Genomic DNA, 56,231 nt, shown 5'->3' on the forward strand with positions numbered 1-56,231 from the left:
CGGGAACCGTCATTGATGTAGACGAACTCGAACCGCAGGTCCGGGCGGGCCGTGGTGGCCGCGACCAACTCCTTGTGGAACGTCTCGATCCCGTCGGCTTCGTTGTAGACCGGCAGGACGTACGCGACATGCTTCCCAGTACTCATGGTCCGTCGATCGTATCGGCCCGTACCTGCGCGGGACTTGTTTGTCGGCTGTGCGGAGTCAGTGTCGGTACGTGCCGACGATCACGGCCCTGGCCAGCGTGTGGAACGCGAGATGGAAGCTGGCGACCGTGGGTGTGGAGGTCGGCTCCACCGGCAGGTGCTCGATGTCCACGGCATGGATGACGAAGAAGTAGCGGTGCACCTGGTCACCCTGCGGCGGCGCGGCCCCTGCGTAGGTGGGCGTCCCGAAGTCCCCATTGAGGTGGTACGCCCCGGCGGGAAGGCTCTCGTTGCTCGCGCCGGCTCCGCCCACGACGCTCGTGACCGAGGCTGGGACATCGACGACAGCCCAGTGCCAGAAGCCGCCCGGCACCGGCGCATCAGGGTCGAAGCAGGTGACGACGAAGCTCTTGGTCTCGGCGGGGAATCCGCTCCAGGACAGCTGCGGCGAAGTGTTGCCGTGCGCGTACACCTGCGTATCGGCGAGCGGCTCACCGGCGCGTACATCGGTGCTTGTCACTGTGAATGACGGGACCTTCGGCAGCAGGTCGTACGGATTGGGCTTGACCGGTCGCTCCAGGCTCATGGCTCGACGCTAGTCCGCCGCGGCGGCAGGAATCCAGCGAAGGGGCCGGAGTTCGCCAGAATGTCCTTGTGTCCGACTTCCTGGTGAGCGACTTCCCGACCTACCCCGCCGGTCTGCGGCTGAACGGACGCAAGGTCGTCGTCGTCGGCGGTGGGGCGGTCGCACAGCGGCGTGTACCTGGCTTGATCGCCGCTGGGGCGCTCGTGACGGTGGTGTCGCCGGATGTGACGCCCTCGATCGAGGGACTGGCCGCCGAGATCACCTGGATCGCACGCGACTTCGAGCCGTCGGATCTCGACGGCTCCTGGTACGTCATCGCGGCGACCGACGACGCTGCGGTCAATGCAGCCGTCGGCGCAGCGGCCGAGGTACGACACACCTTCTGCGTACGCGCCGACAGCGCTGCCGAGGCGACCGCGTGGACTCCGTCCGTCGGTCACCATGACGGCATCACCGTTGCGGTGATGAGTGATGGTGGAGCACACCGCAACCCGAGGCGTACCGCCGCATTGCGGGACGACATCGTCGCCGGCATGCAGGACGGCCGCATCGACGCGCGTTCGGCCGACCATTCGCCGGGCGTGGTCCTCGTCGGCGGCGGGCCCGGAGACCCGGACCTGATCACCGTCGCCGGACGCCGTGCGCTCCTGGATGCCGATGTCGTGGTCGCGGATCGGCTGGCGCCTCGCGAACTCCTCGGCATGCTCCGCGACGACGTCGAACTGATCGACGTGGCCAAGCTGCCGCGCGGGCGCTCGGCCTCGCAGGAGTTCATCAACTCCGTGATCGTCGAGAAAGCGCTCGAGGGCAAGCGGGTGGCCCGTTACAAGGGCGGCGACAACTTCGTGTTCGGACGCGGCTTCGAGGAGATCATTGCGTGCCGTGAGGCGGGCGTACCCGTACGCGTCATCCCCGGCCTCACGTCGCCCGTGTCGGTGCCCGGACTGGCCGGTATCCCGGTCACCCACCGAGGGGTCACGCACGAGTTCACGGTCATCTCCGGGCACATCCCACCGGGTCACCCTGATTCGCTGGTCAACTGGGCTGCCGTCGGTCAGATGACGGGCACGGTCGTGTTGATGATGGCGGTCGAGAACGCGCCGGCGATCGCCTCCTCTCTGCTGGCCGGCGGTCGGCCCGCATCGACGCCCGTGGCGGTCATCTGCGACGGGTCCATGCCGACAGAACGCACTGTCTTCTCGACGCTGGGGACCCTGGCTTACGACCTCGTGGTGCATTCGGTGCTGCCGCCGGCGATCATCGTGATCGGCGAGGTCGTACGCCTGGCGCAGCATGGCTGAGATCATCGAGATCTCCTCTCCGGAGGATCCGCGGCTGTCGGACTTCCGGGATCTGCGCGACGTCGCGCTGCGCAAGTCGATCGACGCCTCTGAAGGCCTCTTCCTGGCCGAAGGTGCGAAGGTCGTACGTCGCGCGGCGAGCAAGGGGTATCAGGCTCGTTCGTTCCTGATGGCACCGCGCTGGGTCGAGGAACTCTCGGACGTACTGGCGGCGCACGAGGCGCCCGTCTATGTGATGTCCGAGGCGATGGTCGAGAAGATCACCGGCTATCACGTCCACCGGGGTGCGCTCGCGTCCTTCGCGCGGCCCGAGTTGGCTCCGGCCCCTGAGATTGTGGCGGGCGTACGCGGGGAGCATCGGCGCATCGTCGTCCTGGAGGACCTGGTCGACGACGGCAACATCGGCCTCGTCTTCCGTAACGCCGCCGCGCTCGGGATCAACGCGATCCTGCTCACGGACCGAGCCGCAGACCCGCTCTATCGCCGGTCGATCAAGACCAGCATGGGCAACGTGTTCAACGTCCCGTGGACGCGCGTGCGCGGCCTTGAGGACGCCTTGGCGGTTCTTCGCGGCGACGGCTATGTGCCGGTCGCGCTCACGCTGACTGACGACTCCATCACCCTCGATGAGCTCGTGGCGAAGGATCTGCCTCGGCTCGCTTTCGTGTTCGGCACCGAGGGTGCGGGCGTACATCCGAAGACCGAGCAGCAGGTCGACCACTGCGTACGCATCCCTATGGAGGCCGGGGTCGATTCACTCAACGTGGCTGCTGCTGCCGCCGTCACCTTCTACGCAACCCGGCCGCGCTGACCGCCGAGACCCGACATCCGTCAGGTCGAAACCCGGCATCCGTCAGGTCGAAACCCGGCGAATGTCAATCACCAGCGGCGTGACGAGTACGTGGACGCGAGCGCTGTGCGGAGCCGCGTGGTCCACTCGTCCAGTCGCTGCGGCTGGAAGTCGCCTTCCTTCACCACGATGAACGTCCAGCCGAGCGCCTCGAGGTCGCGCCGCCGGCGTTCGTCGCGTACGCGCTGCTCCACTGTCGAGTGGAATTCGGTGCTGTCGTACTCAACAGCGACGCGAGCCAGCCGGTAGGCGAGATCGAGCCGATAGGTGGGTTCGTCACCGATCGGGATCCACACCTGTGGTTCTGGCGCGGGCAGCCCTGCATCGATGATCGCCAACCGCAGCCAACTCTCACGAGGTGATTCGGAGCGCGGATCCATGTAGTCGATGAGTTCCCGCAGCTGCACCACGCCGCGACGTCCACGAAAGCGCGGCAGGTTCGCTCGCATGTCCGACGCGGTGACACCGTGCAACCTTGCGAAGGAATCCAGGGCGGCGAGCGCCTCGCGTCGGCGCAGCACGCACCCGAGGTCGAGCGCCGTACGCACGGGTGTGGTCAGTGTGACGCCGTGCAACTCCATCAGATCGGACGGATGCAGGGTGCGGTTGCGGCCGCGTACGTCAGACCGTTCGATCCGAGGCCCGCCGGGCGGTGCGCAGAACTCCAGGGGCGGATCATCGTGCGCCTCGCTCCAACCGTAGGTGTCGATGCCGTGGAGCCAGCCGGCTGTGCGGTCGACAGCGACGTTGCCGCGCCGGCTGTTGGCGACGATCGCTCTGGCGCGCGCCATCAACGTCTCCGGGTCCGTCGCCGGCACGTAGACGCCGTGGCTGATACGGCGCAGTCTCGAGTTGCGGTCAGGACGGCGGAAGGGGATGACGACAGCGCTGGATGGGTTGCTCATGGTCAGCATCTTGAACCGGCCGGGATCAGATTGTCTGCCAGCAATTGTCAGCCTGTGGATAACTGTTCGCGGCCGCCATTCGCCGGGTCTCGGGGTGGCAGACGCCGGGTTTCGGCGTGACGGATGTCGGGTTTCGGCGGGGGTCAGGGGACCGGCCAGGTCAGCGGATAGTCCGGGGCAGCCTTCTGCATCTGCTTGTCGAGCTTCTTACGGGCTTTCAGGGAGATGCGGTCGCCGAAGACGATCCCGTTCAGGTGATCCGTCTCGTGCTGGAGGCACCGTGCCAGCAGTCCGCTTCCTTCAAAGCGCACCGGCTCGCCCGAGAGTCCCTGGCCGGTGACGGCGGCAAAGTCCGGCCGGGCACACGGCACGTACGCGCCGGGCCAGGACAGGCAGCCCTCGTCGTCGTTGTCGAGCCGGCGCTCCGCGCCCACGGGCAGTTCGAGGACGGGGTTGCAGACGACGCCGACGGTGTGGCGCCCGGTCTCATCGGGGCAGTCGAAGACGAAGACTGCGGAGTCGGCACCGATCTGGTTCGCGGCGAGTCCCACGCCCTCGGCGGCGTACATCGTGGCGACCATGTCGGCGACCAACGACATGAGCCCGTCGCCGAACTCGGTGACGCGTACGAGGGTGCGTCCCATGACAGGCTCACCCCAGCGAGTGATCGGCCGTACCGTGCCGCCGGCGGGCAGAGATCCGTACGGGGCGATCGGGCTCTCGGTCACGGGACAGGAACTTAGTCGGACACGCCGGATGGCACACACTGGCGCGTTCTGTAACTCCGAGTTACAGTTTGGCCCATGTCCCAGAACCCCGTTACGCGGGCCGGCGGTAAGCACGGCCTGGCTCGCAAGGAGAAGCGCGACCCCATCGGGATCGCGGTCCTTGCCCTGAACAAGCTCGCTCAGAGCCCGTTCCTCGACAAGCTGAACATGCGCAAGCCTGCGGAAGAGGTCATCTATCAGGCCACCCGCAGCGGCTTCAAGATCGCCTCATCGGCCGGTCGGGCATTCGCCAAGAAGGGCACCAAGGGCGCCCCGGGCGTCAGTACGCCGAAGGCGACGGGCAGCGGACTGTTCGACCTGACGCCGACCGAGGATGAGCAGATGCTCGTCGACGTCGTCACCGAGTTCGCGGCCGAGGCCGTACGCCCCGTGGCCGCCGAGGCCAACGAGGCCGCCCAGACCCCGATCGAGGTCCTCGGCGCAACTCTCGAGATCGGACTCCCGATCCTCGGCGTGGCCGACGAGCTCGGGGGCATTGCCGAGACCCGCTCAGCGGTGGCAGGCACGCTGGTCCACGAGGCGCTCGCCAAGGGCGACATGGGCATCGCGGTTGCTGCGCTCGCACCGGGCGCCGTCGCGACCGCGCTCAGCCTCTGGGGCACCGACGAGCAGCAGAAGACGTACCTCCCGGCCTTCACCGAGGCGCAGAACGTGCCGGCCGCCGCGCTGGCGCTGACCGAGTCTGCCGTCTTGTTCGACGTCTTCAAGCCGAAGACCACCGCTGAGCGCAAGGGCGACAAACTCGTCCTGAACGGCGAGAAGACACTGGTCCCGCGGGGCAAGGATGCCGAGCTCTTCATCATCGGCGCCCAGCTCGAGGGCAAGAACGTCCTCGTCATCGTGGAGAGCGGCGTGGAGGGCCTCAGCGTCGAGGCGGACCCGGCGATGGGCCTCAAGGCCGCCAGCCTCACCAAGATCCACCTCGAGAACGTCACGGTCGACGCCGACCAGATCCTCGGCGCCACCGACGGCTCGACCTACACCGAAGCCGTACGCAACTCCCGCCTTGCCTGGTGCGCGCTGTCCCTGGGCACCGGCCAGGCCGTGCTCGAGTACGTCACCGAGTACGTGAAGACCCGTGAGGCGTTCGGCGAGCCGATCGCGTACCGCCAGGCGGTCGCGTTCATGGTCGCCAACATCGCGATCGAACTCCAGGCCATGCGTCTGGTGACGTACAAGGCGGCCTCGCGCGTCGCTCGGGGCGTCGACGCCTCCCGCGAACTCGGTCTCGCCCGGAAGTTGTGTGCCGACAAGGGCATGCAGATCGGCCTCGACGGCGTCCAGTTGCTCGGTGGTCACGGCTTCACCAAGGAACACCCGGTCGAGCGGTGGTACCGCGACCTGCGAGCCATCGGCATCCTGGAAGGAGGCGTCCTCGTCTGAGCCCCGGCTCAGTCGAAGGAGAACAGCCATGATCTATCTCGAAATCCCCAAGAAGCACCGCACGCTCATCGACCAGGCTCACCAGGTCGCGATGAACATGCTTCGCCCGATCTCGCGCAAGTACGACCTCGCCGAGCACGAGTACCCCAAGGAACTCGACATGCTCGCCGCGATGATCGACGGCCTCGATGCCTCCGGCGCCTCCGAGGGCGCTGGTGCGACCGGCGTACGCCGTGACGCCGATGCCGACAAGTCCAACAAGAACGGCGCCAACATGGCCTCGGCGCTCTCAGTGGCCGAGATGTGTTGGGGCGACACCGGTCTGACCCTGTCGATGCCCCGTCAGGGTCTCGGCAACTCGGCCATCGCCTCGGTGGCGACCGATGAGCAGCTGAAGAAGTTCAAGGGCACGTGGGCGTCGATGGCGATCACGGAGCCGTCGTTCGGGTCGGACTCCTCGGCGATCACCACGACCGCCAAGGTCGACGGGGACGCGTACGTGCTGAACGGGGAGAAGATCTTCGTCACCTCGGGTGAGCGGTCGGACTCGATCGTCGTCTGGGCGACGCTCGACAAGTCACTCGGCAAGGCGGCGATCAAATCCTTCGTCGTCACCAAGGACATGCCCGGTGTGAAGGTGGAGCGACTCGAGCACAAGCTCGGCATCCGTGCCTCCGACACCGCCGTGATCACGTTCACGGACGTACGCGTGCCTGCGGAGAACTTGCTGGGTTCGCCGGAGATCAACGTCCAGGAGGGCTTCGCCGGTGCGATGGCGACGTTCGACAACACGCGTCCGCTCGTGGCGGCGATGGCCGTCGGCTGCGCTCGTGCCTCGCTCGACCTCACCCGCGACCTGCTGAAGCAGGCCGGGGTCGAGATCGACTACGACAAGCCGGCGTACCTGCAGTCCGCAGCGGCGGCCAAGTTCATCCAGCTCGAGGCCGACTGGGAGGGTGCCCTGCTCTTGACGATGCAGGCTGCCTGGATGGCGGACAACAAGAAGGCGAATTCGCTCGAGGCATCGATGTCGAAGGCGAAGGCCGGCCGCGTCGGCTCGGATGTCACCCTGTCCTGCATCGAGTTGGCGACCGGCGTCGGCTACTCGGAGTCGGAGTTGCTGGAGAAGTGGGGCCGTGACTCCAAGATCCTCGACATCTTCGAGGGCACCCAGCAGATCCAGCAGCTGATCGTGGCTCGCAGGATCCTCGGCTTGTCCAGCTCCGAGCTCAAGTAGCAGTCGTTAGGGGAGTACGTGCGCGGCCGTCAGGAGCCCGCGCGCAAGGCGGCCGAATCGGGCCGCCGAGCACGGAGCGACGCCGCGGACGCGCCGTACACCCCTAACGGGAGGAGCGGGCCGTTCGGCCTTTCACCACCCCGACGAACGCCTGGATGCGGTCGCCGTCGTCGGCCTTGTCCCACACCAGCGCGACCGTGCTGGGTTCCAGATCGCTGACGACGCGGTACGTCGCGTCCTTGCGGTGGAAGAGGCGTGCCAACGACATCGGGATGATCGCGACGCCCGTACCAGCGGCAACGGTCTCGATCGCGTCCTTGACCGACATCTCGGGCCACGAAAGCTGTTCGACTGCCGGCGTCCACCCCGAGGGGTGGGGGAGTACGAGCTGCTCCTCATCCAGGTCCGCTGTGGAGAGCTCCTCCTCGAGAGTCAGCAAGTGCTCGATGCCCATGACCGCGACCGGCAGTTCTTCGTACAGCCGCACCACGTGCCTGTCGGTGGTGTCGACCGGCAGCCGCACGATGCATGCGTCGTACTCCCGCAGCGCAGCGTCCTGATCGGCTTCTTCGACGGGGACCAACTCGAGCGGCTCTGCCTGCTGGTCGCGCCATGCGCGCGCCCACTTGTCAGGGGTCGAGCCGAGGACGAAACCGATCCGAAGGGTCACGGCCTCAGCGTAGGGCGCTGAGGCCGGACGACGTCAGCGAGGCAGGTACGCCGCCATTCCTGACCACAGGATCGAACCGACGCCGGTGAGGGTGTCGTATCCGATGCCAGCCGTCACTCGGGGGTCGTTGCCCGCGTCCGCTGCTGCGCCATTCGAGCCACTGCGTACGTCGCGCACGAACTTCTTCGCGGCGGCGGCCTTGTAGATCCCGCCGTGGAGGTCCGGCACGCCCCGGGTACGCCCGAGCGAGGCGAGCAGGTCGACGAACAGTGCTGCCGACACTGGGGTCGCCAGGCTCGTGCCGCCTACGAGCAACTGCCCGTTGGAGTTCGCAGCGGGGTCCGACGTGGTGATCAGGAGGCCGGTCGCGGGATCGGCGTCGGCTGCGATGTCCGGGACGAGCCGTCGACCGCGGCCCGCGAACGGCGCAGCGGTGACATAGATGCGCTGGTAGGCGGGCGTACCGAACACGGTGGACTGGCCGCCCCCGGTGCCGCCCTGACCGGTGCAGGTCGATTGGGAGGTGCAGGACCACGCAGTCTCGGTCCAGTTGGAGCCGCTGTTTGCCACACGGGATGTGGTGGCGCTGGCCAGCCGCGTGCCGCCGACGCCGATGACGTACGGCGAGGACGCCGGGAAGTCGACCGCGGCGCTCGGGCCGGGGCCGCCGAGGAGCCCTCCACCGAGAAGTCCGCCGCCGGAGCCGCCGTTGTCGCAGTCGTAGATGCCGATGTCGCCGGCCGGGGCGAAGATGTTGACCCCCGCAGCGACGAGCGACTGAAGGATCGGCTGGACCGCCTGGATGTTGCTGATCCCGGTGGCTGACTCGCACCCGCCCCAGGAAGTCGACAGCGCTGCGATCCGTGGGTTCCGTACGCGAGCGTGACTGTTGCCGAGGACGTCGTCCAGGACAGCCGAGAAGGCGTCATTGAAGCCGGCGTTGCTGTTCGGCGCCGAGTAGAGCTGCTGGGCGGAGTACGGACTGACCCCGAGGATCGCTTCCTGGTCCAGGCCCACCTCGACCTGGCCGTTGGAGTCCGTCGCGCCGCCATCGACGCGTACGGTCCGCAGCTGACGGGTCGCGACCGGATCCGGACGCCCCATCCGGGCGGCGTACCTGGAGAGATCGTTCTGGTTCCAGTCGGAGAACTGGATGGTCGCGACAGTCAGCGGCCCGTTGCGGCTGTTCCCTGCGCCCGGCGGGACGCGAGGAGCGGTGTACGCGTTGCGCAGGTCGTATGGCGAGGCCGCGCGGACCACGGACGAGTGCCACGCAGGCACCGACGTTGTCGTCGGGTTGGCGAGTCGGACCAGTCCAGCCAGCGCTGTCGGGACGCGCGGGTACGGTGCGAGCGCCTGCGTAAGGGTGGTTGGGTTGATCGGCAGGAGGCCGAACAGTGCCGTCACCAGGTTCTGCGGCGCGGAGACCGTCATCGTCCAGGACGACTCCTCAAGGACCCGGAATCCCTGCGACGTCAACATGTGGGCGACGGAGATGTGGGTGGCTGCCGACGGCAGCAGAGTTGCGAGCTTCGCACGACGTTCGCTCACCGAGCCGGTCGTGTCCGCTGCGAGCGCGGCAAGCGCGGTCGGATTCGGTGCAGCGAGCGTCAGCGTGATCTCGACCGGATTCGTTCCCGCGTACGCGCTCGGCGACCCCTGGACGGTGATCAGTGATGCTGCTGCGAGGCTGAAGGCAGCGGCGTAGCGGGCAGTGCGCTGGCGCATGTGTCGCTCCGAGATGTAGGCGATCGATCGCGACACCTTAACCCGCCTGCCGGTGGCCCGGGACCCTCTTGCAACAACCCGCATGGCGCGCGCCGATTGGGACAGAAGTGGTCGTTCCGGTAACGTTCGACCCGCATTCGCGCGGGTGGCGGAATAGGCAGACGCGCTAGCTTGAGGTGCTAGTCCACGTATAGTGGGTGGGGGTTCAAGTCCCCCCTCGCGCACGCGATTGCGAAAGGCCCCGGTCCATTCGACCGGGGCCTTTCTCGCTGCATGGCGTACGTCCGCAGACCTACGATGCCTCATGACCGAAGCCCGGATCACGCACGTCGGCGGCCCCACGGCCCTCATCGAGGTCGCCGGGTGGCGGATCCTGACGGACCCGACATTCGATCCGCCCGGCAGGCGCTACTTCTTCGGCTGGGGCACGACCTCGCGCAAGTTGGCGGGACCGTCGATCGCCCCCGACGAGCTCGGGTCGATCGACGCCGTCCTGGTCACACATCATCACCACGGGGACAACCTGGATCCGGCGGCAGTCGCACTCCTCCCGCAGTGGGGCACCACGATCACGACGGTGAAGGCGGCCGCGGCCCTCGGCCACGGCGCGGTCGGCCTCAGGACGTGGGACACCACCACCCTCAGCGCGCCCGGCAAACCGACGATCAGGATCACCGCGACGCCGTGCCGGCACGGACCCGTCGGCAGTGACCCGATCACGGGTCCGGTCGTCGGGTTCTCGTTGGCTTGGGAAGGTCAGAGCAACGGCGAGCTCTGGATCACCGGCGACACCGTCCTCTTCCCGGCGCTGCGCGAGGTGCCGGCGCGGATCAATGTCGGCACGCTGCTCATCCACCTCGGGTCTGTCAGGTTCCGGTACATGTCCGGCTGGTTGCGCTACACGATGGACGCGCGCGAGGGCGCGGCGCTGATCGACCTCGTCGGCCCCGCGCATGTGATCCCGGTGCATTACGAGGGCTGGTCGCACTTCCAGCAGGATCGCGACCGCGCCGAACCCGTCCTGGCTACCTCGAAGTACGCCGACCGGATCACCTGGCTCGATCCGGGTGCCTCGGCTGTCGTGGACGTCTGACGTCGCCGGTAGCGTGGTCGCCATGCCCCTTGCTGAGTCCGAGGTCGTCGAGCTCGCCCACGATCTGATCCGTATGGACACCAGCAACTACGGCGACGGGTCCGGACCCGGCGAGCGGACCGCAGCCGAGTACGTCGCCGCGAAACTCGACGACGTGGGTATCGAAGCGCGGATCATCGAGACCGGTCCCGGCCGGGCGAACGTGATCGCCCATTGGGGACCGCGTACGGATGGGTCGCTGCTCGTTCACGGGCACCTTGACGTCGTCCCGGCGGTCGCAGGGGACTGGCAGACGGACCCGTTCGCGGGCGAGATCGCGGACGGCTACCTGTGGGGCCGTGGCGCGGTCGACATGAAGGACTTCGACGCGATCGCTCTGGCCGTCGTCCGTCAGCGCGCACGCGAAGGCCGGATGCCTGCGCGCGGAGTGACCCTGGCGTTCACAGCAGACGAGGAAGCCGGCGGTCACCACGGGGCCGAGTTGCTCGTACGCGATCACGCGGACCTGTTTGCGCACTGCTCGGAGGCGGTCGGCGAAGTGGGCGGCTTCTCGACCACCGTACGCGGGCGTCGGATGTATCTGATCGAGGCAGCCGAGAAGGGCATGGCCTGGCTGCGACTGACCGCGCGCGGCACCGCCGGGCACGGCTCGATGGTGCATCCTGACAACGCGGTCAGTCGACTCGCGACGGCGGTGGCGCGTGTCGGCGCCCACGACTGGGGCGTTCAGTTGACGCCCGCGATGCGCACACTTCTGGCAAGCGTGGGGGAGTTGGCGGGGGTGGAGGCCACACCGCAGAGCGCTCCGGCACTGATCGAGGAATTCGGCCCAGCGTCGCGGATGCTCGGCGCTGCGATCCGTCAGATCTCGAACCCGACGGCGCTGCAGGCCGGCTACAAGGTCAACGTGGTGCCGTCCGAGGCGTCTGCGCTCCTCGATGGGCGATTCCTGCCCGGGACGGAATCCGACTTCTTCGCCACCCTCGCCGAATTGGTCGGCCCGGGTGTGGAGATCGAGGAGATCTCTCGTCAGGCCGCCTGGGAGGAGCCGTTCGAGACACCGCTGGTTGATGCGATCACCAAGGCCATCCTGTCCGAGGACGCCGATGCGCTCGTCGCTCCGTATCTGATGTCGGCAGGGACGGACGCGAAGCACTTCCGCAAGCTGGGGATTGCCACGTACGGCTTCGCGCCGCTGCGACTGCCGGACGACCTGGACTTCACCGCGCTCTTCCACGGAGTCGATGAGCGGGTGCCGATCGATGCGCTCGAATTCGGCACCCGGGTGTTCGACCGGTTCCTTGACCTGGCCTGAGCCGGCGTACGCGGCTCCTATGCGGTCCGTTGCGCCCGGATGATCTTGCGGCGCAGCAACACCTGACGCCTGCCGTCCCGACCGATCCGGAGGCGATCGAGTGTCCACCCGCCGTACTCGGCACGCTCCACGAGGAGTTGGCGCACCGCCGACCTGCTCAGATCACTGGAGAAGGACACCTCATCGAATTCCCATTCCACTCCATCGCGGGGCGGGCGGCGCTCGATGAGTCCCATGTGATCTCCCAGGTGAACCGTTCTATTCAGCAGATACGTCGTCCAGGGCCGCCACCAACTCCGGCGGCAGCGCCTTGTCCGCGACTGACAGGGCAGCCTTGAGTTGTGCTGCGGTACGCGCGCCCAGCAGGGGTGCGGTCATGCCGGGGCGATCCCGTACCCATGCCAACGCAACCTCCGTCGGCGTCCATCCCAGTCCGTCCGCTGCCCGGCAGACCGCCTCGACGACGCCGCGCCCGTGGTCGTCGAGATAGGCCTCGATCCGAGGTCCGTACTCGTCGGTCGCGCCGCGCGAGTCGCTCGGAGTCCCGGACCGGTACTTCCCGGTGAGAGCACCGCTGGCGAGTGGAGACCAGGCAAGGACGCCGAGGCCGGTGGCCGCGGCAGCAGGCAGGATTGACTCCTCGACGCGGCGGTCGAGGAGTGAGTACTGGACCTGCGTACTGGCCAGGGGCGTACGCCCCAATACCGACTGGAGCGTCGCGGCCTGAGCCGTCTGCCAGGCGTTGTAGTTCGAGATGCCCGCGTACATGACCCGACCACTGCGGACGGCGTCGTCCATCGCGGCGAGCGTCTCCTCGATCGGAGCGTTGTCGGACCACACATGCATCTGCCACAGGTCGACGTGATCGAGCTGGAGCCGCTTGAGCGAGGCGTCGAGCGTCTCCAGGATCGCCTTGCGGGAGGTGTCGAGCTCACGCTTGGAGCGGTCGCCGTCGCGGAACGTCACGCCTGCCTTGGTGGCGATGACGAGATCCTCCCGCCGCCCGACTTCCCGGAGGAGGTGGCCGAGCAACTCCTCAGATGCACCGTTGCCGTAGACAGCGGCGGTGTCGATCAGGTTGCCACCTGCGTCGAGGTAGGAACGCAGCTGATCGCGGGCCTCGTGCTCATCGGTCTCACGCGCCCACGTCCATGTCCCGAGGCCGAGGTCGGTGACCTTGAGGCCTGTGTTGCCGAGACTGCGTTGCTGCATGGTCAGAACATATCCGCGGGGGACCCCGGTTCCGCGGAGCGGCTCGCTAGGCTGCGGACATGCGACCTTGGACTGGCCCTGCCGTTCCGGCCCTGCCCGTACGCGCCCCGGAGCTGTCCTTGTATGACACGGCGACCGGTGCCGTGCGCCCGACGACGGGCAGTTCGCTCTACGTGTGCGGGATCACGCCCTATGACGCCACCCACCTCGGCCACGCGAACACCTACATCGCCTTCGACCTGCTCGTCCGGGCTTGGATCAACGCCGGCCACGAGGTCACGTACGCCCAGAACGTGACGGACGTGGACGACCCGCTCCTGGAGCGCGCCCTGAAGGTCGGTGCGGACTGGACCGAACTGGCGCAACGGGAGACCGCCCTCTACCGCCTCGACATGGAGGCGTTGCGCGTGATCGCACCGACATCCTTCATCGGTGCCGTCGAATCGATCCCGATCGTGCTCGACATGATCGCTCGCCTGGAGGCGAACGGAGCGACCTACCGCGTCGACGACGACATCTACTTCTCCACGGCAGCGGATGAGGCGTTCGGCTCCGAGTCGGGTCTGGATCGCGACACGATGCTGAAGCTGTTCGGCGAGCGTGGCGGCGACCCCGACCGGGCAGGCAAGCGCGACCCGCTCGACCCGTTGCTGTGGCGTGCGCACGTCCCCGGTGAGCCCGGCTGGGACTCGCCGTACGGTCTCGGCCGACCCGGTTGGCACATCGAGTGCGCGGCGATCGCCGAGAAGTACCTGGGGGAGTCGTTCTCGGTCCAGGGTGGCGGCGCCGATCTGGTGTTCCCGCACCATGAGATGTCGGCTTCGCACGCCCACGTCCTGGGCGACGGCTTCGCGTCGCACTACGCGCACGCGGGTCTGGTCGGGTACGACGGCGAGAAGATGTCGAAGTCGCGCGGCAACCTCGTCTTCATCAATTCGCTGCGGCACTCGGAGATCGACCCGTCGGCGATCAGGTTGGCTCTGTTGCGGCACCACTACCGCGAGACGTGGGAATGGTTCGACAACGACCTGTGGGATGCGGTGGACACCGTTCAGCAGTGGCGGCACGCGACCTCGCACGACGCAACCGCCCCGAGCGACGCTGTGGTGACGGCGGTTCTGGCTGCCATGGCCGATGACCTCAATGCACCGGCAGCCGTCGTGGCGATCCAGGAATGGGTCGAGGCGACTCTCCGGGGCGACACGTCCCAGCCGGGTGGCGGCGAGGCGATCAAGCTGGTTGCGGACGCGGCTCTGGGTCTCGTCCTCTGACCCCTCGCCGAGACCCGGCATCCGTCACGTCGAGACCCGGCATCCGTCACGTCGAGATGCGGCATCCGTCACGTCGAGATGCGGAGTTCGTCACGTCGACATGCGGCGTTTGTCAGGCGGACGGCTGAATCAGGTCGGCTGCGCCGATGACCAAGATTCTGCTGATCGGTCTGGACGGGCTCAATCTCGATCCGACATTCGACTCCTCGGCACCGGCGGCTCCTTTCCTCGCTGATCTCCGCGCGCGCTCGACGTACGCATCGATCACGATCGACGGACCCACGATCTCCGGACCGAGCTGGGCGACGCTGCTCACGGGAGCGACGTACGCAGAGCACGGCGTCGCCGACAACACGCTCGTCGGACACCGCCTGGAGGCGTACCCCGATCTGTTGACGCAGGCTGCGACTCACGGCGCGACGACGTTCGCAGCTGCGGGTTGGGGTGCATTGGTCGACCCGGCCGGCCCCGGCCCGATCATCCGTACACGTCCTGACGACCAGCGCGCCGGTGGCCATCGGATCATCTGTCGCGACGGAGAGACCTACGGCTACCGGACGGTCGACGCCGAGATTGCGGCATTCAGCGCGTACGCACTCCGCGAAGCCGGCCCCGACGTCTCGTTCGTCTACTTCTGCGACGTCGATGACGCCGGTCACGTGTACGGGGCGGAGAGTGCGGAGTACCGGGACGCGATCGGCCGGGTCGACGCGCTGACTGAGCGTCTCTGTGCGACGGTCGAGCGGAGATCCGCACTGACCGGGGAGGCCTGGTTGGTGACCATCACCACCGACCACGGCCATCGACCCGAGGGTGGGCACGGTGGGGATTCAGCCGCGGAGCGATCGTCGTTCGTGATCGGTCACGGGATCGGCCGAGGCAATCCGAACTGGCCGTCGTCGATCCGACCTGAGTCGCTGACGCCGTTGCTCCTGGCCGAAACCGGGCATCCGTCGCGCGAAACCTGACATTCATCGGGTCTCGGCCCGCCAAACGTCGGGTCTCGAGGTGGCAGATGTCGGGTTTCGGCGACTACCGGGAGTCGCCGCGGCGCTTGAGGTAGCGCTCGAACTCGCGGGCGATCGCTTCGCCGGAGGCTTCGGGGAGCTCGGAGGTGTCGACCTCCTCCTCGAGTCCGCGTACGTACTCCGCCACGTCCTCGTCCTCGGCCGTGAGTTCCTCCACGCCACGCTCCCAGGCTCGCGAGTCCTCCGGCAGATCGCCGAGAGGGATCGGGCACTCCAGCAGCTCCTCGAGCCGGTTGATCAGCGCGAGCGTTGCCTTCGGGCACGGCGGCTGGGACACATAGTGCGGGACGGCGGCCCAGTAGGACACTGCGGGAAGGTCGTGCTGCTCGCAGGCGTCCACCATCACACCGATGATCCCTGTCGGGCCCTCGTACGCGGACGGTTCGAAGCCCATCCGGTCCACGATCTCCGGTTCGGAGGAGTAGCCCTGCACCTGGATCGGCCGGGTGTGCGGTACGCCGGCCAACAGGGCACCGAACGTGACGACCATCGCCGCGCCCAGCTCGTCCACTGCCGCCAGCAGTTCGGCCACGAACTGACGCCACCGCATCGACGGCTCACTGCCCCGGATCAGGATGACGTCGTGGTCGAGCCCGGCGGGGGAGGCGATGAGCACCTGGGTCCCCGGCCACGTGATCGTGCGATGGCCGTTCTCGTCGAAACCGACAGTCGGTCTGTTGACCTGGAAGTCGTAGAAGTCCTCAGGGTCGATCCCGCCGACCGGCTCTGCGCCCCAGACCTCGATGAGGTGATCGACAGCGCCGCTGGCCGCATCCGCGGCGTCGTTCCACCCGTCGAAGGCCACGATCACCACAGGATCGACCAAGTCCCGCACGTCTGCGATCTCGATCATGGCCTCCACCATATAGACTGATCCCCGGCCGAGAGGCGTTGCAACGGGCCTGTCGTGAAGACAATCCCGCCACGCTCGGCCCGCCCCCGACATGGCGTCGGGGAGCCCAAGGACGCCTTCCGACATCGGAAGGACACCCGTGAGTCTGACGCCCACTTCGCTTGAACCGGCGCTGCGCCCCGACGCCACCGCAGCGCTGACTGCGGCACTGAGCGACCGCATCCTCGTGATCGACGGTGCCATGGGAACGATGATCCAGCGTCATCAGCCCGGCGAAGCCGAGTATCGCGGCGAGCGCTTCAAGGACTGGCACTCCGACATCAAGGGCAATTCCGACGTCCTGGTCCTCACGCAGCCCGACATGATCCGCGACATCCACAAGGAGTACCTCGCCGCCGGCGCGGACCTGGTGGAGACCAACACCTTCGGCGCCACGACCATTGCCCAGGCTGACTTCCACATGGAGTCGCTGGCGTATGAGATGAACTTCGCCGGCGCCCGGCTGGCCCGCGAGGCCGCTGACGAGTTCAGTACGCCGGAGCGGCCGCGATACGTCGCCGGTGCGCTTGGCCCGACCAACCGGACCGCATCGATCAGTCCCGACGTCAATGACCCGGGCGCCCGCAACGTCTCCTACGACGAGCTCGTCACTGCCTATCTTGAGCAGGCCAACGGTCTCGTCGACGGCGGCGCGGACATCCTGCTGATCGAGACCATCTTCGACACCCTCAACGCCAAGGCGGCGATCTTCGCGGTCGAGACGATGTTCGAGGAGCGCGGCCGTCGGTGGCCAGTGATCCTCTCCGGCACCATCACCGACGCGTCGGGACGTACGCTCAGCGGCCAGACGACCGAGGCGTTCTGGAACTCCGTACGCCACGTCAAGCCGCTCGCGATCGGCCTCAACTGCGCGCTCGGTGCTGCCGAGATGCGCCAGTACGTCGCCGAGCTCAGCCGGCTCGCCGACTGCTTCGTCTCCTGCTACCCCAACGCCGGGCTCCCGAACGCATTCGGTGAGTACGACGAGACCGCCGACCAGATGGCGGCGGTCGTCAAGGAGTTCGCCGAGTCGAAGCTCATCAACATTCTCGGCGGCTGCTGCGGCACCACCCCGGACCACATCGGCGCGATGGCGCGTGCCGTCGAAGGGCTGCCGGCGCGCCAGCCGTCCGCGCAGGCTCCGGCGATGCGGTTGTCAGGCCTCGAGCCGTTGGTGATCAACGACGACTCGCTCTTCGTCAACGTCGGCGAGCGTACGAACATCACCGGCTCCGCCAGGTTCCGCAACCTGATCAAGGACGGCGACTACGACACCGCCCTCCAGGTCGCGGCGCAGCAGGTCGAGGCCGGCGCGCAGGTCATCGACGTCAACATGGACGAGGGCATGATCGACGGCGTTGCCGCGATGGACCGCTTCCTCAAGCTGGTCGCCTCCGAGCCCGACATCAGTCGGGTGCCGATCATGGTCGACTCCTCGAAGTGGGAGGTCATCGAGGCCGGGCTCAAGTGCGTCCAGGGCAAGCCGATCGTCAACTCGATCTCGATGAAGGCCGGCGAGGACGAGTTCCGTACGCAGGCGCGGCTGTGCCGCAAGTACGGTGCCGCTGTGGTCGTGATGGCCTTCGATGAGGACGGCCAGGCGGACAATCTCGAACGACGCAAGGAGATCTGCGCGCGGGCGTACAAGATCCTTGTCGAGGAGGAGGGCTTCCCGGCGGAGGACGTCATCTTCGACCCGAACGTCTTCGCTGTGGCGACGGGCATCGAGGAGCACGCCACGTACGGCATGGACTTCATCGAGGGCACGCGCTGGATCAAGGAGAACCTGCCGGGCGCGAAGATCTCCGGCGGCATCTCCAACGTGAGCTTCTCGTTCCGCGGCAACAACCCGGTCCGCGAGGCGATCCACGCCGTCTTCCTGTTCCATGCCATCCAGGCGGGCCTGTCGATGGGCATCGTCAACGCCGGCGCGTTGGTCGTGTACGACCAGGTCGACCCGGAGTTGCGTGACGCGATCGAGGACGTGGTCCTCAACCGCACTGCCGACACCCAGGCAGCCACCGAACGGCTGCTCGAGTTGGCCGAGGCGCACCGGGGCACCGGCGAAGTCGTCGAGGCCGCGACCGAGGAATGGCGCAGCCTTCCGGTCCGTGAGCGGATCACACACGCGCTGGTGAAGGGCCTCGACGCGTTCGTCGAAGCCGACACCGAGGAACTCCGAGCCGAGATCAAGGTGGCCGGTGGGCGACCGATCGAGGTCATCGAGGGCCCGCTGATGGACGGCATGAACGTCGTCGGCGACCTCTTCGGTGCCGGCAAGATGTTCCTGCCGCAGGTCGTGAAGAGCGCCCGAGTGATGAAGAAGGCCGTGGCGTACCTGATCCCCTTCATCGAGGAGGAGAAGGCTGCGCTCGGAACCACCGGCGAGAAGGACACGAACGGCACCGTCATCATGGCGACCGTCAAGGGCGACGTCCACGACATCGGCAAGAACATCGTCGGGGTCGTGCTGCAGTGCAACAACTACGAGGTGATCGACCTCGGCGTGATGGTGCCGGTGCAGAAGATCCTCGACGCCGCCCGTGAGCACAACGCCGACATCATCGGCCTCTCCGGACTGATCACTCCGTCGCTGGACGAGATGGTGACGGTGGCGACCGAGATGCAGCGTCAGGGCTTCGAGATCCCGCTGCTCGTCGGCGGCGCCACGACATCCCGCGCGCACACTGCCGTGAAGATCGACGGCAAGTACGACGGTCCGGTGGTGTGGGTCAAGGACGCGTCCCGCTCGGTCCCGGTGGCCGCCGCTCTGCTGAGCGACGAACAGCGCCCGAAGCTGATGGCCGACGTCAAGGACGACTACGACGCCCTGCGTACGCGCCACGCGGCCAAGCACGACCGTCCGATGGTGACGCTGGAAGCCGCTCGTGCGAACGCGCCTCAGATCGACTGGTCGTCCTACCACCCGCCGCGGCCGCACATGCTCCTCCAGCAGGCTCATGATGTGACTTCGGCGATCACGCCGACCGGCGAGCGCCAGTTCGTGAAGGTGTTCAAGGACTACTCGCTCACCGAACTGCGCAAGTACATCGACTGGCAGCCGTTCTTCAACGCCTGGGAGATGAAGGGCGCCTTCCCCGAGATCCTCAACAGCCCGACCACCGGCCCGGCGGCGCGCAAGTTGTACGACGACGCGCAGGCGATGCTCGACCAGCTGATCGAGGAGAAGTGGCTGACCGCCAACGGCGTCATCGGCCTGTTCCCGGCCAACGCGGTGGGTGACGACCTTGAGGTCTACACCGACGAGACCCGCACTGAGGTGCGTACGCTCCTGCACCACCTGCGCCAGCAGGGCGAGCACCGCGAAGGCGTGGCCAACAAGGCCCTGTCCGACTACATCGCGCCGAAGTCCACCGGTCTGAAGGACTACATCGGTGGCTTTGCCGTCACGGCTGGTCTGGGCTCGGTCGACAAGGTCATGGAGTTCAAGAAGAACCTCGACGACTACAACGCGATCCTCCTGGAATCCATCGCGGACCGGCTTGCGGAGGCGTTCGCGGAGCGGATGCACGAGCGCGTACGCAAGGAGTTCTGGGGCTTCGCGCCCGACGAGCACCTCTCGAACGTGGAACTCATCAAGGAGCAGTACGCAGGGATCCGTCCGGCTCCCGGTTACCCGGCGTGCCCCGAACACACCGAGAAGCAGACGCTCTGGGAGCTGCTCGACGTCGAAGCCAACGCCGGCATCGAGCTGACCGAGTCGATGGCCATGTGGCCGGGTGCCTCGGTCTCCGGGTTCTACTTCAGCCACCCCGAGTCGCAGTACTTCGTCGTCGGCCGCCTCGGTCGCGACCAGGTCGCGGAGTACGCGGAGCGCAAGGGCTGGACGCTCACGGAGGCGGAGCGCTGGTTGAGCGCGAACCTCGGGTACGACCCGGAGGACTGAGACACCCGTCAGAACCGCGTGGCGCCGGAACTGTCGGTGACGGTCGTGGTGCTCAGCGCATTCCCGCTGACGTCCGACAGGCCGGATGCGGGTGTGTAGCTGGGCTCCGTGGCGACCGCTCCGGAACCGGCACTGCCCGAACTGACGCTGCCCAGCTTGATTTGCAGTTGGCCGGACGTGTCCAACGACACGCTTGAGGCGTTGCTCCCGTTGCCACTGAACGCGACCGGTCCGGAAGTCACGTACGCAGTCGTGTGGAGGTCAATCTGTCCGATGTTGACGGTGCACCCTGAGGCGGTCACGGTGAGGATGTTTGTGCCGCCGGAAGCGGTGATGGTGACGGTCACCACGCCGTTGCCAGACAGCGTTTGGGTCCCGCTGTTGGTCCACGTCGAGCAGAACTTGGTCGCGTCCATCTGGCCGGCGAACTGAATGGTCACCGTGTCGCCCTTGCCAGCGGTGCCATTGTTGCCACCTAGCACGATGCTGTTGACCTTCGCGCCGCTGACGGTGACGGACTGCTGGACCTGGGTGGCGGTGTTCCAGTTGGCATTGCCGGCCTGGTTGGCGTCGACCTTGCAGATCCCGCTGGTGTTGAACGTGACGACCCCACCGCTGAGCGAGCAGACCGAACTGGTGGTGGCGTCGATGGTGATCGCGACGGTCAGGCCCGAGGTTGCCGTGGCCGTCGGGGTGTAGGTCGTACCGACAGTGACGTTGTTCGGTGCGGTCGAGGTGAAGCTCACCGTCTGGCTGCCCTTGGTGCTGACGGTGATGGATTGCTGGACCTGGGTGGCGCCGTTCCAGTTGGCGTCGCCGGCCTGGTTGGCGTCGACCTTGCAGGTGCCGAGGGTGTTGTAGGTGACAACGCCGCCGCTGATCGAGCAGACCGAGCTGGTGGTGGCGTCGATGGTGATCGCGACGGTCAGGCCCGAGGTTGCCGTGGCCGTCGGGGTGTAGGTCGTACCGACAGTGACGTTGTTCGGTGCGGTCGAGGTGAAGGACACGGTTTGGTTGCCCTTGGCGACGGTGAACGATTGCGGAGTCGCCGACCCTGACAGGTAGTCGCTGTTGCCGGCCTGGCTGGCCTGCACGGTGCAGGTGCCCGCCCCGACGAACGTGATGGTCGCGCCGTTGGTGCCACCACTGGTGCAGATCGTTGGTGTGCTGGTGGCGAAGGTGACCGCGTTGCCGGAGCCACCTCCGGTCCCGGTTGCCGTGTACGTCGCACCGCCGACCGTGGCCCCGCCGGGGGCCGTCGAGGTGATGGTCACCGTCTGGGCGCCCTTGGCCACAGCGAAGCTCTGTTGGGTCTGCGCTGCCGCCAGGTAGTCGGTGTTGCCGGCCTGGTTGGCGTCGAGGACACAGGTGCCTGCGTGGACGAAGGTGACGACGGCGCCGGCGATGGTGCACGCGCCGGCCGAGGCTGCGTCGATGGTGAAGGTCACGGCGTTGCCGGACCCGCCGCCGGTCGCTGTGGCGGTGTACGTCGCGCCACCGACAGCTGCGCTACCCGGCGCCGTCGAGGTGAAGGTGACGGCCTGAGATCCCTTGCCGACCGCGATGGACTGCTGGACCTGGTTCGCCGCGTTGTAGTTCGCATTGCCGGCCTGGTTGGCGTCGACGACGCACGTGCCGACATGGGCAAAGGTCACGACTGCGCCGGAGATGGTGCACGAACCCGCGGACGTGCCGTCGATGCTGAAGGTGACGGCGTTGCCCGAGGCGCCACCCGTCGCAGTGACGGTGTACGTCGCGCCACCAACAGTTGCGCTACCCGGCGCCGTCGAAGTGAACGTGATCGTCTGCGACGCCTTGGCCACGCTGAACGACTGCTGCGCCTGTGCAGCCGCCGCGTAGTTGGTGTTGCCGGTCTGGTTCGCGTTGATGGTGCACGTGCCGACGCCGACGAAGGACACGGTGGCGCCGGACAGCGTGCAGACCGGTGTGGTCGCGGAGGTGAAGGTGACCGCATTGCCCGAGGCGCCACCCGTGGCGGTGACCGTGTACGTCGCCCCGTTGTAGGTGGCGGCGCCGGGAGCCGTTGAGGTGAACGTGATCGTCTGGGAAGCCTGCGCCACGCTGAACGACTGCTGCTTCTGCGGGGCGGCCGTGTAGTACGTCGATCCCGCCTGGTTGGCGTTGATCGTGCAGCTGCCGACGCCGACGAACGACACCGTCGACCCGCTCACCGTGCAGACACTGCTCGTCGCAGAAGTGAACGTGACCGCGTTGCCCGAACCGCCACCGGTCGCAGTGACGGTGTACGTGCCGTTGTACGCCGGGCTGGCCGGATTCGACGTGAACGTGATCGCCTGGCTGGACTGGACCACGGCCACCGAGCCGCTGGGAGCCGACGAAGCAGTCCACGAGTGATACACCGCGACGACGGCGTACGTGTAGGTCCCCAGCGGCACCGAGGTGTCCTGGCAGGTGGTGGTGCCAACGGTCGATGTCGGAGTGGTGCCGCACGCGGCTGAGGTGACATTGCCGGAGTTCGTACGCGTGACGTAGTAGCCGGTCGGCGCAGGAGAGCCGGACGAGCCGGTCCATGTCACGGTGACGGTGCCGGTCCCGGCGGTCTGACTGCCCGCCACCGCTGTCGGAGCGGCCAGCGTGCCGGTCGATGCCGTACGCGATCCGCTCCCGGTGCTGGTCCAGTAGGCGAGTGCTCCGCCCGTGATCGCGAGGATCAGGGCCATGGCCGCTGCCACCACCACGAAGGGGCGGTTCCAGCGGCGCGCCCAGCCGCGAGCCGCGCTCACAGCCCACTCCCGGTGCCGGCGTACGCGAGCAGGACCGTCGTGGACTTGCACGCGTCCTGATTGACCGGAAGGTCGAGCATCGAGATCGTCGGCCATGCTGATGTCGGGATGCCCAGCTGCTGGAGCGTGAGGGTGGAGTTCGCCGGGATCTGCAGCGGGATCAGGCCGTGGTACTGCGCGAGCGTGAAGTTGCTGGTCGCGCAACCGGCCTGGTTCGTCCCCGTCATCGACACGGTCAAGCTGTCGACCGACAGCGTCGAGTTGGCGGTGTTGGTGATCGCGAGGTTGATCGGCGACGTGCTTCCGGGGGAGAGCGCGTCGACGGGCTGGCCGCTGATGGTGAACGGCGGTCCGACCTGTCCCGGCCTGGTCGGCGGCTTCGCCCTCAGCACCAGATAGGCGAAGGAGCTTTCGAGCTCAGTGCCGGCTCGGCCCTGGGCCATGATCCTGTACGTCCCGGGTTTCACTCCGGCGGGGAACGTCGCGTGCACGGTCACGAAGGTGCGGCTGTTCACGGTGGGTGCGGTGAGGGTGACTCGTGAGTGCAGCGGGAATCCGTGCACGATCAGGCTGACGTTGGGGCCGGGCGCCGGACGGAGCCCCTCCAACCGGATCGAGTAGTTGACCGCTCCTCCGACGAGAGCCGTACGCAGTGGTGGCGCCAACCGGAGGGTGAACGTCCCGGGCTCGCTGACCACGACGGTGACCGGGAAGCGGACAACGGTGCGACCGGCGTAGGCGGCGACTGTCACGTGATAGGTGCCGAGCGGGGTGGCCAGCGCTGCAATGAAGTCGACGGCGTCAAAGGATCCGTATGGCTCAGCGGTTGCATAGATCCTGCTGGTGATGCCGCGCGGCGGGTCGACGACCCGGAGCGAGGGCCGCTGGGCGCCGGTGTAGTTGACGCGTACACCGATGGCGACGTGCCCACCAGCTCGTACGTGGACGGTGGTGACGTCCGGACGGACCGACAGCGCGGCGTTGCTGCCTGTCGAGGAGCCGAGCACCAGGGCACACGTCATCGCAACCAACAGCAGAGCTGTGGTTGCGGCCCGCGGCAGCAGGCGGCGTGCGGGTGACGGCATTGTCGAATTCCCCGGTGTCAGCGTGAGCGGGAGACGGGTGCCCTCGGCGGGGCGGACCACCTGGCCCGCCCCGCCGAGGTCATTGCCTCAGGCAGGTCGTCAGTTGCTGCTGAGGACCAGGGGGACGCTGACGCCCTTGCAGTTGTCCTGATTCGTCACGAGGTCCTTCAACGCGATGGTTGCGGTGCCCCACGTGCCGCCGGTCGACACGGTTGCGTTCGTGGGTGACGGCTGGGTGATGGTGAAGTCCGCCGGCGTGCACGGGTTGGTCGTTCCGACCGAGAAGCTCGGGTCGACCGCGACGGTCACCTGACCGACGTAGATCGCAGCACCGTTGGGAGTCGTGAACGTGCCGCTGATGTTTGCGCTCGGTCCCCCCGGGTAGAGCCCGGTGATGGCTGCGCTGGTCACGTTGATGGTGACGGTCTGGGTGCTGGCGGTCGAGGCGCTGCTCGTGCCGGAACCAGTGGACGTCCAGTATGCGTAGGCGGCACCTGAACCGGCGGCGAGGACGATCGCGGCGGACCCGACGGCGATGTACTTCTGCTTCTTGCTCAACTTCTTCATGGCAACTTCCTTGAACTCGACGGAGCGACTGCTTGCCGAGCCAGGCGATCGCGAGAGGCTCGTTCAGTCTTGTCCAGGAAGCGAGGCCGCGTAGGTCTAGTTATCTCCCCTGAAAGGGGGAACTAACGCCTGGACGAGGCCGTGATCACAATGCCGGGATGTGCCCGAACCGGCCCTTGTTGTAGTCGTCCATCGCGGTGACGAGTTCGGAGCGGGTGTTCATCACGAACGGCCCGGCCCACGCGATCGGCTCGGCGATCGGACGTCCACCCAGCACGATCACCTCCAGCGCCGGCATGTGTGCGTCCTGGCGCACGTCCGCTGAGAGCGAGACGTACTCACCGGACCCGAGGACGGCCGCCTGACCGTGGTGGATCGGCTGACCGACGCCACCGACGCTTCCACGTCCGGCCATGACGTAGACGAGTGCGTTGAAGTCCTTCGGCCACGGCAGGTCGATCCGGGCGCCGGCCGGCACCGTGATGTGAGTCATCGCCATCGGCGTCGTCGTCGAGCCGGGTCCACCGACGGCTCCAGCCGTGGTCGGCAGCTCGCCGGCGATGATTCGCGCCAGCGAAGCGCCATCGGCCGAGGACACGAGCCCGACTTCGGTGGCGCGCAGGTCCTGATACTTCGGCTGGGTCATCTTCTGGTCAGCAGGCAGGTTCACCCACAGTTGCAGGCCGTGGAACAGCCCACCCGCGGCGACCAGCCACTCCGGCGGCGCCTCGATGTGCAGCAGGCCGCTTCCGGCAGTCATCCACTGCGTGTCGCCATTGGTGATCGTGCCGCCGCCGCCATGGCTGTCACGGTGATCGAACTGGCCGTCCATGATGTAGGTGACCGTCTCGAACCCCCGGTGGGGGTGCCACGGGGTGCCCTTGGGCTCGCCCGGCGCGTACTCCACGGCACCCATCTCGTCGAGCATGATGAACGGGTCGATCAGACTGAGATCCAGGCCGGCGAACGCGCGCTTGACGGGGAAGCCCTCTCCCTCGTAGTCCCGCGGCGCGGTCGTGATCTGCAGGGGAGTGCGGCTGCGATCGGCGATGCCCGGCTTGATCAGGCGTGGCAGGACGGTGGTGTCGGCAACGGTGATGGCGGGCATGGTGACCTCTTTCGTCTGTAGTTGAAGACTAAACCACAGTCATCCACGGTGCATTCCCTCCCACATATCAACCGTAGGCTCTCCTCCTGTGGACCATCGTCTCCCTGCCGCCGTCCTGTGGGACATGGACGGCACCCTCGTCGACACCGAGCCATTCTGGTTCCAGGGTGAGTACGCGCTGGCGGAGGAGCACGGCGGGGAATGGACCCACGAGGACGCACTCAATCTCGTCGGCAACGACATGTTGGTCACCGGCGCCTACCTGCGTGACCGCTGGGGCCTGGAATTCACGCCCACCGAGATGGTCGACAAGCTTCACGACAAGGTCGTCGCGAGCATTGCAGCTTCCGACGATGTCCCGTGGCGGCCCGGTGCCCTCGACCTGCTGGAGTCGCTCAACGAGGCCGGCATTCCGTGCGCCCTGGTCACGATGTCGTGGGACGTGATGGCGCTGCCGATCGTCGCCCGCCTGCCGCGGGGTCGCTTCGATGCAGTCATCACCGGCGACAAGGTCGTACGCGGGAAACCGCACCCGGATCCATATCTCGAGGGTGCGGCCGCGCTGGGCGCTCGTCCTGCCGATTGCATCGCGATCGAGGACTCCAACACCGGTGCCACCTCGGCGGAAACTGCGGGTTGCACTGTCATCACCGTCGAGAACCATGTCGCCCTCGCTCCCGGGCGACGACGGATCGCCCAGCCGACCCTGGTCGGGCTCACGCCCACCCGTCTGGGCGAGCTACTCCTCGACTGAGGGCAACGCCGGGGGCGTGCCGCCGAACTCGGGGCAGAACTCCTGATAGCTGCACCACGAGCACAGCCGCGACGGGCTGTGGCGCCAGTCGCCGCTCGCCTGGGCAGCCTGAATGGCCTTCCAGATGGCCTCGATCTTGCGTTCTGTGGCCCGGAGATCGGCCTCGTCGGGCTGATAGCGAAGGACGTCACCGGAGCCCAGGTAGATCAGCTGGAGCATCGCCGGGATCACGCCACGCGTCTTCCACCACACCAACGCGTAGAACTTGAGCTGGAACAGTGCCTTCGCCTCGAACATCTCGCCAGGCGCGCGGCCGCTCTTGTAGTCCACCACTCTCACCGAGCCATCGGGCGCGACATCGATCCGGTCGACGAAACCTCGCAGGAGCAACTTCGACTCGAGCACGGACTCCACATAGAGCTCGCGCTCGGCTGGCTCGAGACGCGTGGGGTCCTCGAGATCGAAGTACTTCGACAGCACCGTCCTGCACGACTCGAGCCAGGTCGCGGCGGCGGCCTCGGACTCGAAGAGACCGTCAACATCCTTCTCGCCGGCGCGTACCTCGTCCCATGAGGGCGACACGAGCGCGTCAGCGCGCTCCGGCGTCCGCTCGGGCGCCGGCAGGTCGAACAGCTGCTCAAGCACCCGGTGCACGACCGTGCCGCGGACCGCATCGACCGACGGCTCCTCGGGCAACTTGTCGATCGAGCGCAGCCGATACATCAGCGGGCAGGTCATGAAGTCCGAGGCGCGGCTGGGGGAGAGGGCACCGAGCACATTCACGCCGTCGACCGGTGTCGAGACAAGGTCGGCGGGTGATGTCGTACTCATGAAGCCGACCCTAGGCGAGCCCACGGACATTTCGTCCCGAGGCGCTCAGGGCGTGCCCTTCTCATCGATGTAGATCACGCGCCACGAGCCGTTCTCTTTCACCAATTGCACCTCAAGGTACGCATGCGGGGAGGCGTCGAATGCGTAGACGATGTCGGTGTAGGTGCCGATGTTGGTCGACGTGGAGACGTTGCTCGAGACCCGGTGATGCGGACTCGAGAAGACAGCTCGGCCCGAGGTGACGCGAGCCTGAAATGCCGACTCCGGGACCGCTGCCTGGAACTTGGGGCTCGTCAGCGCGTACGCCGCCGGTACGTCGCCGCGCTGGAGGTCGCCCACGAACTCGTCGGCGACGTGTTGGGCCCCAGAGATGCTGCTGACAGCCCAGATGATCAACGCGGCAAGGCCGGCGCAGATCAACGAGGAGACGACGACCGCGACGATGCCCAACACCTTGGCCGCCGTGCGGCCCTTGGCCAGGGCGAGCGTGATGATGCCGAGTACGAGCCCGACTGGTGCCAGGAGCACGGCCAGGATGACGGCCACGATGCCGAGCACGGGGGTCTTGGCAGGCGCCGGCGCGTAGGTCGACAGTGGAGGCATTGGTGCCAGCGGACCCACCGGCGGCGTCGGAGGAGTGGGAGGCGGCGTCGGATCGTTCACGCCAGACACCCTAGAACTGTCGACCCGCCAAGGCGTCGACCTACCCGATACCCTTCCCGACATGGCTGGCAAGCAGGACCTCCACCCCGTCGGTGGGTTGCGTCTGGGACATGTCACGGGCAGCCCGGTGTACGTGACGCCGTCGTGGTTCCTGTTCGCGATCATCTTCTCGCTCGCCGTCGGGCCACGGGTCGACTCCATCGAGCCAGGCCTGGGCGCGTGGAAGTACCTCGCCGGCTTCGCCTTCGCCGTGGTGCTGCTGGCCTCGATCCTCATCCATGAGGCTGCTCACACGATCGCGGCCCAACGGCTCGGGTACGAGACCGGCCCGATCGTGCTGCACTTCCTGGGCGGCCACTCGACGATGCTTGCTGAATCCCGCCGTCCCCGGGACCAGTTCATCGTGGGAGTGGTGGGGCCGCTCGCCTCGCTGGCGATCGCCGGCGTGGGTTTCCTCGGGTTCCTCGGGCATCCGACCGGGCTCATCCGCGCAGCCGTCTGGGAGCTCGCCGGGGCGAACCTCATCGTCGGCGCGTTCAACCTGCTCCCCGGCCTGCCGCTCGACGGCGGGCTGGTGCTGCGCTCAGGTCTGTGGGCGCTCACCAAGAACGCGGCGACAGCCACGCGGATCGCGGCATGGTGCGGCCGGCTCCTTGCGATCCTGGTGCTGCTGGTGCCGTTCGCCCTGTCCGTCGCGAACATCTACGAGGTGTCGACGGTCAACTCCGTCCTCTTCGCCCTCGTCGCGCTGACGATGTGGACGTCAGCATCCTCGGCCCTGGGGCGTACGCACCGCGATGCCATCCTGAACCGGATGGCCGACATCCATGTCCGCGATCTGACGCGGCGTACGCTCACCGTCCCCGACGACCTGCCGTTGGCCGAGGCCGTACGCCGCGCCCACGAGGCGGAGGCCGGCTCGATCGTCACCGTGACAGCTGACGGGCGGCCGTTGGGAATCGTCCACGAAGGAGCCCTGGCGGCCACACCCCAGGACCGTCGTCCGTGGCTCGCGACCTCGACGGTGACCCGCGCGTTGACTCCCGGGCTGACCGTCCCGGCCGACATCGGCGTCGTTGACCTCCTCAAGTTGATGCAGGCCGAGCCGTCCACGGAATACCTCGCCCTGGAGGCTGACGGCTCCATCTGCGGGGTCGTCTCCGCCGCTGACGTGGATGCCGCATTCCGCCAGTCCGCGCAGTAGCGTCCGGGCCATGAACGAGGCGCACGAGACCGACGACGTACCCGCCGAAGCATTCAGCGGCGTGCACCGTGGGCCGCTCCGTGAAGGTGAGTGGGTGCGTCTGACCGACGCCAAGGGCCGTCGTCACAACTTCGAACTGGTCGCTGGGAAGCGCTTCTTCTCCAACAAGGGTCACGTCGAGCATGACGACCTCATCGGGCGTGACGAGGGCTTCACCGTGATGGCCTCGACCGGCAGTGAGTACCTGGTCTTCCGCCCGCTGCTGAGCGAGTTCGTGGTGTCGATGCCGCGTGGCGCAGCTGTGGTGTATCCGAAGGACGCGGCCCAGATCGTCGCGTTGGCCGACATCTTCCCGGGGGCGCGTGTGGTCGAGGCCGGTGTCGGCTCCGGCGCGTTGACCTGTTCACTCCTCCGCGCAGTCGGTCCGTACGGTCAGCTGACGTCGTTCGAGCGCCGCGAGGAGTTCGCCGACGTGGCCCGGAAGAACGTCGGTCAGCTCTTCGGTCAGCACCCGCCGACGTGGTCGCTCGAGCTCGGTGACCTCCAGGAGCAACTCCCGGCGCGTGGCCTGCGCGCGGACCGGATCATCCTCGACATGCTGGCGCCGTGGGAGTGCGTGGATGCCGTCGCCGACGCCCTGTACCCGGGTGGCGTCGTCTGCGGCTACATCGCGACGACCACGCAGATGTCGCGGTTCGTCGAGACGCTGCGCGCGCACGGCGGCTTCACCGAGCCGCAGGCGTGGGAGTCACTGGTCCGCGACTGGCACGTCGAAGGGCTCGCGGTGCGCCCCGGTCACAAGATGATCGGCCACACCGCCTTCCTCGTCACCGCCCGTCGACTTGCTCCGGGTGAGCGCCCGCCGCGCAAGACCCGCCGTCCGGCGCCCGGTGCGTACGGGCTGGATTACACCGGGCCTCGTCCGGTCGACATCCCGTCGTACGAGGACCTGCTCGCAGCCGAGCAAACCAACGACTGACGGCGCGTCGTACGAAATCAGTTCATCTGTCTGGCCCTCGCGAGTAGGGTCGAAAACAGGAGGTGGACCGATGACGACATCCGACGCCGACGGCCTGCGAACGGGCGGCAGCGCCGCGGATTCCGATCCGCGCGCGCACATCGCCTCGCTCACCGCGACCAACGAACGCCTGGCCTCCACGCTGCGCGACGCACGCGATCAGATCGTACGACTGAAGGAAGAAGTCGACCGTCTGGCCCAGCCGCCGTCGGGCTTCGGCGTCTACCTGGGTACGAACGACGACGGCTCGGTCGACATCTTCACCAACGGACGGAAGTTGCGGGTCTCACTGTCGCCCGCGGTTGAAGCCACTGACCTGCGCCGTGGTCAGGAGGTCATCCTCAACGAGGCGATGAACGTCGTCTCCGCGCTCGCCTTCGAGAAGATCGGCGAGGTGGTGATGTTCAAGGAGCTCCTCGCGGACGGTGAGCGAGCACTGGTGATCAACCACGCCGACGAGGAACGCGTCGTACGCCTCGCAGACCCGCTGATGGACTCCTACATCCGTGCCGGCGACTCCCTGTTGGTCGAGTCGCGCAGCGGCTACGCGTACGAGAAGGTCCCGAAGTCGGAGGTCGAGGAACTCATTCTCGAAGAGGTTCCGGACATCTCGTACGAGTCGATCGGCGGGCTGGGCGACCAGATTGAGCTGATCCAGGACGCAGTGGAGTTGCCGTACCTCTACCCGGAGTTGTTCAGCGAGTACGAGTTGCGCCCACCGAAGGGCATCCTGCTGTACGGCCCTCCCGGCTGTGGCAAGACGCTGATCGCGAAGGCGGTGGCGAACAGCCTCGCCAAGAAGGTGGCTGCCAAGACAGGCGCCGAGGGCAAGTCGTACTTCCTGAATATCAAGGGCCCCGAACTCCTCAACAAATACGTCGGCGAGACCGAGCGGCACATCCGGCTGGTGTTCCAGCGAGCGCGGGAGAAGGCGAGTGCCGGGACTCCGGTGATCGTCTTCTTCGATGAGATGGACTCCCTGTTCCGGACGCGCGGCACGGGCGTGTCCTCCGACGTGGAGAACACCATCGTTCCGCAGTTGCTCAGCGAGATCGACGGCGTCGAGGCGTTGGAGAACGTCCTGATCATCGGCGCCTCCAACCGGGAGGACATGATCGATCCCGCGATCCTGCGACCCGGCCGGCTCGACGTGAAGATCAAGATCGAACGCCCGGACGCCCAGGCGGCCCGGGACATCTTCAGCAAATACCTGGTCAACAGCCTCCCGCTCCACGCCGAGGATCTGGCCGAGTTCGGTGGGGACAAGCACAGCGCTCTGGCGGCGATGATCGATCGCACCGTCGAGCGGATGTACACCGAGACCGAGGAGAACCGCTTCCTCGAAGTCACGTACGCCAACGGCGACAAGGAAGTCCTCTACTTCAAGGACTTCAACTCCGGCGCGATGATCCAGAACATCGTCGACCGTGCCAAGAAGATGGCGATCAAGGACGTCATCGAGCACGACAGCAAGGGGCTGCGGGTGAGTCACCTGCTGCAGGCATGTGTCGATGAGTTCAAGGAGAACGAGGACCTTCCGAACACCACCAACCCGGACGACTGGGCGCGGATCTCGGGCAAGAAGGGCGAGCGGATCGTCTTCATCCGTACGCTCATCACCGGCAAGCAGGGCACGGAGCCAGGTCGGTCGATCGAGACCGTGGCGAACACCGGTCAGTACCTCTGAGCCTGCGTCTGTTAGAAACGTCGGCGTGGTTGTCGAGAGCATCGTCGCATCGGTCCTGGTGGTCGCGGTCGTGGCCTACGCCGTCTATCGGCGTACGCATCCGCGCGACTGAATCAGCAGGACTGTCGGTGACCGCGTCTAGCGTCAGGTCCCATGCACAACTTCCTGCTTGCGATGTGGCACTGGATGTCGACGGCGGGGTTCGCCGGGCTCTTTGCCGCGGTTGCCGCAGGCCTTGCGCTCACGGGCGTCATGAAGACGGCGAAGGCAACCCAGAAGGCTGCCGACACCAATGCCGCGGCGACGCGTGACGCCGCACGAACAGCTGCAGAGAACCAGTGGCGCATCACGGCACGAGACCGCTGGTGGGAGAACTCCCGGTGGGCTATCGAGCTTCTTGCCGGCGACGCGGCCAGCTTCAATGTCGGGTACGCAGCTGTCCTGGCTCTCGTACAGGATTCGGATGCGCAAGAGCATGAGATCGACATGCTCACCGCCGTCGGTGCGTCGTATTCGCTCGACCAATCAGGCACACTGGGTCTGGACGACGAGCAGGAGGTGACCACCAATGGCCAAGACGACTAAGCCCATCACGCTGGCGGGCCGGGCGACTCTTGAGCGCCGAGCGCTGATGGCGAAGGTGGTCCTCGAAGGGGACAAGCGTCTCGGCAGGCAGAGCGACCCCCGAATTGTTGCCCTGGCCAAGTCAGCACCTCCCAGCGGGCGAGCCTCGGCCTGATCGAGCCGTGAGTCCAGATGACCGCGTACGGTTGAAGCATGACGGTCCGACGGGTCATGGGCACGGAGATCGAGTACGGCATCTCGGTCACCGGGAACCCGCACGCCAACCCGATGACCGCGTCGAGCCAGGTGGTCAATGCGTACGCCGCGACGTCGCTGCGCCATCGGCGCGCACGGTGGGACTTCGAGGAGGAGTCGCCGCTGCGCGACGCCCGTGGGTACGACATGAACCGTGCGGTCGCTGACCCCAGTCAGCTCACCGATGAGGAACTCGGCCTCGCCAACGTCATCCTCACCAACGGCGGACGCCTGTACGTCGATCACGCGCACCCGGAGTTCTCCACACCCGAGGTGACGTCACCTCTCGACATCGTGCGGTGGGACAAGGCGGGCGAGCGGATCATGCGAGCCGGTGCCGAGGCAGCGCGACGGATCCCGGGCAATCCCGAACTGGTGCTCTACAAGAACAACACGGACAACAAGGGCGCCTCGTACGGTGCGCACGAGAACTATCTGATGCGCCGCGAGACGCCGTTCCCCACGATCGTGCGCGACCTGATCCCGTTCTTCGTGTCACGGCAGGTGATCACTGGCGCCGGGCGCGTCGGGATCGGTCAGGACGGCCGGATCCACGGGTTCCAGATCAGTCAGCGCGCCGACTTCTTCGAGGTGGAGGTGGGGCTCGAGACCACCTTGAAGCGCCCGATCATCAACACCAGGGATGAACCGCATGCGGAGCCGGAGAAGTACCGTCGTCTGCACGTCATCCTCGGCGACGCCAACCTCGCCGAGATCTCCACGTACCTGAAGGTGGGGATGACGTCTCTGGTCCTGGCGATGATCGAGGATGGCTTCATCCAGCGCGACCTCCGGATCGAACGTCCGGTCGCGGAGTTGCGTGCGGTCTCGCACGACCCGACGCTGACGCACACGATCGAGATGCTCGACGGGCGTACGGTCACGGCCATCCAGTTGCAGGCGGAATACCTCGAGCTGGCACAGAAGTACGTCCAGGAGCGGTGGGGGACCGACGTCGACGACCAGACGGCCGACGTCCTCGCGCGCTGGGAGTCCACCCTGGATCGTCTGGAGCGCGACCCGATGGCGTGTGCCGACGAGTTGGACTGGGTCGCCAAGCTCAAGCTGTTGCAGTCGTATCGTGACCGCGACGGCCTGGATTGGGACGACGCGAAGCTCCACCTGATCGATCTGCAGTACGCCGACGTACGCCCGGAGAAGGGCCTCTATCACCGGCTGGTCGCCGCCGGGCGAATGAAGACCTTGATCGACGACGACCTCGTGGCGTCGGCGGTGGCGCACCCGCCGGAGGACACCCGGGCGTACTTCCGCGGTGAGTGTCTCCATCGGTTCGCCGAGTCGGTGGCAGCGGCCAGTTGGGACTCGGTGATCTTCGACCTGCCCGACCACGACTCGCTCCAACGGGTGGCGATGAGTGAACCGCTGCGCGGCACCAAGGCGACTGTGGGGCCGCTGATGGAGAGCGTACGAAGCGCGTCAGAACTGTTTGAGCGTCTGACTCACTGATCGCGTGGCAGCATGCAGAGCATGACCGACTTCGCGTACACCCAGCACCCGCACGTGGAAGCGCGGAAGGCCGCCGGACCACCCACCAGGGCGAAAGCGACCGAGACGATCCATGGCGACAGCAAAGTCGGTCGGGTCAACGCCAAGATCGGTCTGAGGATCACGATGATCGTCGGCACGATGTGGGCGGCGTACGCATTCTTTGCGCTGTCGGTGGTGTCCCTGCCGAGCGCGCTCCAGTCGCACAGTGCGATTGTGATCGTCGCCTGGATCGCGCAGACCTTCCTCCAGTTGGTGCTGCTGCCGATCATCCTCGTCGGTCAGAACCTGCAGGCGGCGTCGTCCGATGCGCGCGCCCAGGCCACGTACGACGACGCCTCGGCCGTGCTCGAAGAGGCCAAACAGATCCAGGCGCACCTGCTGGTTCAGGACGAGGCAATCAAGAGCATCCTGACGCACCTCAACGGCATCGGCGGCTCGAAGTCCTGAGTAGCCTCGCATCATGATCCGCCGACGGGTGGTGTGGATAGCGTTGACTGCGGTCCTCGCGCTCCTGGCCGCCGCCTTCGTCGGGTGGATCCTGATCGGGAGGCCGACGACGTCGTACTACGTGCCCTCGGATTCGATGTCGCCGACGATCCGGGTAGGCGAACGGATCTTGGCCAGAGGTGTTGGCGGTGGGTACACGCCGAGGCGGTTCGACGTGATCGTCTTCTCGGACCCTGGCGGCTGGCTGGGCGATCACCAGGGCGGCCATGTGCTGAAGCGAGTGATCGGCCTTCCGGGAGAAACTGTCGCCTGCTGCACGTCGTCGGGCCAACTGACCGTCGACGGATCCGCCTTGAACGAGTCCGGGTTCCTGCCGCGCGGCCTGCCCTGCGATGGTCCCGCGAGACAGGACAACGGGCACTCGGTGCTTGGCGGGTGCAAGGGCTGGTCTGCGGTGGTGCCGCTCGGCGCGCTGTTCCTGATGGGTGACAACCGCACCGAATCGTCCGATTCGTCGTGGCATTTGTGCAGCCCGGGCGAAGGGCTGATCATGCGCGGAACCGGAGTGCCGTGCTCGCTGGCCTTCGTTCCGATCAGCGACGTGGTGGCGATCGTCGTGTCCTAGATGCGGCCTCACTACGTGAGGAATCCGGCGTGGACGTGGTCATGGTGCGTCTGGTCACTGAAGAACTGGGGCGCAGCACCCAGGAGGACTGGCCCGCCGACGTTGTACGACCCCAAGGCCGCGAGGGCTTCCATGTACGCGGGAACGGCGGGGTTCGGCGCTCCGGCAGCGACGACCGGGACCTGGTCGATCGCCCACGTGTCGAACGCTCGCCCCCGCGGATGATCGCTGAGACGGGTAGTTCCGAAGACGTACTGAGGGTGGCCCGACCGCACGACGCTGACCGCGATCGGCCACCGCTTCGACACCGCCAGCATCGTCTCCAACACGCTGTCGTGGACCTGACCGGCCTCCACATCGCCCCGCGCTGCCGGCGGGAGTGAGATCCGGGACGTTGCAAGTACGCGCCGCGCTGCCGTGCTGAGTCCAGCTTGCGGTCTCCCGGGGCTGGACGGGCGGACCAAGGTCACCTGCCACGCAGTGCCGGAACGGATGAGGCGTACGTCGAAGGTGTGGCCGTCGGAGACGATCCGCCCGTGGTCGAGGGCCCAGCTCTCACACACGACCAGCACGCTCGCGGAGTCGCTGAGCAGCCCGCCGTACTGCGCGTCGATGACGTGAAGCCGCCGTCCGGAGACGTTCCCGGCGCGCTCGATCCGGCGTACTGCTGCCAACTTCGCCTCGACCTGAATCTCGCCCGGGTGAGGCTGCCACGACATGAAGGCGGGCAGGGTGGTGGCTGGCTTTCCGTCTGTCCGCGCGGCTGGCAGAGCCGTCGGCGGAGCCGGCCGCGCCCGGCACGCGGACATCGCCGAGGCGGCCGCCAGAGCAAGTGCGGCACGTCGGCCGATCGCCGGATCGGGCGCCATGAAGCGAGCGTACGTGCCGCGCCGAATCGGGCGTGTCGGATGCCCCCACAGTGCTTGCTCACTGGACTAGGTTGAGTGGCATGGCACAGGAACAGAAGCAACCGCACGCTTCGGAGTCCGACGTCGAGGAGACGGACGTCGATCAGGTCGAGACTCCCAAGCACGACGCGCTCGACGCTGACATCGACGACATCCTCGACCAGATCGATGACGTCCTCGAGGTGAACGCTGAGGACTTCGTCAAGTCGTTCATCCAGAAGGGCGGCGAGTGAACGAGGCACGGCTGCCAGGTGCGTACTCCGCTCCGGGCAGCGCCTCGTTCACTGACTTCCTGACCTCGCAGGCCCCTGATCTGCTGCCGCTGAACCGCAACCTGGGCAAGGACGCCTCGGACCTGGCCCCTCACGGCACCACGATCGTGGCAGTGACGTTTGCTGGAGGAGTTCTCCTGGCCGGCGATCGGCGCGCGACCATGGGCAACATGATCGCCTCGCGCGACATTCAGAAGGTCTTCCCTGCCGATGAGTTCTCCGCCGTGGGCATCGCCGGCACGGCCGGGCTCGCAGTCGAGATGGTGCGGCTCTTCCAGACCGAGCTCGAGCACTACGAGAAGATCGAGGGCACCACGCTCTCCTTCGACGGCAAGGCCAACCGCCTGTCCGGTCTGATCCGCAACAACCTCGCGATGGCGATGCAGGGTCTGGCAGTGGTTCCGCTCTTCGCCGGGTACGACCAGGCCACAGGCGTCGGCCGGATCTTCTCCTACGACGTCACCGGCGGAAGGTATGAGGAGACCGGGTTCCACTCGGTTGGCTCGGGATCCGTCTTCGCACGAGGATCATTGAAGAAGTTGTACCGTGATGGCCTGTCCGCCGAGGACGCGGTCACGGTGGCCATTCAGGCTCTGTACGACGCGGCCGACGACGACTCCGCGACCGGTGGTCCGGATCTCACCCGCCGGATCTTCCCGGTCATCCATCTGATCTCGTCCAGCGGTGGCGTGCGTGTGCCCGACACCCAGGTCGCGGCGGTCGCCGATGCTGTCGTGGCGGGCCGAATGACATCCCCCAACGGCCCGATCGCCGAGTTGGACGGAGGCGCGCGATGAGCATGTCGATGGGCTATGTCAGCCCCGAGCAACTGATGAAGGACCGTGCGGACTTCGCCCGCAAGGGGATCTCGCGCGGTCGGTCGGTTGTCGGTCTGCAGTACGCCGACGGGTTGCTGTTCGTTTCCGAGAATCCGTCCGCCGCGCTGCACAAGGTCAGCGAGATCTACGACCGGATCGCATTTGCTGCCGTCGGCCGCTACAACGAGTTCGAGAACCTGCGGATCGCCGGCGTACGCCTCGCCGACATGCGCGGCTACGCGTACGACCGTCGCGACGTCACCGGGCGCGGGCTAGCCAATGCGTACGCCCAGACGCTCGGCTCGATCTTCTCCAGCGGCGGCGAGAAGCCGTACGAGGTCGAGCTCTTCGTCGGAGAGGTCGGCGACACGGTGGAGGGTGATCAACTCTATCGCCTGACCTACGACGGTCAGGTAGCGGACGAGCACGGGTACGCCGTGATGGGCGGCGCTGCCGAGACGGTCGACGAATACCTGAAGGCCAACTACGTGGAGAGCCAGGACCTGCCGGCCGCGGTACGCATCGCGGTCAGCGCGCTGGGTCACAACAGTGCCACGCCACGCACGATCCCCGTTGATGACCTGGAGGTGGCCGTGCTGGATCGCACGCGGCCCCAGGCCCGGAAGTTCCGTCGGCTGCGCGAGCCGGAGCTCAACGACATCCTCGGCTGACTGCTTGGGATGCCCGGCAGGCGCCTTGCCAACACTTGCCTATCGAACACGTGTTCGATACAATCGAACCATGACCACGCTCGCCGCAACCGACCGGGACACTCCGGCCGACGTGTTGTGCGCCGTGGTCGCGTCCCGAGAAGCCGCACGACTCGCAGAGGTCGGATCGATGATCGCGGCGATCGAGTGGGCGGACATGCACCCGGCGGAGTCGCTGACGCACGCCGCGACCGTCCCCGGTACGGATCGAGCCATCGCGATTGCCGGTGACGGAGCCCCGTTGGTCGCCGAGTTCGCACTGGTCGAGCTGGCGACGGCGCTGGGGCGCTCAGCGGAGTCGGCGCGGATCTGGCTCGGCGCGACAATGGAGATCCGTTTCCGCCTGCCACGCATCTGGCACGCCTTGACCCATGGCTCCCTTGAGCCGTGGCGTGCGCGTCAGATCGCTGCTGAGACGATCGCTCTGCCGTCCGGCGGAGCGGACTGGGTCGACGCCCAGGTGGCGCATGTTGCTCACACTGTCGGGCCTGCCCAACTCCGCCGGACGGTGGCGGAGGCGGTTCGCCGCTTCGACCCGGACCTGGCGTACGAAGCTGCCGTCGCTGCAGCAGAGGACCGTCATGTGACGATCCACGACCGCGAGATCATCGGAGGGTGTGTCGCGATGACCGCGGTCCTGGACGTCGCCGATGCCCGCGACCTCGAAGCGGCGGTGGCGAAGGGCGCGCACGAGATGCTGTTGCATGGCTCGATCGGCTCGCTCGATGTCCGCCGCGCCCAAGCCCTCGGCGAGATCGCTCGCCACGAACTGGCTCTGGATCTCGGTGCGGAGGGCACAGGTCGCGACGCCACCGTGTACATCCACGTCGACCGAGGCGCTCTTGATGCTGAGTACGGTGACCCAGCCGTCGCACGGGTCGAAGGTGGCGACTTCCTGATCGACATCGACCGGATGCGTGAGTGGCTCAGCGTCCGCGGTACGCGCGTGTCGATCAGGCCGGTGATCGATCTGGAGGACGATCGCATCAGCGGCGGGTACGGGCCGAGTGAGGTCCTCCGCGAGCAGGTCGTGTTGCGCGACGGCCGCTGCGTCTTCCCGCATTGCAACCGCGCGGCGCGCCGCGCTGATCTCGATCACATCGAGCCGTACGCATCCGGTGGCGACACGGCCAGCAGCAACCTCGCTCCGTTGTGCCGACTCCATCATCGGGCGAAGACCCACGGCGGCTGGTCGTACACGACCGGTGCGCCCGGCGAGTACGCCTGGTTCGGACCGCACGGACAGTCCTTCTTCACCACGCGGGCGACTACGTCGCCCCTTGCCCCACCCCGACAACGAACCCGCCCCTGACCCCGCTGAGAGCCTTCAAGCGGGGTTACAGGCATGCAAGTGTCCTGCGCTGGAGCCATCCCGGCGCCGCCGGGCCCCTGACACGCCGGGTCCATCCATGGCCACCGGTCCGGGACTAGGGTCGTGACATGGACCGCCGAATCTTCGGGATCGAGAACGAGTACGGCGTCACGTGCACGTTCAAGGGCCAGCGGAGGCTGAGTCCCGACGAGGTCGCGCGCTACCTCTTCCGCAAGGTCGTCAGTTGGGGTCGGTCCAGCAACGTCTTCCTCCGCAACGGTGCCCGGCTCTATCTCGACGTGGGCAGCCACCCTGAGTACGCGACGCCCGAGTGCGACAACATCCTCGACGCGGTCACACACGACAAGGCCGGTGAGCGCATCCTCGAGGGCCTGATGATCGAGGCGGAGGAGCGCCTGCACGAGGAGGGCATCGCGGGGGAGATCTACCTCTTCAAGAACAACACCGACTCCGCCGGCAACTCATACGGCTGCCACGAGAACTATCTGGTCAGCCGTGAGGGCGAGTTCTCGAAGTTCGCCGACGTGCTGATCCCGTTCCTGGTCACGCGGCAGATCCTGGTCGGCGCCGGGAAGATCACGCAGACACCGCGGGGCGCGCTGTACGCGGTCAGCCAACGAGCCGAGCACATCTGGGAAGGCGTCTCGAGCGCCACCACCCGCAGCCGTCCGATCATCAACACTCGCGACGAGCCACATGCGGACGCCGAGCGCTATCGCCGACTGCACGTGATCGTCGGCGACTCCAACATGTCCGAGACCACGACCATGCTCAAACTTGCCAGTTGCGACCTCGTGCTGCGGATGATCGAGGAGGGCGTGGTGATGCGCGATCTCACCCTGGAGAACCCGATTCGGGCGATTCGGGAGATCGCCCAGGACCCGACCGGCCAGCGCAAGGTACGCCTCGCCAACGGCCGCGAGGCGACCGCGCTCGAACTGCAGGGGGAGTACCTCAGCAAGGCGCGCGACTTCGCCGATCGGCGCGAGCTCAGGAGTCCGGCGATCGTACGCTCCCTGGATCTGTGGGAGCGGGGGCTGAAGGCCGTCGAGTCGGACGACCTCGGGCTGGTCGACCGCGAACTCGACTGGGTGATCAAGTGGAAGATCATCGAGCGCTATCGCGCCAAGCACGGCCTGTCGCTGTCGCACCCACGCATCGCGCAGCTCGATCTGGCATATCACGACATCCGTCGCGACCGCGGCTTGTTCTACCTCCTCCAGAACAAGGGCGCCGTGGCACGTACGACCACCGACCTGAAGATCTTCGAGGGCAAGTCGATCCCCCCGCAGACGACGCGCGCCCGTTTGCGTGGTGACTTCATCAAACGCGCGCAGGAGCGTCGTCGGGACTTCACTGTGGACTGGGTGCACCTCAAACTGAACGATCAGGCGCAACGCACGGTGCTCTGCAAGGACCCGTTCCGGTCAGTCGACGAACGCGTGCAGCGACTCATCGAATCGATGTGAAGCCGCGTTGCGGCGGCCGGGTAGGGTGATCCACCGTGCGTACCCTGAGCCGCCTCTGCGTCCCCGTCCTGATCGCCTCGGCGACCCTGCTGAGCGCCTGCAGCACGAATGCCGGGTACGGCAACCCGGCTGGCTCGGGTCTCTCGACGGTCACGGTCACCGGTGACTTCGGCAAGCTCCCGACCGTCTCCTGGAAGGCCGTTCCGGACTACCCGTCGAAGACGACCGTCCAGACCTTGATTCCGGGCACCGGCGACGCGATCCCCGCCGACCGCGGCGTGGAGGCGAAGATCTACGTCTCCGACGCTCAAGCGGTGCTGCAGAAGCAGTCGTTGTGCGCGGCCACGGGTGGCGCCTCGGCGGCTTCCTGCTCGACCAACTTCCCGCTGATCGCTCCGGCAACTGACCTGATCAAGACCCTCCAGGGCGTTCCGTATCAGGTGCTGGCGAAGACGGCCACAACGATCTCGATCCCGCCCAGCACCACCGGCATCTTCAGCCTGTTCCGCGCCGGAGCGCACGTCGGTTCGCGCGTGATCGGGCTGATGCCGTCGTCGGTGCTCGGTGGTCTGGTGCAGTCCGACAGCATCCCCGCGATCGGGATCGGCAACCACGACGCGGTTCTCGTGGTGATCGACTTCATCAAGCTGGACGCGCCGTCCCCGAAGGCCACCGACGTCCCGGCCTCGCAGATGCCAGCCCTGGTGTTGAAGAACGGCAAGCCGGCTGGCATGACGTTCACCGGTGTCACGAAACCGAATGCCACCGAAGGGCTGAAGCGAGTGGTCCTGACCCAGGGGACGGGCGCTGAGATCACCTCGAGCTCGACCATCACCTTCGACTACCTCGGCTCGATCTACGGAGCCGCCAAGCCGTTCCAGGAGAACTACAGCGGTCAGGCGATCAGCTACCCGCTGGCGCAGCTGGTCCCGGGTTGGCAGATCGGCCTGACCGGGCTGAAGGCCGGCAGCCGGGTCCTGCTGGAGATCCCGCCGTCGCTCGGCTACGGCGCGAAGGCGCAGACCGGAATTCCGGCCAACTCCACGCTCTTCTTCGTCCTCGACATCGTCTCCGTCAGCTAGTCCTGGCCTCTACCTGGGAGGGTCCGTGTCGGCAGCGAAGACCGAACGGCTGATGAATCTGTTCATCGCCTTGCTCGTGGCACGCCACCCGGTGCCGAAGGAACGACTCCGGGAGTGGTTCTACGCCGACTCCAGCAGCGATGCGGCGTTCGAGAAGACCTTCGAACGCGACAAGGAAGAGTTGCGCTCCCTCGGCGTGCCGATCGAGGTCGCCAGCCTGGACGGATACTTCGAGGACGAGGTCGGCTACCGGATCCGTTCGGAAGCCGCCCAGCTGGCCGACGTCGATCTCACACCGGATGAAGCGGCGGTCGTCGGTCTCGCTACCCGCGTGTGGGAGCAGGCGACCATGGCCGACGCCGCGACCGAAGCCGTCCGCAAACTGCAGGCCGCCGGCGTCCAGGTGGACACCAGCGCCGTCGACATCGCGCCGCCGCGCGTACGCGCCGACGAACCCGAGTTCGAGGTCTTCCTGAACGCCGCGCACGAGCGGCGGGAGATCAGCTTTTCCTACCGCGGCCCGCGGGATCCGGAGGCGAAGCCACGGCGGCTGCAGGCGTACGGCGTGGTGCGGTACTCGGGTCGTTGGTATGTGGCCGGGTACGACCTCGACCGCGCGGCGAGCCGCATCTTCCGGCTGAGCCGCGTGGTCGGCGAGGCCAAGGCCGTCGGCCCGGCCGGTGCGTACGAGGCCTTCGACGTGGACCTGAAGGCGATCGCGCGGGAGTTGGCACCACGCCCGTCGAACGTCGAAGCCGCCGTCCTGGCGCGCGCTGGGTCCGGGCACGCGTTGCGACGGTGGGCGACATCGGTCGAGGCAGGAGTCACCGGCCCGGACGCGGACACGACCTGGGACCGCCTGACGATCACGGCGGTGTCCGGCGATCTCGTCGGCGAGATCCTGGCCTGTGGTGCGGACGTCCTCGTCGAAGGCCCCGAGGGCCTGCGTACCGTCGTCGTCGAACGCCTTCAGGCGGTGGGCGCGTGAGTGCCAGCAAGGCCGCGCCGCACGGCGCACGCGAGCAGTTGGCACGGCTGTTGCGGATCGTCCCGCACCTTGACCGAGGATTCCGTCTTGATGAGGCCGCGGCCGAGTTCGGCGTGTCCGAGGCCCAACTGCGCAAGGACCTCGACGTGTTGCAGTGGTGCACGTTGCCGGGTGCTGGGTACGGCGACTACATCGAGGTCGACATGGAGGCGCTCACCGAGAAGAACGGCGACCGCGTCATCAGGGTCTCGAACGCGGACTACCTGACCCATCCGCTCAAGCTGACCCCGACCGAAGCGACCGCCCTCATCGTGGCGCTCCGCGCGATGAGGGGCAGCGCCAAGCCGGAGACCCAGGAGATCGTCGACCGTGCACTGGCGAAGCTCGAGAGTGCTGCCGCCGTGGCGCTGCCCTCCATCGAGGCAGGGGAGAGCGCGCCTGATCGAGTGTCTGCCGACGTACGCTCCGCGGTGAACGATGGTCTTGCGCATCACCGCCAGGTACGGATCCAGTACTTCGTGCCTGCGCGCGACGAGGAGTCCTTGCGAACGGTCGACCCCCTGCGGGTCGTGACTCGTCAGGGGACTGAGTACCTCGACGCGTGGTGCCACACCGCTGAGGCGCCGCGGAGCTTCCGGCTGGACCGCATTCGATCGGCGACTGTGCTCGAGGCGCCTGTGGTCACCACGGTCCCCGAGGACGAGCCCGGAGAGCTGTTCGCGAGCGGACAGGCACAGATCGCGACCGTACGGCTCGCGCCCCAGGCACGATGGGTGACGGAGTACTACCGGCATCGAGACGTCCGCGAACTTCCCGATGGGGGCGCCGAGGTCGATCTGGAGGTCGGTGACCGACGCTGGCTGTTGCGGCTACTCCTACGGGTCGCGCCGTACGCCCAGGTGGTCGCGCCGGCGGAATGGAACGACGACTTCCGTGTCGAAGCACGCCGTGCTGCCGACGCGTACCGCCCGGCGGACTAGACTTGATCCACAAGCATCACCATCGCAGTGAAGGACCGCTGACATGACGTACCCCCTGATCGGAATGCCCGAAGGCTGGGAGTGGCTCGTCCTCCTCGTGATCGTCGTGCTCGTGTTCGGCGCAGCGAAGTTGCCTGACCTCGCCCGTGGCAGCGGCCAGGCCCTGCGCATCTTCAAGGCCGAGGCACGTGGTGCCAAGGAGGACGAGGTCAAGGCGAAGGCTCTTCTCTCGCCTGAGGCTCGCCAGGCCGAGGAAGCGGAGAAGCTCGCGACGCTCGACGCCAAGCAGGCTGAACTCGACGCGGAGCGCGCCAAGATCACCAACCCTGACGGCTGATCCATGGCAGGCGGCATCGTCGCCATCCTCCGCGGCCGCCCCGTCCACCCGGTCGGCCCTGACGGGCGGATGGCCGTCTCGGACCATCTGCGCGAGTTGCGGAGCCGACTGATCTTCTCGGCGCTCGTCTTTGGCGCGCTCTTCGTGGTGGCGTTGTTCCACTACCACGAACTGTTCGACGTCATCGCTCGTCCGTACAACGACGCACGCGAGCAGTTGCACGCCCAGCAGACGATGCCGACGACGAACGGCGTGACCGGCGGCTTCCTGCTCTACATGAAGATCTGTGGCTGGGCAGCCGTGTTCGCAAGCTCGCCGTTCTGGCTCTACCAGATCTGGGCCTTCGTCAGCCCGGGTCTGCACCGACACGAGCGACGACGTACGCAGGCCCTGGTCGCGATCACCGTCCCGTTGTTCCTGGGCGGCGTGGCACTTGGCTACTGGACCCTGCGGCTGGCACTACGTGGACTCATCGGGTTCAACGTGGCCGGGTTGACGAACCTGGTGGATTTCAACGGTTACCTCACGTTCTTCATCCGTACTCTGCTGGTGTTCGGGCTGGCGCTCGAACTTCCGGTCTTCGCGGTCCTCCTCAACTTCAGTGGCGTCCTCAGCGCCCAGGCGTTCCGGTCGGCCTGGCGCTGGATCGTCGTGGGCACCTTCACTGGCGCAGCGATCGTGGCACCGTCGCCGGACCCGTTCACGATGATCATCCTGGCCGGCGTCATGTGCGTCCTCTTCGTCATCGCCGGCGCGATCGCTCACGTCAACGACAAGCGCCGGGCACGGGCTGCGCCGAACTTCGGTCTGGACCCGGACGAGGCGTCTGAGCTGGACCTCAGCAGCGAGGTACCCGGAGCATGACCAGGCGGATCGCGTACGTCGCGAACGCCCAGGCCGGCGCACGCCGCAGTCGCCACGTCGATGACACCGTCATCTCCCGATTCGTACGCGCCGGCGCCGAGGTCGAGGTCATCGAGACGTCCTCGGCGCATCTCGCCGCCGAGCGGATCCGGCGGGCGATTGCAGGTGGTGCCGACACCGTGGCGACCGCCGGGGGCGACGGCAGCGCTCATCTCGTCACTCAGGTCATCGCCGGGACCGATGTGGCACTGGGACTGATCCCTGCGGGCACCGGCAATGACGCAGCCCGTGCACTTGGCCTTCCCCGGGACAGTCCCCTTGCGGCCGCCGATCTGATCCTCAACGGGACGCCGCGCAGCATCGACCTGGGCAAGGTCGGCGCCAGCTGGTTCCTGACCATCATGGCTGCGGGCTTCGATGCGATCGCGAACGACCGGGTCGGCCGGATGTCATTCCCGCGCGGCCCGTCGGTCTACACCGCCGCCGTCCTTCGCGAACTGCCCAGGTTCGATCCGATCTCGTACGTCCTCGACCTCGACGGCGAGCAGCGCGAGCTCGACGCGATGCTCGTAGCGGTCGGCAACATGGAGTTCTACGGCGGCGGCCTGCAGATGTGCGCCGGCGCCGACCCGACTGACGGACTCTTCGACATCGTGATCATCCACCCGACGACCCGGCTCGAGCTGCTGAGGATCTTCCCGAAGGTCCGTGGTGGTGGCCATGTCACGCACCCGTCCTTCGAGCGGGTACGGGCGAGGTCGGTCACGGTCGCGGCGGCGGGCATGCCCGCGTACGCCGACGGGGAACGACTCGGGCAGTTGCCGCTGACCGCGACGTGCGTGTCCGGAGCGTTGCGGGTGTACGCACCGCAATAGGCTCACATCATGTCGGACGATACGGATCTCAGTCCGGCCGCGGCGTACGCCGCCTCCCGGCGCAAGCAGGGCTACCCAGTCTTCAACGACTTCGCCGGGCTCTATTCCTTCGGGCTGGACGACTTCCAGGTACGCGCCTGTCACGAGATCGAGGATGGTCGCGGGGTGCTTGTTGCGGCACCGACCGGATCCGGGAAGACGATCGTGGGGGAGTTCGCGATCCACCTGGCGATCGCCACCGGCCGCAAGGCCTTCTACACGACGCCGATCAAGGCGCTGAGCAACCAGAAGTACAACGACCTCGTCGCACGCTACGGCGCCAGCAACGTCGGCCTTCTCACCGGAGACAACGTCGTCAACGGCGAGGCGCCGGTGGTCGTGATGACCACCGAGGTGCTCCGCAACATGTTGTACGCGAGCTCCTCCACCCTGACCGGTCTGGGCTACGTGGTCATGGACGAGGTGCACTACCTGGCCGATCGCAACCGTGGCGCGGTGTGGGAAGAGGTGATCATCCACCTGCCCGAGTCGGTCAGCGTGGTGTCGCTGTCCGCGACCGTCAGCAACGCCGAAGAGTTCGGTGAGTGGTTGACGACCGTACGCGGCGAGACGACGACGATCATCGAGGAGAAGCGGCCGGTGCCGCTGTTCCAGCACGTCATGGTCGGTCGGCGGATCCTGAACCTGTTCGCGTCCTCCGATGTCGATGCCCAGGCCGGCTTCGTCAAGGAAGGTGCCCTGGTCAACGACGAACTGATGAAGATCGCCCGGGACGACTGGGCCAGCAGCCGGATGCGAGACCGACGCGCTCCTCGCGGTGCCGCGGGCCAGGGTGGGCCGCGACAACCGGGCAACGGTCGGCGGGTCTGGATCCCCGCTCGGCCCGACGTCATCGCTGCGATGGAGCGGGCGAACCTGTTGCCGGCGATCATCTTCATCTTCAGTCGCGTCGGCTGTGACGCCGCCGTCCAGCAGTGTCTGGCCGCAGGTGTACGCCTCACCACGGCGGAGGAGCGCGACGAGGTCATCAAGCGGGTGGACGGTGCGTGCCGAGACCTGAGCGTCGAGGACCGGCACGTCCTCGGCTATCACGAGTTCCTGGATGCTTTGTCGCGCGGTGTCGCCTCGCATCACGCCGGGATGCTTCCTGCCTTCAAGGAGATCGTCGAGGATCTCTACGTCGCCGGGTTCATCAAGGTCGTGTTCGCCACCGAGACCCTCGCCCTGGGCATCAACATGCCGGCCCGTACGGTGCTCATCGAGAAGCTGACGAAGTGGAACGGCGAGGTGCACGCCGATCTGACGCCGGGGGAGTACACCCAGCTCGTCGGGCGTGCGGGACGCCGTGGACTCGATGTCGAAGGTCACGGCGTCGTCCTGTGGCAGTCCGGAATGAATCCGCGTGAACTCGCCGGCCTCGCCTCGACGCGTACGTACCCGCTGAAATCCAGCTTCCGACCGTCGTACAACATGGCCGTCAATCTCGTGCACCACTTCGGCCGCGCCCGTTCCCGCGAGTTGCTCGAGCAGTCCTTCGCCCAGTTCCAGGCGGACCGCTCGGTCGTTGGCATCGCCCGCCAGGTCCGGAAGGCCGAGGACGCGCACGCCGGGTATGTCGAGGCTGCGGTCTGCGACAGGGGCGACTTCATGGAGTACGCCGGGCTGCGCAATCGGATCTCCGAGATGGAGAAGGCCTCAGCCCGGGATCGCCGCGCAGACCGGCGGGTCGAGATCGTCGCCTCACTGGAGCAGCTCAAGCCGGGCGACGTGATCCAGGTGCCGACCGGGAAGTTCGCCGGACCCGCGCTCGTGATCGATCCGGGCTTCGATCCCGACAGCCCGCGACCGTACGTCCTGACGGTCGAGCGCCAGGCTCGCCGGCTCGCCATCATCGACTTCAACCGGCCCGTCGTGCCGCGTGGTCACATGCGACTGCCCCGCGGGTTCAACGGCCGGGATCCGCAACAGCGGCGCACGCTCGCGATGCAACTGCGTGAACGGGTCAAGGACATGCCCCATGACCGTGAGGTCGCGCGCGACCGCCAGACCAATGACCCCCTGGAGCGTGAGATCGCGGACCTGCGCGCCCAGATCAAGCTCCACCCGTGCCACGAGTGCCCGGACCGGGAGGACCACGCGCGGTGGGCCGAGCGCGCGTTCAAGCTGTCCCGTGACACCGACGGTCTGCGTCGACGTGTCGAGGCGCGTACGAACACCGTCGCGCGCCAGTTCGACCGCGTCTGCGACATTCTGACGGCCTTGGGCTACCTCGACGGCGACACTGTGACGGATCGCGGCCGCCGACTGATGCGGCTCTACTCCGAACTCGATCTGCTGGCAGCCGAGTCTCTGCGAGCCGGACTCTGGGACCAGCTCAACCCTGCGGAGCTCGCAGCCGCCTTGTCGGCCTTGGTCTTCGAGGCTCGTCGAGCCGACGACGGCGCGCCGCGGGTTCCGGGAGGCAAGGCCGGTGAGGCCCTGCGCGAGATGGCGAAGTTGGCTGGCGAGCTGCAGTCGCTTGAGCGCGAGTACCACCTCGACTTCCTGCGACTTCCCGACCCGGGCTTCGCCTGGGCCGCATACCGCTGGGCCGAGGGCGACGACCTCGATGACGTCCTGGGCACCGTCGACATGGCGGCAGGAGACTTCGTCCGCAACATGAAGCAGTTGATCGACGTCGCCGGTCAGGTCGCAGACGCAGCCGGGGACAGCCCGGTGCGTACGACCGCCCGCGGTCTGATCGGCCGGCTCAAGCGCGGGATCGTCGCGTACTCCACTCTCGACTGACGCCGAACCGTGAGGTTTTCAGGTCCCAACCGTGAGGCTTTCGCGGTCCCCTAGGGTGTCCCCGTGGACGTGAGCCCGTACGACGCCCTTCTGCTGCTCTCCTTCGGTGGCCCTGAGAAGCCCGACGACGTGGTGCCGTTCCTGGAGAACGTCACGCGCGGCCGCGGGATCCCTCGCGAGCGGCTGGTCGAGGTCGGGCAGCACTATTTCGGTTTCGGCGGCCGGTCGCCGATCAATGACCAGAACAAGGCGCTGATCGCGGCACTGGAGCAGGCATTCGAGAGCCTCGACATCACCTTGCCGATCTACTGGGGCAACCGGAACTGGGAGCCGTATCTCCCGGACACCGTCGCGCAGATGGCCGCCGACGGCGTGCAACGGGCGCTGGTGCTCACCACGAGCGCGTACGCGTCGTACAGCTCATGTCGGCAGTACCGGGAGAACCTCTGGGATGCGGTCCAGCAGACCCCAGATGCTCCCGTGCTCGACAAGCTCGGCCCGTACTTCAACAGCCAGGGGTTCGAGAACGCGGTCTCGGACAACGTGGTCGTCGCTCTCAAGGATCTCGGCGATGCCGCTGCCGGAGCGCGGCTCGTCTTTGTGACGCACTCGATCCCCAATTCCATGGCTGGAGCCAGCGGACCCGACGGCGACGCGTACGTCGCTCAGCACCGCGAACTCGCCCGCGCCGTCACGCAGGACGTCGAGGCCTTCTTCGGATGCCCTCACGACCACGATCTGGTGTTCTGCAGCCGCTCCGGGCCTCCGCAAGTGCCGTGGCTCGAGCCGGACGTCAACGACCACCTCGAGGCACTGGCTGCCGATGGCATCACCGCTGCGGTGCTGATCCCGATCGGCTTCGTGTCGGACCACATGGAGGTCATCTACGACCTCGACACCGAAGCGTTTGCGACGGCTCAGCGCCTCGGAATGGACGTACGCCGCGCAGGCACGGCGGGCACCCACCCGACGTTCATCCAGGGTCTGATCGAACTCATCACCGAACGAGCAGCCGTCGAGCGCGGCGAGAACTCCGAGCGATCCGTCTCCGGAGTCAAGAAGCCGACATGGGACCGGTGTTTGCCCGGCTGTTGCGCCACGGCCACCGCCCGGCCAGCCTTGTGCGGCACGGTGCACGGGCAATGAACGAAGAACTTCTCGCCCTCGCCCAGCGCGCGGCCCGCGCGACAGCCGATCTCGTGCGCCCCCAGATCGGCTCGGCCCGGGTCGCCGCCACCAAGTCCAGCGCCGTCGACGTCGTCACCCAGGTCGATCGGGACAGCGAGGCACTGATCCGCTCGATCATCACCGCGGCTCGTCCTCACGATGCGATCGTCGGCGAGGAGGAGGACGACCGCCCGGGATCCAGCGGCGTCCGCTGGATCGTCGATCCGATCGACGGCACCGTGAACTTCCTCTACAACCTGCCCGAGTTCGCGGTCTCGATCGCCGTCGAGGTCGCCGGCGTCACGGTCGCCGGCGTGGTCATCAACATCCCGCAGCAGATCGAGTACGCAGCCGTCCGTACGGCCGACGGCGTGCGGTCGACCCGCAACGGCCAGCCGATCAGCGTTCGCGCGTACGCACCGCTGGCGGAGCGGCTGATCGCGACCGGGTTCTCCTACGACTCCGGTCTGCGGGCGCTCCAGGGCGCAGCAGCGGCCAAGTTGCTCCCGTCCGTACGGGATCTGCGGCGTCACGGCGCCGCGGCGCTGGAGCTCTGCCACGTGGCCGAGGGCTGCGTTGACGGCTACCTCGAGGAGGGGACCAACGTCTGGGACTACGCCGCTGGAGCACTCATCGCCGAGGGCGCCGGAGCGACCGTCGAGGTCCTGACAGGCTCGGGCGGCCGCACGCTGGTGGTGGCCGGACCAGCGGACGGCTTCGACGAGCTCCTTACAGCCGCTCAAGCGTGCAGTTATGTCGCAGATCCCGTCTGAAACCCACATCCGCGCGCCGGAATTTTCATGACCTTGCACACGTTCGGCCTGTGCAGTGTGAGTCGAGATGCAGATGGGCCGCATATGTGGCACTATCGCGGCTCGTGCTGGGCCGAACAGCACATTCTCGGGATCAAGCAGGGCGAGGGAGACCACGATGGCGACTGACTACGACGCACCGCGTAAGGAACAGGAAGAGCAGTCCGAGGAGAGCATCGAAGAGCTCAAGGCGCGGCGCCACGACAAGAACTCGGGCAAGGTTGACGAGGACGAGGTCGAGGCCGCGGAGTCATTCGAGCTCCCGGGCGCCGACCTGTCGCACGAAGAGCTTGCCGTGGAGGTCAAGCCGGAGCAGTCCGACGAGTTCACTTGTATGAGCTGCTTCCTCGTGCACCACCGCAGCCAGCTGGCAGACCCCAAGAAGAACATCTGCCGCGACTGCGCCTGACGCGCGACATACGAAAGGGCCGCTTCCCCATGGGAGGCGGCCCTTTCGTATGCGAGACCTACTTCTTCTTCTTGGCCTTGGCAGGCTTGTCCAGCAACTGTGGCGGGAGCTCCCCGGTGGAGTGCTGGTAGTAGCGCGCGGTCGCGCGCTCGGCGAGCAGCTTTGCCACCGCGACGCCACCGGTGCTGAGGAGGGTCCACAGGACCGCTTCACGTCCTGCAATCTCCGGACTCGCGAGCTTCTTCGACTTGGGGGGCTTGGCGCCGGTCGCTGCTGACCAGCCTGCGTCGAGGCCCTTGGTGGCTGCCTTGGTGGCAACGCCGGTCGTCAGGTTGGACATCACCTTGTAGGCCTTGGAGTCCTTCGGACCCTTCACCTTCTTGGACTTCTTCGCCTTCGCGTTCGCCATGGTCAGAACCCTAGCGCGCTGGACTGATCAGTCGGAGATGATCTCTGCGGCGAGCGCGGCCGCGAGTGCGTCGGGGTGGCGCGAGGCGAGCAGCCAGTACGGCGTCCGGTCAGCTGGATCGTTGAGTTCGACCTTCACAGCACGCCGCAGATACGGCCGCAGAAGCAGGTACGCACGCGCGTCGGCCTTCGGGCCGGCGATCTGCCAGGCCTCCTCAGCCGTCAGGGACTGCGCTGATCCGAGATAGGTGGTCTGGATCTTCGCCTTGCCGGCGTACAGCCATCCGTCCCGAACCTCGATCGCAGCGCTGCCGTAGCTCTGCATCGCGAGCGCGAACAGCAACACGATCGTGCCGATGATGGTCCATGCAAGGACGCCCGGCACCCACAGGAAGACAGCGATGAAGACGGTCGCAATGAACATCACGCCTTGTGCCCACCAGCGCAGCGGCACGCTGAGGCGTTCGCGATATGGACCAGTCATGGTGGCTCAGTCTGGCATTCCCTCCTCAGCAGTGTTGAATGGACCCTTGTGAGGTTCCGCTCCCGCTCGTCAGAGCCCAAGACGGCTGGCTCTCCCGCTGAGGCGGTCGAGACCCAGCCGGCATCCGGTCCGTACGACATCGACGCGCTGCCGCCAGGGTGGGTCGCCGAGGAGCTGCTCGATCTCGGGTCCGTCCTGCTGGCACCGGTCGAAGGTGTCGAGTTGCAGATCCAGGTCGACGAGGCTTCCGGCCTGCCAGCGGCGATGCTTCTCGCCAACGTGGATGGCGCCGTGGAGCTGCGGGCTTTTGCGGCACCTCGTGGCGGTGGCCTCTGGGCCGAGGTCGTGCCGGCCCTGCGTGATGACGTGATCGCCAACGGTGGCCTGCTTGCGGACAGCGAGGGACCGTGGGGCCCGGAGGTCCATGCGACCTTCACCGTCACGACGCCCGACGGTCAGAGTGGCAACCAGCACACGCGCATGATCGGCATTGACGGGCCGCGCTGGATGCTCCGCGCAACCTTCCTCGGCAAGCCTGCTCTTGAGCCGCACAACGCCCAGTCGTGGCACGACCTGCTCAACAGCGTGGTCGTACGCCGCGGCGGGCACGCCGTGCCCAAGGGCGAGGTTCTGCCCCTGACCCTTCCCGCCAATGCAAAGCCGGTGCACCAGTGAACCGCGTACGTCTCCGAGGGTCGAAGACTTCGACGCCGACCCCTGTGGCTCCTGAGCCGCTCCAGGCACCGATCACCCCCATCGATGCACCGACCACGGGCACGATCTCGATCGTGCAGAACCGGGACCTGATCGAACTGGACGGCGTCGTCGAGGCTGTACGCGTCGCCGACCACGGTGGTTCGCCGGCCGTCGAGGCCGACTTCGTGGACGGCACCGGGCAGTTGCGTCTGGTCTGGCTCGGGCGACAGAAGATCGCAGGCATCTGTGAGGGCGTCGGCATCCACATCGAAGGTCGTGTCGGGGACTGCTCCGGGGTGCGTACCGTGTTCAACCCGCGGTACGTCCTGACCAGCCCCTCGGATGACTGAGACAACTGTCGACACCGTCGAGGCATTCGTACGACGGCAGATGTCGGCCTCTCTCGGAGGTCGGCGCGGGATGCTCGAAGCAGCCGTCCCGGGCGTGGCCTTCACGGTCGCCTGGCTGTTCTCGAAGAACATCACGACCGCACTGATCGCCGGCGGGCTGATTGCTGTGGCCGCCCTTCTCGTCCGGATGGTTCAGCGCTCCGACCTCAAGCATGTGGGCAACGCCATCCTCGGCCTCGCGCTCGGATGGGGGATCGTGTGGGCCATCAAGCATGCCGGAGGAAGTGCGCAGCATCAGGCTCTAGCCTTCTTCGTTCCTGGAGTAGTTACGAGCGGGATCCAGGCGATCGTGATGGCGATCAGCTGCGTCGTCCGCTGGCCGGCCGTCGGGTTCCTGCTCGGCGGTGCCACGGGAGATCCCATCGCATGGCACCGCGACCGTCAGGTCGTACGCCTCTGCTCCCAGCTCACCTGGCTGCTGCTGGGGCCGCTCGCGATCCTGGTCGCGATCGAGGGACCGCTCATCCTGGCTGGCTGGACCGGCGCCATGAACGCCGACACCGCGGTGTCGACCCTCGCCATCATCAAGCTCGGCGTCGGTTGGCCGCTTCGAGCTGTGATGTGGGGCGCGATGATCTGGCTGCTGGGCCGGAACGCCACGCCGCACGCCGAAGCGACCGGTCAGTCCTCGTCTTCGTCGTCCGGGTGATCGGGCCTCGGAGCGAGCAGGTTCGCCAACTCGTCCTCGTGCTCGGCCGCGACCACGAAGATCAGCTCGTCGCCGGCGCTCACCTCGGTGCTCGGCTGCGGGGCGATCACATCGCCGCCGCTCAACACGGTCGTCAGGACGCAGTTCGCCGGTAGCGGCAGGTCAGCCACCTTGGAGCCCGCGTACGGGCTGTCCTCAGGAAGCGTGATCTCGACGAGGTTGGCGGTGTTCTGACGGAAGCTGAAGAGCCGCACCAGATCACCGACCGAGACTGCCTCCTCGACGAGCGCGGACATGATCCGTGGTGTCGAGACGTTGACGTCGACACCCCACGCATCGGTGAAGAGCCATTCGTTGTTCGGGTGGTTCACGCGCCCGACGGTGCGCGGCACACTGAACTCGGTCTTGGCCAGCAGCGAGGTGACCAGGTTGACCTTGTCGTCGCCGGTGGCCGCCACAACCACGTCGCAGCGCTCGAGGTGCGCCTCCTTCAGGGAGGACAGCTCGCACGCGTCGGCCAGCAGCCACTCGGCCTCCGGCACGCGCTCAGGTCGAATGGTGTCCGCACTCTTGTCGATCAGCAGGACGTCGTGACCGTTGCGGATGAGCTCACGGGCAATGGAGCGGCCGACAGCGCCTGCTCCGGCGATGGCTACGCGCATCTCAGGCCTCCTGCTCAGGTCCGTTTGTGATGACGGTGTACGCGTGGCTCGCGTTCTCCTCGCGGATCACGAGATGCAGGACGTCGCCGTCCTGGATCACGCTCTCGCGGTTTGGCAGCACGCCTTCGCCAAGCCGGTCGATCCACGCGATACGAGACTTCGCGGCCAGCTGGAAGTCGACAGTGCGCTGACCGATCCAGCCGTCCGGCGCGTTCACGGTGTCGAGCCGGATCGTGCCGGAGGGATCGCGGTACGCGGGCTCGGCGCCAGCCGGGAGCAGGCGTCGAAGGATCTGGTCCGCCGTCCACTTGACGGTGGCCACCGTGCTCACGCCGAGCCGCTCGTACACCTCGGCGCGGCCGGGATCGTAGATGCGGGCAACGACGTGCTCGACACCGAAGGTCTCGCGGGCGACACGCGCCGCGATGATGTTGGAGTTGTCACCGCTGGACACCGCAGCGAACGCGTCGGCGCGGCGGATTCCGGCCTTCTCCAGCACCTCCTGGTCGAAGCCGATCCCCGTCACCTTGGTGCCGTTGAACCCAGGGCTCAACCGGCGGAAGGCGTCGGCCTCGATGTCGATGATCGACACCGTGTGATTACGTTCCTCGAGGCTACGCGCCAGCGTCGAACCGACGCGGCCGCAGCCCATGATCACCACGTGCACGAGCGATGACGCTACCGCAGCCGCGCGGCCACTGCGGCCGGAGAGGGCATGTCGGCCCATTGAGTCTGCAGTCGTGCTGCCGCGGTGATCACGCCCGATCCCGGATCCAGCGCTCGACTCGCCGCAGCGAAGACGTCCACAGGCGCGATCGGCCCGTGGAGCGCCACCGCTGCGCCGGCGTGCGCCAGCGCCTCCGCGTTGCCGAACTGGTCGGCGCCGCGGGCAAGGATCACCTGGGGCAACCCGAGGGAGATCGCGGCCGCACAGGTACCGGATCCTCCGTGGTGGACGGCCAGGTCGACATGCTTGAGCGCCTCGTCCTGCGCGATGAAGTCGGCCTGCCGGATATTGGCGGGCAACCCGACGATCGGTCCCTTGCCGTGGCCGGTCACGACGAGGACATCGGCATCGAGCGATCCGAGTCCGTGGGCCATCGAGCCCAGGACGTCGGGGCGGTTGAACACCGTGCCCAGAGTCACCAGCACCCTCGGGCGTGTCCTGGGCTCCAGGAGCCACTCGGGCACGAACGAGTCGTTCGACCACGGCACCGGTTGGATGCGAAGTCGGTCCACGACCGGCTCGTCAGCCCGTCGCAGCACCGGATGCGTGGGATCGATCAGTGGCTCGTACAGGTCGCGCCACGTGGTGGTTGCCGGGAGCCGGTCCCGGTGTTCATCGGCGGCGTACTCCGCGAATGCGACATTGAGTCGGCTGGGCGCCGTGATCGCGAACGAGTACGCACGCACGCCGTGTTCCAGAGCCGCGACACGCGCCCCGACATTGAGGTACTCGGTCACGACCGCGTCGGGTCGGTATGTCTCGATCACCGGGCTGAGCGCGGCGCGCATCGGTTCCCCGACCGCCCGAGCCATCATCGTGGCGACGGTGTGCTCGTACGCGCCGCCGCGCTTGAGCTGGGCGCTCACCTCGGCATTCGCCAGATCGAAGTCGTGCTGTGTCACCGCCAGCGCGATCGTCCGGACCGGCAGCCGATCGGTGAACGGGTGACCTGTGGCAAAGGCCACCTCGTGCCCGGCCTCGCGGCAGGCG

General features: G+C 67.0%; 57 protein-coding genes and 1 tRNA gene (2 of these 58 running past the window's edge). 37 read left to right on the top strand and 21 right to left on the bottom strand.

Translation table 11 applies throughout. The annotated features are described in order from the left end of the window. A protein-coding gene (locus tag KCTC_RS00985; RefSeq protein WP_125565938.1) for a glycosyltransferase family 2 protein crosses the window boundary here: on the bottom strand, positions 1-146 show its 5' portion. The gene continues 823 nt to the left of window position 1, outside the view; 146 of the gene's 969 nt are visible here — the first part of the coding sequence; it begins with the start codon at positions 144-146; the stop codon falls past the left edge of the window. Between the two features lie 58 nt (positions 147-204). Beyond that, positions 205-732: a YbhB/YbcL family Raf kinase inhibitor-like protein gene (locus KCTC_RS00990; RefSeq protein WP_125565940.1), complete on the bottom strand. Its 528-nt coding sequence runs from the start codon at positions 730-732 to the stop codon at positions 205-207. A 68-nt stretch (positions 733-800) separates the two neighbouring features. Between KCTC_RS00990 and cobA the strand changes: the two genes are divergently transcribed. Both cobA and KCTC_RS01000 read left to right on the top strand, forming a co-directional pair. Further along, positions 801-2,033, top strand: coding sequence for a uroporphyrinogen-III C-methyltransferase (gene cobA / locus KCTC_RS00995; RefSeq protein ID WP_231998777.1), 1,233 nt, complete (start codon positions 801-803; stop codon positions 2,031-2,033). Beyond that, a complete protein-coding gene (locus tag KCTC_RS01000; protein WP_125565943.1) occupies positions 2,026-2,844 on the top strand; it encodes a TrmH family RNA methyltransferase in 819 nt (272 codons plus the stop codon). Before cobA ends, KCTC_RS01000 begins: the two co-directional genes overlap by 8 nt. Before the next feature lie 68 nt (positions 2,845-2,912). Here the strand turns inward: KCTC_RS01000 and KCTC_RS01005 are convergent, their stop codons facing one another. Further along, positions 2,913-3,788 carry a hypothetical protein gene (locus KCTC_RS01005; protein ID WP_125565945.1) on the bottom strand — a complete coding sequence of 292 codons (876 nt, stop codon included), beginning with the start codon at positions 3,786-3,788 and terminating at the stop codon, positions 2,913-2,915. 143 nt (positions 3,789-3,931) lie between these two features. Next, positions 3,932-4,516: a peptide deformylase gene (def, locus tag KCTC_RS01010; RefSeq protein ID WP_231998778.1), complete on the bottom strand. Its 585-nt coding sequence runs from the start codon at positions 4,514-4,516 to the stop codon at positions 3,932-3,934. 75 nt (positions 4,517-4,591) lie between these two features. On the opposite strand from def, the gene KCTC_RS01015 reads away from it, so the two are divergent. Both KCTC_RS01015 and KCTC_RS01020 read left to right on the top strand, forming a co-directional pair. Further along, positions 4,592-5,959: an acyl-CoA dehydrogenase family protein gene (locus KCTC_RS01015; RefSeq protein WP_174233024.1), complete on the top strand. Its 1,368-nt coding sequence runs from the start codon at positions 4,592-4,594 to the stop codon at positions 5,957-5,959. Positions 5,960-5,987: 28 nt separating this feature from the next. Then, a complete protein-coding gene (locus KCTC_RS01020) occupies positions 5,988-7,196 on the top strand; it encodes an acyl-CoA dehydrogenase family protein (protein ID WP_125565947.1) in 1,209 nt (402 codons plus the stop codon). A 103-nt stretch (positions 7,197-7,299) separates the two neighbouring features. Here KCTC_RS01020 and KCTC_RS01025 read toward each other — a convergent pair whose 3' ends face one another. Both KCTC_RS01025 and KCTC_RS01030 read right to left on the bottom strand, forming a co-directional pair. Beyond that, positions 7,300-7,866, bottom strand: coding sequence for a LysR substrate-binding domain-containing protein (locus KCTC_RS01025; protein ID WP_125565949.1), 567 nt, complete (start codon positions 7,864-7,866; stop codon positions 7,300-7,302). A 33-nt stretch (positions 7,867-7,899) separates the two neighbouring features. Beyond that, positions 7,900-9,594: a S53 family peptidase gene (locus KCTC_RS01030; RefSeq protein ID WP_125565951.1), complete on the bottom strand. Its 1,695-nt coding sequence runs from the start codon at positions 9,592-9,594 to the stop codon at positions 7,900-7,902. A 139-nt stretch (positions 9,595-9,733) separates the two neighbouring features. Between KCTC_RS01030 and KCTC_RS01035 the strand changes: the two genes are divergently transcribed. The 3 genes from KCTC_RS01035 to KCTC_RS01045 all read left to right on the top strand — a co-directional run bounded on the left by KCTC_RS01035 (position 9,734) and on the right by KCTC_RS01045 (position 12,002). Continuing rightward, a tRNA-Leu gene (locus tag KCTC_RS01035) sits at positions 9,734-9,818 on the top strand. 80 nt (positions 9,819-9,898) lie between these two features. After that, complete coding sequence (locus KCTC_RS01040; protein WP_125565953.1) at positions 9,899-10,687, top strand: MBL fold metallo-hydrolase; 789 nt, start codon at positions 9,899-9,901, stop codon at positions 10,685-10,687. A gap of 22 nt (positions 10,688-10,709) precedes the next feature. After that, positions 10,710-12,002 (top strand): M20/M25/M40 family metallo-hydrolase, encoded by a 1,293-nt coding sequence (locus KCTC_RS01045; RefSeq protein ID WP_125565955.1) that lies wholly within the window; start codon positions 10,710-10,712, stop codon positions 12,000-12,002. Between the two features lie 17 nt (positions 12,003-12,019). On the opposite strand, the gene KCTC_RS01050 is transcribed toward KCTC_RS01045, so the two are convergent. Together KCTC_RS01050 and KCTC_RS01055 are read right to left on the bottom strand one after the other, a co-directional pair. Next, entirely contained in the window at positions 12,020-12,238 is a 219-nt protein-coding gene (locus KCTC_RS01050) for a DUF5703 family protein (RefSeq protein ID WP_125565958.1), read from the bottom strand. Between the two features lie 22 nt (positions 12,239-12,260). Further along, positions 12,261-13,214, bottom strand: coding sequence for an aldo/keto reductase (locus KCTC_RS01055; protein WP_125565960.1), 954 nt, complete (start codon positions 13,212-13,214; stop codon positions 12,261-12,263). Between the two features lie 59 nt (positions 13,215-13,273). Here KCTC_RS01055 and mshC point away from each other — a divergent pair, with 59 nt between their 5' ends. Together mshC and KCTC_RS01065 are read left to right on the top strand one after the other, a co-directional pair. After that, entirely contained in the window at positions 13,274-14,485 is a 1,212-nt protein-coding gene (mshC, locus tag KCTC_RS01060; RefSeq protein ID WP_125565962.1) for a cysteine--1-D-myo-inosityl 2-amino-2-deoxy-alpha-D-glucopyranoside ligase, read from the top strand. Positions 14,486-14,631: 146 nt separating this feature from the next. Continuing rightward, a complete protein-coding gene (locus KCTC_RS01065; protein ID WP_125565964.1) occupies positions 14,632-15,453 on the top strand; it encodes an alkaline phosphatase family protein in 822 nt (273 codons plus the stop codon). A gap of 64 nt (positions 15,454-15,517) precedes the next feature. Here the strand turns inward: KCTC_RS01065 and KCTC_RS01070 are convergent, their stop codons facing one another. Continuing rightward, a complete protein-coding gene (locus KCTC_RS01070) occupies positions 15,518-16,366 on the bottom strand; it encodes a PAC2 family protein (protein ID WP_125565966.1) in 849 nt (282 codons plus the stop codon). A 139-nt stretch (positions 16,367-16,505) separates the two neighbouring features. Between KCTC_RS01070 and metH the strand changes: the two genes are divergently transcribed. Next, a complete protein-coding gene (gene metH, locus KCTC_RS01075) occupies positions 16,506-20,312 on the top strand; it encodes a methionine synthase (RefSeq protein ID WP_456299591.1) in 3,807 nt (1,268 codons plus the stop codon). An 8-nt stretch (positions 20,313-20,320) separates the two neighbouring features. On the opposite strand, the gene KCTC_RS01080 is transcribed toward metH, so the two are convergent. The 4 genes from KCTC_RS01080 to KCTC_RS01095 all read right to left on the bottom strand — a co-directional run bounded on the left by KCTC_RS01080 (position 20,321) and on the right by KCTC_RS01095 (position 25,837). Then, positions 20,321-23,077, bottom strand: a complete 2,757-nt coding sequence (locus tag KCTC_RS01080) for a beta strand repeat-containing protein (RefSeq protein WP_125565970.1) — start codon at positions 23,075-23,077, stop codon at positions 20,321-20,323. Next, positions 23,074-24,162 (bottom strand): hypothetical protein, encoded by a 1,089-nt coding sequence (locus KCTC_RS01085; RefSeq protein WP_125565972.1) that lies wholly within the window; start codon positions 24,160-24,162, stop codon positions 23,074-23,076. Before KCTC_RS01085 ends, KCTC_RS01080 begins: the two co-directional genes overlap by 4 nt. A gap of 99 nt (positions 24,163-24,261) precedes the next feature. Continuing rightward, positions 24,262-24,729, bottom strand: a complete 468-nt coding sequence (locus KCTC_RS01090) for a hypothetical protein (RefSeq protein ID WP_125565974.1) — start codon at positions 24,727-24,729, stop codon at positions 24,262-24,264. Between the two features lie 145 nt (positions 24,730-24,874). Further along, a complete protein-coding gene (locus tag KCTC_RS01095; RefSeq protein ID WP_125565975.1) occupies positions 24,875-25,837 on the bottom strand; it encodes a pirin family protein in 963 nt (320 codons plus the stop codon). Positions 25,838-25,925: 88 nt separating this feature from the next. On the opposite strand from KCTC_RS01095, the gene KCTC_RS01100 reads away from it, so the two are divergent. Continuing rightward, positions 25,926-26,591 (top strand): HAD family hydrolase, encoded by a 666-nt coding sequence (locus KCTC_RS01100; protein ID WP_231998779.1) that lies wholly within the window; start codon positions 25,926-25,928, stop codon positions 26,589-26,591. Here KCTC_RS01100 and KCTC_RS01105 read toward each other — a convergent pair. After that, on the bottom strand, positions 26,577-27,422 hold the full coding sequence (locus KCTC_RS01105; protein ID WP_125565977.1) for a RecB family exonuclease: 846 nt from the start codon (positions 27,420-27,422) through the stop codon (positions 26,577-26,579). The two genes, KCTC_RS01100 and KCTC_RS01105, sit on opposite strands and share 15 nt — an antisense overlap. A 45-nt stretch (positions 27,423-27,467) precedes the next feature. Beyond that, complete coding sequence (locus tag KCTC_RS01110) at positions 27,468-28,085, bottom strand: hypothetical protein (RefSeq protein WP_125565979.1); 618 nt, start codon at positions 28,083-28,085, stop codon at positions 27,468-27,470. Positions 28,086-28,146: 61 nt separating this feature from the next. On the opposite strand from KCTC_RS01110, the gene KCTC_RS01115 reads away from it, so the two are divergent. The 8 genes from KCTC_RS01115 (at position 28,147) to lepB (ending at position 35,394) form a co-directional block, all read left to right on the top strand. Beyond that, positions 28,147-29,289, top strand: coding sequence for a site-2 protease family protein (locus tag KCTC_RS01115; protein ID WP_125565981.1), 1,143 nt, complete (start codon positions 28,147-28,149; stop codon positions 29,287-29,289). A 10-nt stretch (positions 29,290-29,299) separates the two neighbouring features. Next, the gene (locus KCTC_RS01120) at positions 29,300-30,268 is read left to right on the top strand and encodes a tRNA (adenine-N1)-methyltransferase (RefSeq protein ID WP_125565983.1); all 969 of its coding nucleotides are present in this window, start codon (positions 29,300-29,302) and stop codon (positions 30,266-30,268) included. Positions 30,269-30,338: 70 nt separating this feature from the next. After that, positions 30,339-31,994 (top strand): proteasome ATPase, encoded by a 1,656-nt coding sequence (gene arc, locus KCTC_RS01125; protein ID WP_125565985.1) that lies wholly within the window; start codon positions 30,339-30,341, stop codon positions 31,992-31,994. Positions 31,995-32,147: 153 nt separating this feature from the next. Then, positions 32,148-32,579: a hypothetical protein gene (locus KCTC_RS01130; RefSeq protein ID WP_125565987.1), complete on the top strand. Its 432-nt coding sequence runs from the start codon at positions 32,148-32,150 to the stop codon at positions 32,577-32,579. Then, on the top strand, positions 32,563-32,733 hold the full coding sequence (locus KCTC_RS14595; protein ID WP_164512423.1) for a hypothetical protein: 171 nt from the start codon (positions 32,563-32,565) through the stop codon (positions 32,731-32,733). Before KCTC_RS01130 ends, KCTC_RS14595 begins: the two co-directional genes overlap by 17 nt. Positions 32,734-32,771: 38 nt before the next feature. Further along, the gene (dop, locus tag KCTC_RS01135) at positions 32,772-34,280 is read left to right on the top strand and encodes a depupylase/deamidase Dop (RefSeq protein WP_125565989.1); all 1,509 of its coding nucleotides are present in this window, start codon (positions 32,772-32,774) and stop codon (positions 34,278-34,280) included. Positions 34,281-34,301: 21 nt separating this feature from the next. Continuing rightward, on the top strand, positions 34,302-34,769 hold the full coding sequence (locus tag KCTC_RS01140; RefSeq protein WP_125565991.1) for a DUF1003 domain-containing protein: 468 nt from the start codon (positions 34,302-34,304) through the stop codon (positions 34,767-34,769). 13 nt (positions 34,770-34,782) lie between these two features. Then, positions 34,783-35,394, top strand: a complete 612-nt coding sequence (lepB, locus tag KCTC_RS01145; protein WP_125565993.1) for a signal peptidase I — start codon at positions 34,783-34,785, stop codon at positions 35,392-35,394. An 11-nt stretch (positions 35,395-35,405) separates the two neighbouring features. Here the strand turns inward: lepB and KCTC_RS01150 are convergent, their stop codons facing one another. Then, the gene (locus KCTC_RS01150) at positions 35,406-36,263 is read right to left on the bottom strand and encodes a hypothetical protein (RefSeq protein ID WP_125565995.1); all 858 of its coding nucleotides are present in this window, start codon (positions 36,261-36,263) and stop codon (positions 35,406-35,408) included. Positions 36,264-36,343: 80 nt separating this feature from the next. On the opposite strand from KCTC_RS01150, the gene KCTC_RS01155 reads away from it, so the two are divergent. From KCTC_RS01155 to KCTC_RS01225, 15 genes are all read left to right on the top strand, one after another. Next, positions 36,344-36,535 carry a ubiquitin-like protein Pup gene (locus KCTC_RS01155; protein WP_125565997.1) on the top strand — a complete coding sequence of 64 codons (192 nt, stop codon included), beginning with the start codon at positions 36,344-36,346 and terminating at the stop codon, positions 36,533-36,535. After that, positions 36,532-37,371, top strand: a complete 840-nt coding sequence (gene prcB, locus KCTC_RS01160; protein ID WP_125565999.1) for a proteasome subunit beta — start codon at positions 36,532-36,534, stop codon at positions 37,369-37,371. Before KCTC_RS01155 ends, prcB begins: the two co-directional genes overlap by 4 nt. 2 nt (positions 37,372-37,373) lie before the next feature. Continuing rightward, the gene (gene prcA, locus KCTC_RS01165) at positions 37,374-38,063 is read left to right on the top strand and encodes a proteasome subunit alpha (RefSeq protein WP_408636124.1); all 690 of its coding nucleotides are present in this window, start codon (positions 37,374-37,376) and stop codon (positions 38,061-38,063) included. 70 nt (positions 38,064-38,133) lie between these two features. Next, positions 38,134-39,414, top strand: a complete 1,281-nt coding sequence (locus KCTC_RS14955; RefSeq protein WP_164512424.1) for an HNH endonuclease signature motif containing protein — start codon at positions 38,134-38,136, stop codon at positions 39,412-39,414. A gap of 128 nt (positions 39,415-39,542) precedes the next feature. After that, positions 39,543-40,904 (top strand): Pup--protein ligase, encoded by a 1,362-nt coding sequence (pafA, locus tag KCTC_RS01175; RefSeq protein WP_125566006.1) that lies wholly within the window; start codon positions 39,543-39,545, stop codon positions 40,902-40,904. Positions 40,905-40,939: 35 nt separating this feature from the next. Continuing rightward, on the top strand, positions 40,940-41,986 hold the full coding sequence (locus KCTC_RS14865; protein ID WP_197715220.1) for an FKBP-type peptidyl-prolyl cis-trans isomerase: 1,047 nt from the start codon (positions 40,940-40,942) through the stop codon (positions 41,984-41,986). Between the two features lie 25 nt (positions 41,987-42,011). After that, positions 42,012-42,974, top strand: a complete 963-nt coding sequence (locus KCTC_RS01185; protein WP_125566008.1) for a helix-turn-helix transcriptional regulator — start codon at positions 42,012-42,014, stop codon at positions 42,972-42,974. Then, the gene (locus KCTC_RS01190) at positions 42,971-43,954 is read left to right on the top strand and encodes a helix-turn-helix transcriptional regulator (protein ID WP_125566010.1); all 984 of its coding nucleotides are present in this window, start codon (positions 42,971-42,973) and stop codon (positions 43,952-43,954) included. The genes KCTC_RS01185 and KCTC_RS01190 overlap by 4 nt, the downstream gene beginning before the upstream one ends. A gap of 43 nt (positions 43,955-43,997) precedes the next feature. After that, the gene (gene tatA / locus KCTC_RS15120; protein WP_125566012.1) at positions 43,998-44,291 is read left to right on the top strand and encodes a twin-arginine translocase TatA/TatE family subunit; all 294 of its coding nucleotides are present in this window, start codon (positions 43,998-44,000) and stop codon (positions 44,289-44,291) included. 3 nt (positions 44,292-44,294) lie between these two features. Beyond that, positions 44,295-45,155, top strand: a complete 861-nt coding sequence (gene tatC / locus KCTC_RS01200) for a twin-arginine translocase subunit TatC (RefSeq protein WP_231998780.1) — start codon at positions 44,295-44,297, stop codon at positions 45,153-45,155. Beyond that, a complete protein-coding gene (locus KCTC_RS01205) occupies positions 45,152-46,030 on the top strand; it encodes a diacylglycerol/lipid kinase family protein (RefSeq protein WP_125566014.1) in 879 nt (292 codons plus the stop codon). Before tatC ends, KCTC_RS01205 begins: the two co-directional genes overlap by 4 nt. Before the next feature lie 9 nt (positions 46,031-46,039). After that, complete coding sequence (locus KCTC_RS01210; RefSeq protein ID WP_125566016.1) at positions 46,040-48,817, top strand: DEAD/DEAH box helicase; 2,778 nt, start codon at positions 46,040-46,042, stop codon at positions 48,815-48,817. A 63-nt stretch (positions 48,818-48,880) separates the two neighbouring features. Continuing rightward, positions 48,881-49,963 (top strand): ferrochelatase, encoded by a 1,083-nt coding sequence (locus KCTC_RS01215; RefSeq protein WP_125566018.1) that lies wholly within the window; start codon positions 48,881-48,883, stop codon positions 49,961-49,963. Continuing rightward, positions 49,960-50,757: an inositol monophosphatase family protein gene (locus KCTC_RS01220; RefSeq protein ID WP_125566020.1), complete on the top strand. Its 798-nt coding sequence runs from the start codon at positions 49,960-49,962 to the stop codon at positions 50,755-50,757. The genes KCTC_RS01215 and KCTC_RS01220 overlap by 4 nt, the downstream gene beginning before the upstream one ends. Positions 50,758-50,914: 157 nt before the next feature. Continuing rightward, entirely contained in the window at positions 50,915-51,205 is a 291-nt protein-coding gene (locus KCTC_RS01225; RefSeq protein WP_125566022.1) for a DUF4193 domain-containing protein, read from the top strand. Between the two features lie 58 nt (positions 51,206-51,263). On the opposite strand, the gene KCTC_RS01230 is transcribed toward KCTC_RS01225, so the two are convergent. Both KCTC_RS01230 and KCTC_RS01235 read right to left on the bottom strand, forming a co-directional pair. Beyond that, complete coding sequence (locus tag KCTC_RS01230; protein ID WP_125566025.1) at positions 51,264-51,614, bottom strand: DUF4235 domain-containing protein; 351 nt, start codon at positions 51,612-51,614, stop codon at positions 51,264-51,266. 27 nt (positions 51,615-51,641) lie between these two features. After that, complete coding sequence (locus KCTC_RS01235; protein ID WP_125566027.1) at positions 51,642-52,097, bottom strand: DUF3093 domain-containing protein; 456 nt, start codon at positions 52,095-52,097, stop codon at positions 51,642-51,644. A gap of 48 nt (positions 52,098-52,145) precedes the next feature. Here KCTC_RS01235 and KCTC_RS01240 point away from each other — a divergent pair, with 48 nt between their 5' ends. From KCTC_RS01240 to KCTC_RS01250, 3 genes are read left to right on the top strand one after another with little or no spacing between them, the layout of a single operon-like run. Beyond that, positions 52,146-52,772 carry a DUF3710 domain-containing protein gene (locus tag KCTC_RS01240; protein ID WP_231998781.1) on the top strand — a complete coding sequence of 209 codons (627 nt, stop codon included), beginning with the start codon at positions 52,146-52,148 and terminating at the stop codon, positions 52,770-52,772. A 44-nt stretch (positions 52,773-52,816) separates the two neighbouring features. Continuing rightward, positions 52,817-53,143 (top strand): single stranded DNA-binding domain-containing protein, encoded by a 327-nt coding sequence (locus KCTC_RS01245; RefSeq protein ID WP_125566029.1) that lies wholly within the window; start codon positions 52,817-52,819, stop codon positions 53,141-53,143. Beyond that, complete coding sequence (locus KCTC_RS01250; protein ID WP_125566031.1) at positions 53,136-53,852, top strand: DUF3159 domain-containing protein; 717 nt, start codon at positions 53,136-53,138, stop codon at positions 53,850-53,852. Before KCTC_RS01245 ends, KCTC_RS01250 begins: the two co-directional genes overlap by 8 nt. Here the strand turns inward: KCTC_RS01250 and KCTC_RS01255 are convergent. The 3 genes in view from KCTC_RS01255 to KCTC_RS01265 are tightly spaced (at most 11 nt apart) and all read right to left on the bottom strand, a layout consistent with a single transcriptional unit that may run on beyond the window. After that, positions 53,825-54,514, bottom strand: coding sequence for a potassium channel family protein (locus KCTC_RS01255; protein WP_125566033.1), 690 nt, complete (start codon positions 54,512-54,514; stop codon positions 53,825-53,827). The two genes, KCTC_RS01250 and KCTC_RS01255, sit on opposite strands and share 28 nt — an antisense overlap. 1 nt (position 54,515) lies before the next feature. Then, on the bottom strand, positions 54,516-55,181 hold the full coding sequence (locus KCTC_RS01260) for a potassium channel family protein (RefSeq protein ID WP_125566035.1): 666 nt from the start codon (positions 55,179-55,181) through the stop codon (positions 54,516-54,518). A gap of 11 nt (positions 55,182-55,192) precedes the next feature. Beyond that, on the bottom strand, positions 55,193-56,231 hold the 3' portion of the coding sequence (locus tag KCTC_RS01265) for a glycosyltransferase (RefSeq protein WP_125566037.1). Its footprint extends 65 nt past the window's final position; 1,039 of the gene's 1,104 nt are visible here — the last part of the coding sequence; its start codon lies beyond the right edge, outside the window — the gene reads right to left on this strand; its stop codon occupies positions 55,193-55,195.

Source organism: Nocardioides baekrokdamisoli (genome assembly GCF_003945325.1).
Taxonomy (GTDB): Bacteria; Actinomycetota; Actinomycetes; order Propionibacteriales; family Nocardioidaceae; genus Nocardioides; species Nocardioides baekrokdamisoli.

Excerpts from the sequence above, each read along its gene's own strand:
- KCTC_RS01155 (WP_125565997.1), top strand. The coding sequence starts at position 36,344 with ATGGCACAGGAACAGAAGCAACCGCACGCTTCGGAGTCCGACGTCGAG.
- KCTC_RS01230 (WP_125566025.1), bottom strand. The coding sequence starts at position 51,614 with ATGGCGAACGCGAAGGCGAAGAAGTCCAAGAAGGTGAAGGGTCCGAAG.
- KCTC_RS14955 (WP_164512424.1), top strand. The coding sequence starts at position 38,134 with ATGACCACGCTCGCCGCAACCGACCGGGACACTCCGGCCGACGTGTTG.
- KCTC_RS01085 (WP_125565972.1), bottom strand. The coding sequence starts at position 24,162 with ATGCCGTCACCCGCACGCCGCCTGCTGCCGCGGGCCGCAACCACAGCT.
- pafA (WP_125566006.1), top strand. The coding sequence starts at position 39,543 with ATGGACCGCCGAATCTTCGGGATCGAGAACGAGTACGGCGTCACGTGC.
- KCTC_RS01105 (WP_125565977.1), bottom strand. The coding sequence starts at position 27,422 with ATGAGTACGACATCACCCGCCGACCTTGTCTCGACACCGGTCGACGGC.
- KCTC_RS01020 (WP_125565947.1), top strand. The coding sequence starts at position 5,988 with ATGATCTATCTCGAAATCCCCAAGAAGCACCGCACGCTCATCGACCAG.
- KCTC_RS01095 (WP_125565975.1), bottom strand. The coding sequence starts at position 25,837 with ATGCCCGCCATCACCGTTGCCGACACCACCGTCCTGCCACGCCTGATC.
- KCTC_RS01090 (WP_125565974.1), bottom strand. The coding sequence starts at position 24,729 with ATGAAGAAGTTGAGCAAGAAGCAGAAGTACATCGCCGTCGGGTCCGCC.
- prcA (WP_408636124.1), top strand. The coding sequence starts at position 37,374 with ATGTCGATGGGCTATGTCAGCCCCGAGCAACTGATGAAGGACCGTGCG.
- KCTC_RS01115 (WP_125565981.1), top strand. The coding sequence starts at position 28,147 with ATGGCTGGCAAGCAGGACCTCCACCCCGTCGGTGGGTTGCGTCTGGGA.
- KCTC_RS01065 (WP_125565964.1), top strand. The coding sequence starts at position 14,632 with ATGACCAAGATTCTGCTGATCGGTCTGGACGGGCTCAATCTCGATCCG.
- KCTC_RS01210 (WP_125566016.1), top strand. The coding sequence starts at position 46,040 with ATGTCGGACGATACGGATCTCAGTCCGGCCGCGGCGTACGCCGCCTCC.
- KCTC_RS01130 (WP_125565987.1), top strand. The coding sequence starts at position 32,148 with ATGCACAACTTCCTGCTTGCGATGTGGCACTGGATGTCGACGGCGGGG.
- KCTC_RS01000 (WP_125565943.1), top strand. The coding sequence starts at position 2,026 with ATGGCTGAGATCATCGAGATCTCCTCTCCGGAGGATCCGCGGCTGTCG.
- KCTC_RS01150 (WP_125565995.1), bottom strand. The coding sequence starts at position 36,263 with ATGGCGCCCGATCCGGCGATCGGCCGACGTGCCGCACTTGCTCTGGCG.
- KCTC_RS01005 (WP_125565945.1), bottom strand. The coding sequence starts at position 3,788 with ATGAGCAACCCATCCAGCGCTGTCGTCATCCCCTTCCGCCGTCCTGAC.
- KCTC_RS00990 (WP_125565940.1), bottom strand. The coding sequence starts at position 732 with ATGAGCCTGGAGCGACCGGTCAAGCCCAATCCGTACGACCTGCTGCCG.
- KCTC_RS01250 (WP_125566031.1), top strand. The coding sequence starts at position 53,136 with ATGACTGAGACAACTGTCGACACCGTCGAGGCATTCGTACGACGGCAG.
- tatA (WP_125566012.1), top strand. The coding sequence starts at position 43,998 with ATGACGTACCCCCTGATCGGAATGCCCGAAGGCTGGGAGTGGCTCGTC.
- lepB (WP_125565993.1), top strand. The coding sequence starts at position 34,783 with ATGATCCGCCGACGGGTGGTGTGGATAGCGTTGACTGCGGTCCTCGCG.
- KCTC_RS01220 (WP_125566020.1), top strand. The coding sequence starts at position 49,960 with ATGAACGAAGAACTTCTCGCCCTCGCCCAGCGCGCGGCCCGCGCGACA.
- KCTC_RS01015 (WP_174233024.1), top strand. The coding sequence starts at position 4,592 with ATGTCCCAGAACCCCGTTACGCGGGCCGGCGGTAAGCACGGCCTGGCT.
- dop (WP_125565989.1), top strand. The coding sequence starts at position 32,772 with ATGACGGTCCGACGGGTCATGGGCACGGAGATCGAGTACGGCATCTCG.
- mshC (WP_125565962.1), top strand. The coding sequence starts at position 13,274 with ATGCGACCTTGGACTGGCCCTGCCGTTCCGGCCCTGCCCGTACGCGCC.
- arc (WP_125565985.1), top strand. The coding sequence starts at position 30,339 with ATGACGACATCCGACGCCGACGGCCTGCGAACGGGCGGCAGCGCCGCG.
- KCTC_RS01055 (WP_125565960.1), bottom strand. The coding sequence starts at position 13,214 with ATGCAGCAACGCAGTCTCGGCAACACAGGCCTCAAGGTCACCGACCTC.
- KCTC_RS01030 (WP_125565951.1), bottom strand. The coding sequence starts at position 9,594 with ATGCGCCAGCGCACTGCCCGCTACGCCGCTGCCTTCAGCCTCGCAGCA.
- KCTC_RS01205 (WP_125566014.1), top strand. The coding sequence starts at position 45,152 with ATGACCAGGCGGATCGCGTACGTCGCGAACGCCCAGGCCGGCGCACGC.
- tatC (WP_231998780.1), top strand. The coding sequence starts at position 44,295 with ATGGCAGGCGGCATCGTCGCCATCCTCCGCGGCCGCCCCGTCCACCCG.
- KCTC_RS01225 (WP_125566022.1), top strand. The coding sequence starts at position 50,915 with ATGGCGACTGACTACGACGCACCGCGTAAGGAACAGGAAGAGCAGTCC.
- KCTC_RS01040 (WP_125565953.1), top strand. The coding sequence starts at position 9,899 with ATGACCGAAGCCCGGATCACGCACGTCGGCGGCCCCACGGCCCTCATC.
- KCTC_RS01235 (WP_125566027.1), bottom strand. The coding sequence starts at position 52,097 with ATGACTGGTCCATATCGCGAACGCCTCAGCGTGCCGCTGCGCTGGTGG.
- KCTC_RS01255 (WP_125566033.1), bottom strand. The coding sequence starts at position 54,514 with ATGCGCGTAGCCATCGCCGGAGCAGGCGCTGTCGGCCGCTCCATTGCC.
- KCTC_RS01120 (WP_125565983.1), top strand. The coding sequence starts at position 29,300 with ATGAACGAGGCGCACGAGACCGACGACGTACCCGCCGAAGCATTCAGC.
- KCTC_RS14595 (WP_164512423.1), top strand. The coding sequence starts at position 32,563 with ATGGCCAAGACGACTAAGCCCATCACGCTGGCGGGCCGGGCGACTCTT.
- KCTC_RS01140 (WP_125565991.1), top strand. The coding sequence starts at position 34,302 with ATGACCGACTTCGCGTACACCCAGCACCCGCACGTGGAAGCGCGGAAG.
- KCTC_RS01045 (WP_125565955.1), top strand. The coding sequence starts at position 10,710 with ATGCCCCTTGCTGAGTCCGAGGTCGTCGAGCTCGCCCACGATCTGATC.
- KCTC_RS01050 (WP_125565958.1), bottom strand. The coding sequence starts at position 12,238 with ATGGGACTCATCGAGCGCCGCCCGCCCCGCGATGGAGTGGAATGGGAA.
- KCTC_RS01070 (WP_125565966.1), bottom strand. The coding sequence starts at position 16,366 with ATGATCGAGATCGCAGACGTGCGGGACTTGGTCGATCCTGTGGTGATC.